Source organism: Micromonospora sp. CPCC 206171, from assembly GCF_036906755.1.
GTDB lineage: Bacteria > Actinomycetota > Actinomycetes > Mycobacteriales > Micromonosporaceae > Micromonospora > Micromonospora purpureochromogenes.
In genome coordinates, this window is record NZ_JBAKHT010000026.1 from 1 (window position 1) to 56,896 (window position 56,896).

The 56,896-nt window shown below is 68.5% G+C and carries 51 protein-coding genes and 1 tRNA gene; 29 read left to right on the top strand and 23 right to left on the bottom strand.

Annotated features, from left to right (window positions below; all coding sequences use genetic code 11):
• The 4 genes from V6U89_RS24345 to V6U89_RS24360 form a co-directional block, all read left to right on the top strand.
• Positions 1 to 837, top strand: an 837-nt coding sequence (locus V6U89_RS24345; protein WP_334573826.1) for an ABC transporter permease, incomplete at its 5' end; no start/stop codon positions are given.
• A gap of 11 nt (positions 838 to 848) precedes the next feature.
• A complete protein-coding gene (locus V6U89_RS24350) occupies positions 849 to 2,183 on the top strand; it encodes an LLM class flavin-dependent oxidoreductase (RefSeq protein WP_334573828.1) in 1,335 nt (444 codons plus the stop codon).
• Positions 2,184 to 2,232: 49 nt separating this feature from the next.
• A complete protein-coding gene (locus V6U89_RS24355; RefSeq protein ID WP_334573830.1) occupies positions 2,233 to 2,775 on the top strand; it encodes a flavin reductase family protein in 543 nt (180 codons plus the stop codon).
• Positions 2,772 to 3,386 carry a malonic semialdehyde reductase gene (locus V6U89_RS24360; protein WP_334573832.1) on the top strand — a complete coding sequence of 205 codons (615 nt, stop codon included), beginning with the start codon at positions 2,772 to 2,774 and terminating at the stop codon, positions 3,384 to 3,386. The genes V6U89_RS24355 and V6U89_RS24360 overlap by 4 nt, the downstream gene beginning before the upstream one ends.
• Positions 3,387 to 3,413: 27 nt before the next feature.
• Here the strand turns inward: V6U89_RS24360 and V6U89_RS24365 are convergent, their stop codons facing one another.
• The 3 genes from V6U89_RS24365 to V6U89_RS24375 are packed head-to-tail and all read right to left on the bottom strand — an operon-like array spanning position 3,414 to position 5,300.
• Positions 3,414 to 3,932, bottom strand: a complete 519-nt coding sequence (locus V6U89_RS24365; protein WP_334573834.1) for a GNAT family N-acetyltransferase — start codon at positions 3,930 to 3,932, stop codon at positions 3,414 to 3,416.
• Positions 3,932 to 4,387 (bottom strand): RrF2 family transcriptional regulator, encoded by a 456-nt coding sequence (locus V6U89_RS24370; RefSeq protein ID WP_154943001.1) that lies wholly within the window; start codon positions 4,385 to 4,387, stop codon positions 3,932 to 3,934. Before V6U89_RS24370 ends, V6U89_RS24365 begins: the two co-directional genes overlap by 1 nt.
• A 22-nt stretch (positions 4,388 to 4,409) precedes the next feature.
• Positions 4,410 to 5,300, bottom strand: coding sequence for a helix-turn-helix transcriptional regulator (locus V6U89_RS24375; RefSeq protein ID WP_334573836.1), 891 nt, complete (start codon positions 5,298 to 5,300; stop codon positions 4,410 to 4,412).
• Positions 5,301 to 5,438: 138 nt separating this feature from the next.
• Here V6U89_RS24375 and V6U89_RS24380 point away from each other — a divergent pair, with 138 nt between their 5' ends.
• Positions 5,439 to 6,218: an SDR family oxidoreductase gene (locus tag V6U89_RS24380; protein ID WP_334573838.1), complete on the top strand. Its 780-nt coding sequence runs from the start codon at positions 5,439 to 5,441 to the stop codon at positions 6,216 to 6,218.
• Positions 6,219 to 6,287: 69 nt separating this feature from the next.
• On the opposite strand, the gene V6U89_RS24385 is transcribed toward V6U89_RS24380, so the two are convergent.
• A complete protein-coding gene (locus V6U89_RS24385) occupies positions 6,288 to 6,719 on the bottom strand; it encodes an SsgA family sporulation/cell division regulator (RefSeq protein ID WP_007457244.1) in 432 nt (143 codons plus the stop codon).
• A 293-nt stretch (positions 6,720 to 7,012) separates the two neighbouring features.
• Here V6U89_RS24385 and V6U89_RS24390 point away from each other — a divergent pair, with 293 nt between their 5' ends.
• The 3 genes from V6U89_RS24390 (at position 7,013) to V6U89_RS24400 (ending at position 8,558) form a co-directional block, all read left to right on the top strand.
• Positions 7,013 to 7,630: a TIGR02611 family protein gene (locus V6U89_RS24390; protein ID WP_334573841.1), complete on the top strand. Its 618-nt coding sequence runs from the start codon at positions 7,013 to 7,015 to the stop codon at positions 7,628 to 7,630.
• Between the two features lie 108 nt (positions 7,631 to 7,738).
• Positions 7,739 to 7,810, top strand: a tRNA-Val gene (locus V6U89_RS24395).
• 136 nt (positions 7,811 to 7,946) lie between these two features.
• Positions 7,947 to 8,558 (top strand): hypothetical protein, encoded by a 612-nt coding sequence (locus V6U89_RS24400; RefSeq protein WP_334573843.1) that lies wholly within the window; start codon positions 7,947 to 7,949, stop codon positions 8,556 to 8,558.
• Positions 8,559 to 8,585: 27 nt separating this feature from the next.
• Here the strand turns inward: V6U89_RS24400 and V6U89_RS24405 are convergent, their stop codons facing one another.
• The 4 genes from V6U89_RS24405 to V6U89_RS24420 all read right to left on the bottom strand — a co-directional run bounded on the left by V6U89_RS24405 (position 8,586) and on the right by V6U89_RS24420 (position 15,379).
• Positions 8,586 to 9,806 carry a tyrosine-type recombinase/integrase gene (locus tag V6U89_RS24405; protein ID WP_334573845.1) on the bottom strand — a complete coding sequence of 407 codons (1,221 nt, stop codon included), beginning with the start codon at positions 9,804 to 9,806 and terminating at the stop codon, positions 8,586 to 8,588.
• On the bottom strand, positions 9,806 to 10,003 hold the full coding sequence (locus V6U89_RS24410; RefSeq protein WP_334573847.1) for an excisionase family DNA-binding protein: 198 nt from the start codon (positions 10,001 to 10,003) through the stop codon (positions 9,806 to 9,808). Before V6U89_RS24410 ends, V6U89_RS24405 begins: the two co-directional genes overlap by 1 nt.
• Positions 10,000 to 11,568: a replication initiator gene (locus V6U89_RS24415; protein WP_334573850.1), complete on the bottom strand. Its 1,569-nt coding sequence runs from the start codon at positions 11,566 to 11,568 to the stop codon at positions 10,000 to 10,002. The genes V6U89_RS24410 and V6U89_RS24415 overlap by 4 nt, the downstream gene beginning before the upstream one ends.
• Before the next feature lie 982 nt (positions 11,569 to 12,550).
• The gene (locus tag V6U89_RS24420) at positions 12,551 to 15,379 is read right to left on the bottom strand and encodes an nSTAND1 domain-containing NTPase (RefSeq protein ID WP_334573852.1); all 2,829 of its coding nucleotides are present in this window, start codon (positions 15,377 to 15,379) and stop codon (positions 12,551 to 12,553) included.
• A 1,366-nt stretch (positions 15,380 to 16,745) separates the two neighbouring features.
• Between V6U89_RS24420 and V6U89_RS24425 the strand changes: the two genes are divergently transcribed.
• A complete protein-coding gene (locus V6U89_RS24425; RefSeq protein WP_334573854.1) occupies positions 16,746 to 17,447 on the top strand; it encodes a hypothetical protein in 702 nt (233 codons plus the stop codon).
• A 171-nt stretch (positions 17,448 to 17,618) separates the two neighbouring features.
• Here the strand turns inward: V6U89_RS24425 and V6U89_RS24430 are convergent, their stop codons facing one another.
• The gene (locus V6U89_RS24430) at positions 17,619 to 18,731 is read right to left on the bottom strand and encodes a DUF4062 domain-containing protein (RefSeq protein WP_334573989.1); all 1,113 of its coding nucleotides are present in this window, start codon (positions 18,729 to 18,731) and stop codon (positions 17,619 to 17,621) included.
• 489 nt (positions 18,732 to 19,220) lie between these two features.
• Between V6U89_RS24430 and V6U89_RS24435 the strand changes: the two genes are divergently transcribed.
• From V6U89_RS24435 to V6U89_RS24445, 3 genes are all read left to right on the top strand, one after another.
• Positions 19,221 to 20,417 carry a helix-turn-helix domain-containing protein gene (locus V6U89_RS24435; protein ID WP_334573856.1) on the top strand — a complete coding sequence of 399 codons (1,197 nt, stop codon included), beginning with the start codon at positions 19,221 to 19,223 and terminating at the stop codon, positions 20,415 to 20,417.
• A 339-nt stretch (positions 20,418 to 20,756) separates the two neighbouring features.
• A complete protein-coding gene (locus V6U89_RS24440) occupies positions 20,757 to 20,975 on the top strand; it encodes a hypothetical protein (protein ID WP_334573858.1) in 219 nt (72 codons plus the stop codon).
• Entirely contained in the window at positions 20,972 to 21,145 is a 174-nt protein-coding gene (locus V6U89_RS24445; RefSeq protein WP_334573861.1) for a hypothetical protein, read from the top strand. The genes V6U89_RS24440 and V6U89_RS24445 overlap by 4 nt, the downstream gene beginning before the upstream one ends.
• Positions 21,146 to 21,799: 654 nt before the next feature.
• Here V6U89_RS24445 and V6U89_RS24450 read toward each other — a convergent pair.
• A complete protein-coding gene (locus tag V6U89_RS24450; RefSeq protein WP_334573863.1) occupies positions 21,800 to 22,408 on the bottom strand; it encodes a DJ-1/PfpI family protein in 609 nt (202 codons plus the stop codon).
• A 293-nt stretch (positions 22,409 to 22,701) separates the two neighbouring features.
• Between V6U89_RS24450 and V6U89_RS24455 the strand changes: the two genes are divergently transcribed.
• Together V6U89_RS24455 and V6U89_RS24460 are read left to right on the top strand one after the other, a co-directional pair.
• Complete coding sequence (locus V6U89_RS24455; protein WP_334573867.1) at positions 22,702 to 24,534, top strand: glycoside hydrolase family 15 protein; 1,833 nt, start codon at positions 22,702 to 22,704, stop codon at positions 24,532 to 24,534.
• 353 nt (positions 24,535 to 24,887) lie between these two features.
• Complete coding sequence (locus V6U89_RS24460) at positions 24,888 to 25,730, top strand: enoyl-CoA hydratase/isomerase family protein (protein WP_334573870.1); 843 nt, start codon at positions 24,888 to 24,890, stop codon at positions 25,728 to 25,730.
• Between the two features lie 180 nt (positions 25,731 to 25,910).
• Here V6U89_RS24460 and V6U89_RS24465 read toward each other — a convergent pair whose 3' ends face one another.
• Positions 25,911 to 27,101: a thiolase family protein gene (locus V6U89_RS24465; RefSeq protein ID WP_334573872.1), complete on the bottom strand. Its 1,191-nt coding sequence runs from the start codon at positions 27,099 to 27,101 to the stop codon at positions 25,911 to 25,913.
• 143 nt (positions 27,102 to 27,244) lie between these two features.
• On the opposite strand from V6U89_RS24465, the gene V6U89_RS24470 reads away from it, so the two are divergent.
• Together V6U89_RS24470 and V6U89_RS24475 are read left to right on the top strand one after the other, a co-directional pair.
• A complete protein-coding gene (locus tag V6U89_RS24470; RefSeq protein WP_334573876.1) occupies positions 27,245 to 27,826 on the top strand; it encodes a TetR/AcrR family transcriptional regulator in 582 nt (193 codons plus the stop codon).
• Between the two features lie 455 nt (positions 27,827 to 28,281).
• Complete coding sequence (locus V6U89_RS24475) at positions 28,282 to 28,437, top strand: hypothetical protein (RefSeq protein ID WP_334573879.1); 156 nt, start codon at positions 28,282 to 28,284, stop codon at positions 28,435 to 28,437.
• Positions 28,438 to 28,549: 112 nt separating this feature from the next.
• Here the strand turns inward: V6U89_RS24475 and V6U89_RS24480 are convergent, their stop codons facing one another.
• Positions 28,550 to 29,074: an NUDIX hydrolase gene (locus V6U89_RS24480; RefSeq protein ID WP_334573881.1), complete on the bottom strand. Its 525-nt coding sequence runs from the start codon at positions 29,072 to 29,074 to the stop codon at positions 28,550 to 28,552.
• A gap of 416 nt (positions 29,075 to 29,490) precedes the next feature.
• Between V6U89_RS24480 and V6U89_RS24485 the strand changes: the two genes are divergently transcribed.
• The 4 genes from V6U89_RS24485 to V6U89_RS24500 all read left to right on the top strand — a co-directional run bounded on the left by V6U89_RS24485 (position 29,491) and on the right by V6U89_RS24500 (position 37,265).
• Positions 29,491 to 32,313, top strand: coding sequence for an ATP-binding protein (locus V6U89_RS24485; RefSeq protein WP_334573884.1), 2,823 nt, complete (start codon positions 29,491 to 29,493; stop codon positions 32,311 to 32,313).
• 83 nt (positions 32,314 to 32,396) lie between these two features.
• Positions 32,397 to 35,207, top strand: a complete 2,811-nt coding sequence (locus V6U89_RS24490) for an ATP-binding protein (protein WP_334573886.1) — start codon at positions 32,397 to 32,399, stop codon at positions 35,205 to 35,207.
• 267 nt (positions 35,208 to 35,474) lie between these two features.
• On the top strand, positions 35,475 to 36,182 hold the full coding sequence (locus V6U89_RS24495) for an alpha/beta hydrolase (RefSeq protein ID WP_334573888.1): 708 nt from the start codon (positions 35,475 to 35,477) through the stop codon (positions 36,180 to 36,182).
• A 237-nt stretch (positions 36,183 to 36,419) separates the two neighbouring features.
• Positions 36,420 to 37,265: an alpha/beta fold hydrolase gene (locus V6U89_RS24500; protein WP_334573892.1), complete on the top strand. Its 846-nt coding sequence runs from the start codon at positions 36,420 to 36,422 to the stop codon at positions 37,263 to 37,265.
• Between the two features lie 91 nt (positions 37,266 to 37,356).
• On the opposite strand, the gene V6U89_RS24505 is transcribed toward V6U89_RS24500, so the two are convergent.
• Positions 37,357 to 39,210, bottom strand: coding sequence for a glycoside hydrolase family 15 protein (locus tag V6U89_RS24505; protein ID WP_334573894.1), 1,854 nt, complete (start codon positions 39,208 to 39,210; stop codon positions 37,357 to 37,359).
• A gap of 780 nt (positions 39,211 to 39,990) precedes the next feature.
• On the opposite strand from V6U89_RS24505, the gene V6U89_RS24510 reads away from it, so the two are divergent.
• The 5 genes from V6U89_RS24510 (at position 39,991) to V6U89_RS24530 (ending at position 45,993) form a co-directional block, all read left to right on the top strand.
• Positions 39,991 to 40,833: a HalD/BesD family halogenase gene (locus V6U89_RS24510; RefSeq protein ID WP_334573896.1), complete on the top strand. Its 843-nt coding sequence runs from the start codon at positions 39,991 to 39,993 to the stop codon at positions 40,831 to 40,833.
• 21 nt (positions 40,834 to 40,854) lie between these two features.
• Entirely contained in the window at positions 40,855 to 41,706 is an 852-nt protein-coding gene (locus tag V6U89_RS24515) for a hypothetical protein (RefSeq protein ID WP_334573898.1), read from the top strand.
• A gap of 22 nt (positions 41,707 to 41,728) precedes the next feature.
• Positions 41,729 to 43,534, top strand: a complete 1,806-nt coding sequence (locus tag V6U89_RS24520) for a choline/carnitine O-acyltransferase (protein WP_334573900.1) — start codon at positions 41,729 to 41,731, stop codon at positions 43,532 to 43,534.
• A gap of 300 nt (positions 43,535 to 43,834) precedes the next feature.
• Positions 43,835 to 45,040: a cytochrome P450 gene (locus V6U89_RS24525; protein WP_334573902.1), complete on the top strand. Its 1,206-nt coding sequence runs from the start codon at positions 43,835 to 43,837 to the stop codon at positions 45,038 to 45,040.
• 2 nt (positions 45,041 to 45,042) lie between these two features.
• Positions 45,043 to 45,993 carry an alpha/beta fold hydrolase gene (locus V6U89_RS24530; RefSeq protein WP_334573904.1) on the top strand — a complete coding sequence of 317 codons (951 nt, stop codon included), beginning with the start codon at positions 45,043 to 45,045 and terminating at the stop codon, positions 45,991 to 45,993.
• 664 nt (positions 45,994 to 46,657) lie between these two features.
• Here V6U89_RS24530 and V6U89_RS24535 read toward each other — a convergent pair.
• Positions 46,658 to 47,044 carry a DUF1877 family protein gene (locus V6U89_RS24535; protein ID WP_334573906.1) on the bottom strand — a complete coding sequence of 129 codons (387 nt, stop codon included), beginning with the start codon at positions 47,042 to 47,044 and terminating at the stop codon, positions 46,658 to 46,660.
• 332 nt (positions 47,045 to 47,376) lie between these two features.
• On the opposite strand from V6U89_RS24535, the gene V6U89_RS24540 reads away from it, so the two are divergent.
• Both V6U89_RS24540 and V6U89_RS24545 read left to right on the top strand, forming a co-directional pair.
• Complete coding sequence (locus tag V6U89_RS24540; protein ID WP_334573908.1) at positions 47,377 to 48,390, top strand: hypothetical protein; 1,014 nt, start codon at positions 47,377 to 47,379, stop codon at positions 48,388 to 48,390.
• Between the two features lie 121 nt (positions 48,391 to 48,511).
• Positions 48,512 to 48,637, top strand: coding sequence for a mycothiol transferase (locus V6U89_RS24545; RefSeq protein WP_442933978.1), 126 nt, complete (start codon positions 48,512 to 48,514; stop codon positions 48,635 to 48,637).
• Between the two features lie 52 nt (positions 48,638 to 48,689).
• Here the strand turns inward: V6U89_RS24545 and V6U89_RS24550 are convergent, their stop codons facing one another.
• From V6U89_RS24550 to V6U89_RS24565, 4 genes are all read right to left on the bottom strand, one after another.
• Positions 48,690 to 49,934, bottom strand: coding sequence for an RNA polymerase sigma factor (locus V6U89_RS24550; RefSeq protein ID WP_334573911.1), 1,245 nt, complete (start codon positions 49,932 to 49,934; stop codon positions 48,690 to 48,692).
• On the bottom strand, positions 49,931 to 50,317 hold the full coding sequence (locus tag V6U89_RS24555) for a YciI family protein (RefSeq protein ID WP_334573913.1): 387 nt from the start codon (positions 50,315 to 50,317) through the stop codon (positions 49,931 to 49,933). Before V6U89_RS24555 ends, V6U89_RS24550 begins: the two co-directional genes overlap by 4 nt.
• 5 nt (positions 50,318 to 50,322) lie before the next feature.
• Entirely contained in the window at positions 50,323 to 50,703 is a 381-nt protein-coding gene (locus V6U89_RS24560; protein ID WP_334573916.1) for a YciI family protein, read from the bottom strand.
• Between the two features lie 495 nt (positions 50,704 to 51,198).
• Positions 51,199 to 51,795: a DUF4184 family protein gene (locus V6U89_RS24565; RefSeq protein ID WP_334573919.1), complete on the bottom strand. Its 597-nt coding sequence runs from the start codon at positions 51,793 to 51,795 to the stop codon at positions 51,199 to 51,201.
• A gap of 207 nt (positions 51,796 to 52,002) precedes the next feature.
• Here V6U89_RS24565 and V6U89_RS24570 point away from each other — a divergent pair, with 207 nt between their 5' ends.
• The gene (locus V6U89_RS24570) at positions 52,003 to 52,485 is read left to right on the top strand and encodes an SUKH-4 family immunity protein (RefSeq protein WP_334573921.1); all 483 of its coding nucleotides are present in this window, start codon (positions 52,003 to 52,005) and stop codon (positions 52,483 to 52,485) included.
• Between the two features lie 62 nt (positions 52,486 to 52,547).
• Here V6U89_RS24570 and V6U89_RS24575 read toward each other — a convergent pair whose 3' ends face one another.
• A complete protein-coding gene (locus tag V6U89_RS24575; RefSeq protein ID WP_334573923.1) occupies positions 52,548 to 53,486 on the bottom strand; it encodes an NADP-dependent oxidoreductase in 939 nt (312 codons plus the stop codon).
• Positions 53,487 to 53,601: 115 nt separating this feature from the next.
• The gene (locus V6U89_RS24580) at positions 53,602 to 54,291 is read right to left on the bottom strand and encodes an HD domain-containing protein (protein WP_334573926.1); all 690 of its coding nucleotides are present in this window, start codon (positions 54,289 to 54,291) and stop codon (positions 53,602 to 53,604) included.
• 436 nt (positions 54,292 to 54,727) lie between these two features.
• Here V6U89_RS24580 and V6U89_RS24585 point away from each other — a divergent pair, with 436 nt between their 5' ends.
• Positions 54,728 to 55,702, top strand: coding sequence for a GlxA family transcriptional regulator (locus V6U89_RS24585; RefSeq protein ID WP_334573928.1), 975 nt, complete (start codon positions 54,728 to 54,730; stop codon positions 55,700 to 55,702).
• On the opposite strand, the gene V6U89_RS24590 is transcribed toward V6U89_RS24585, so the two are convergent.
• Genes V6U89_RS24590 through V6U89_RS24600 form a run of 3 tightly spaced genes read right to left on the bottom strand, consistent with a single transcriptional unit; the run spans position 55,699 to position 56,873 of the window.
• Positions 55,699 to 55,887 carry a hypothetical protein gene (locus tag V6U89_RS24590; RefSeq protein WP_334573930.1) on the bottom strand — a complete coding sequence of 63 codons (189 nt, stop codon included), beginning with the start codon at positions 55,885 to 55,887 and terminating at the stop codon, positions 55,699 to 55,701. The two genes, V6U89_RS24585 and V6U89_RS24590, sit on opposite strands and share 4 nt — an antisense overlap.
• 54 nt (positions 55,888 to 55,941) lie before the next feature.
• A complete protein-coding gene (locus V6U89_RS24595) occupies positions 55,942 to 56,229 on the bottom strand; it encodes a YciI family protein (RefSeq protein WP_334573932.1) in 288 nt (95 codons plus the stop codon).
• Between the two features lie 53 nt (positions 56,230 to 56,282).
• Complete coding sequence (locus tag V6U89_RS24600; protein WP_334573934.1) at positions 56,283 to 56,873, bottom strand: DinB family protein; 591 nt, start codon at positions 56,871 to 56,873, stop codon at positions 56,283 to 56,285.
• Between the last annotated feature and the right edge of the window lie 23 nt (positions 56,874 to 56,896).

A 56,896-nucleotide genomic window follows, 5' to 3' on the forward strand; every position in this document is an offset into this window, starting at 1 on the left:
GCTCCGACCCGACTTGCCGCCGTGCCCCCGGCGGCGCCGGCCGCCGCCGCGCCCGCGCTGCCCGGCCGGCTGCTCGGCCTCGGCGGGCGGGCGCTGCACCGCAGCGCCGCGCTGCTCGCCCTCGCCGCCCTGTGGGAGACTGCGCCCCGGGTCGGCCTGGTCGACCGGGTCTTCCTGCCGCCGCTGTCGGAGGTGCTGGTGGCCTGGTGGGCGCTGCTGACCAGCGGGCAGCTCGCCGACCACGTCGGGGCCAGCCTCACCCGCTCGCTGACCGGGCTGGGGCTGGCCGTGCTCATCGCCATCCCGCTCGGGCTGCTGATCGGCTGGTACCGGCCGCTCGCCGACCTGCTCAGCCCGCTGCTGGAGGTGTTCCGCAACACCGCCGCGCTGGCGCTGCTGCCGGTCTTCGTGCTGATCCTCGGCCTGGGGGAGACCTCCAAGATCGCCCTGGTGCTCTACGCCTGCTCCTGGCCGATCCTGCTGAACACCATCGCCGGGGTGAAGGGCGTCGACCCGCTGCTGGTGCGCTCCGCCCGCTCGATGGGGCTCAACCACCTGCGGCTGTTCCAGAAGGTGATCCTGCCGGCGGCGGTGCCCACGGTCTTCACCGGCGTCCGGCTGGCCGGGGCCTACTCGATCCTCGTGCTGGTCGCCGCCGAGATGGTCGGCGCGAAGGCGGGGCTCGGCTACCTCGTCAACTACGCCCAGTACAACTTCGCGATCCCCGACATGTACGCCGGGATCATCACCATCTCCGCCATCGGCCTCGTCGTCAACCAGCTCCTCGTCGCCGTCGAACGCCGCTTCTCCACCTGGCGCGTCGACGTCACCGCCTGAGAGGAAACGCCATGTCCCGCACCCTGCACCTGAACGCATTCCTGATGGGCGTCGGCCACCACGAGGCGGCCTGGCGGCACCCGCGCACCGACCCGAGCCGGGTCGGCGACGTCCGGCACTTCCAGGAGCTGGCCCGGATCGCCGAACGCGGCACCCTCGACTCGGTCTTCCTCGCCGACGGGCTGGCCGTCGGGCCGGCCGTACGGCACAACATCCAGGCCGTCTTCGAACCGCTCACCCTGCTCGCCGCGCTGGCCACCGCGACCGACCACATCGGGCTGATCGCCACCGTCTCCACCACCTACAACGAGCCGTTCAACATCGCCCGCAAGTTCGCCTCGCTGGACCACCTCAGCGGCGGCCGGGCCGGCTGGAACATCGTCACCTCCGCGCAGTCCCGGGAGGCGTGGAACTTCAACCTCGACGAGCACCCCGCCCACGCCGACCGGTACCGGCGGGCCGCCGAGTTCGTCGACGTGGCGATCAAGCTCTGGGACAGCTGGGAGGACGACGCCCTCGTCCTGGACGCCGCGGCCGGGGTCTTCGCCGACACCGACCGGGTGCACGAGGTCGGCCACGCCGGCGAGGCGTTCAAGGTCCGCGGCCCGCTGAACACGCCCCGACCGCCGCAGGGCCGGCCGCTGCTGGTGCAGGCCGGCTCGTCGCCCGACGGCATCGCCTTCGCCGCCCGGTACGCCGAGGCGGTCTTCACCGCCCAGCAGACCCTCGCCGACGGCCAGGCCTTCTACGCCGCCCTCAAGCGGGCCACCGCCGCCGCCGGCCGCGATCCGGACCTGGTCAAGGTGCTGCCCGGCATCGCCCCGGTGATCGGCGGTACGGAGGCGGAGGCGCAGGCCCTCGCCGCCGAGCTGGAGGCGCTGATCGTCCCCGAGCACGCCCTCGCCCAGCTCTCCGGCATGACCGGGATCGATCTCAGCGGGTACCCGCTGGACGGCCCGCTGCCCGACCTGCCCGACGTGACCAGCGTTCAGGCCCATCAGAGCCGCTACCAGCTCGTCGTCGAGCTGGCCCGGCGGGAGCAGCTCACCCTGCGGCAGCTGATCGGCCGGCTCGGCGGCGGGCGCGGGCACCGGGTGGTGGCCGGCACCCCGGAGCAGATCGCCGACCAGATCGAGCTGTGGTTCACCGAGGGCGCCGCCGACGGCTTCAACGTGATGCCGCCGCTGCTGCCCAGCGGGCTGGCCGACTTCGTCGACCACGTGGTGCCGCTGCTGCGCGCCCGGGGGCTGTTCCGGCACGAGTACACCGGTCGGACGCTGCGCGAGCACTACGGGCTGCCCCGCCCGGCCAGCTCGTACGCTACCCGCGAGCTGGTGACGGCGTGAGCGCGAGGAGTGGGTTGCGGGCCCCGCAGTCGCGAGCTGAGGTGGCGGAGTGAGCGCCGACCTGCTGCCGGTGGACCGGGACCTGTTCCGGGGGCTGCTGCGCCGGCAGGCGTCCACCGTCACCGTGGTCACCGCCGTCGCCCGGGGCACCGACCCGGCCTGCCTGGGCGGGATCGGGGCGCCGCTGCGGGCCGGCTTCACCGCCACCTCGTTCACCTCCGTCTCGCTGGACCCGCCGCTGGTCTCGTTCTGCCTCGGCGTCGCCTCGTCGAGCTGGCCGGTGCTGGCCCGCGCCGAACACGTCGCGGTGCACCTGCTCGCCGCCGACCAGTCGGAGGCCGCCCGCATCTTCGCCACCAGCGGGATCGACCGGTTCGCCGCGTACCGGGGGTGGACGCCGGGGCCGTTCGGGCTGCCGCTGCTCGACGGGGTGCTGGGCCGGCTGCTCTGCCGGGTCGTGCACCGGGTGCCGGCCGGCGACCACACCGTCGTCATCGCCGAGCCGCTGGCGCTGAACACCGGCGTCGACGCCGAGCCGCTGGTCTACCACCGGGGCGGCTACACCAGCACCGCCACGGCGGTGGCCGCGTGACGCGGGCGTCGGCGGAGCCGGACCTGCTGGCGCTGGACCGGGAGGCCCAGGACCTGCTCTTCCGGGCGGCCCGCACGGCGAACACCTTCACCGACGAGCCGGTCACCGACGCCCAGGTCGCCGCCATCCACGACCTGATCCGGTACGGCCCGACCGCGCTCAACGGCCAGCCGCTGCGGGTGCTGCTGGTGCGCTCCGCCCCGGCGCGCGCCCGGCTGCTGCCGCACGTGTCCGCCGGCAACCGGGCCAAGACGGCCGCCGCCCCGCTGGTCGCGGTGCTCGCCGCCGACGTGGACTTCCACCACCGGCTGCCGGAACTGTTCCCGCACCGGCCCGAGGCGAGGGACTGGCTGGCCGACCGGGCGCAGCGCGTCGCCCAGGCCCGGTTCAACGCCACCCTCCAGGCCGGCTACTTCCTGCTCGGGGTACGCGCCGCCGGGCTGGCCGCCGGGCCGATGGCCGGTTTCGACGCCACCGGCGTGCGACGCGAGTTCTTCCCCGACGGCCGGCACGAGGTGCTGCTGCTGGTCAACATCGGCCGCCCGGGGCCGGACGCCTGGCACGACCGGCTGCCCCGGCTGGCCGCCGAGGAGGTGATCCGGACGCTGTGACTCCGGGACGCGGGCGCCGGCGTCGGCTCAGGCGGGCGCCGGCGCGCGGTCGACGGCGAGGACCCGGGTGACGCTGCCGTCGTCCTCGGTGACGTCCCGCTGGTGGACGAAGCCGAGCTTGCCCAGCAGCGCCAGCGAGGCCGTGTTGGCCTCGGCGACGGTGGCGTGCACCTGGGCCAGGTCGAGGGTGTCGAAGCCGTACCGGACCAGGGCCCGGGCCAGCTCGGTGCCGAGGCCGGCGCCCCAGGCCGGCTTCGCCAGGGCGTACACCAGCTCGTGGCCGTCGACCTGGTCGGTGCGCTTGATCTCGGCGTGCCCGACGTAGCGGCTGTCGCGGCGGACCGCCCACACGTCGAACAGGTCCTCGGCGTAGACCGTGGTGAACACCCGCCCGAACAGGGCGGCGGCGTCGGCGGGCGTCATCGGGCCGTCGCCCATGTACCGGGCCACCTCCGGGTCGCTGAGCAGCGCGACGAAGTCGTCGGCGTCGGCCGGGCGGTAGGGCTCCAGCAGCAGCCGGTCGGTGCGCAGGGTCGGGGTGGGCATCAGCGGGGCTCCCAGGCGTCGGGCAGAGCGGTCAGCTTTCGGACGTGTGCGGGCAGTCGGCCGCTGACCACCTCGGCGAGGCTGACCTCGTCGAGCACCTGCCGGACGGCGGCCCGCACGGCCACCCAGAGTCGGGGGAGGTTCTCCGCCGAACCCTCGTAGCGGGTCTCCTCGGGGCGCAGGCCGCGCACCCCGGCCAGCGGGCCCTCCACGGCGCGCAGGATCGCTCCGACGGTGACCTCGCGGGGCGGCCGGGCGAGCGTGTAGCCGCCCTCCGCGCCGCGCTGGGCCCGTACGATGCCGGCCCGGCGCAGGTCGGCCAGGACGGCCTCCAGGAACTTGCGCGGCATGTCCTGTTCGGTGGCGATCGCCTGGGTGGACAGCAGCGAGGGGTACGCGGTGGCCAGGCTCAGCGCCGCCCGTACCGCGTAGTCGCCGCGCGCGGAGATCTGCACCCCGCCATCATGCCCGCCCAGCTCACTCCGCCGGGTCGGCGGGCCGACGCTGCCGGACGATCCGCCGCAGCGGCTGCTCCCGCGCGGCCCGGAACGCCCCCGGGCTCACCCCGACCTCGCGGGTGAAGAAGCGGCCGAAATTGGTCGGCTCGGGGAAACCCAGCCGCCGACCGATCCGGGCCACCGGCTCGTCGGTGGCGGCCAGCAGCCGGCTGGCCTGGAGCGCGACCCGCTCGTCCACCACCTGCTTGGCGCTGCGCCCGGTCACCGCCAGGCAGGCCCGGGTCAGGGTACGCACCGAGCAGCCCAACTGGGCGGCGTAGTCCTCGACCCGGCGGGTGTGCTGGTAGCCGCGCTCGATCTCCCGGCACAGCCGGTGGAAGGTGGCCAGCTCCGACCGGTACGGCCCGCCGTCGGCGCCGCCGGGGCGGTCGGTGGGGAGCAGCGCCAGGCGCAGCAGCAGCACGGCCAGCTCGTGGCGGAGCAGCGCCCGGGCGGCCGGGTTGGCGCGGTGCCGACGACTGTCCACCGCCAACTGGCTGACCTCGTTGATCACCGCGTCCTCGTCCTCGCCGGCGAGCTGGTGGTGGGTCGGCACGGCGTCCGGGTCGACGTCCAGGCCGCGCAGTGTCTCGCCGCGCCAGCGCACCACCGTCGCGTCGAGCTGCGGGGTGCAGCGCAGCACCTGGCCGGGGCTGGCCCGCAGCAGCGTGCCCGGCCGGCACGGCAGCGGGCGGAAGTCCAGCTCGGCGGTGCCGTGGCCGCCGGTGACCAGGATCAGCAGATCCGCGTCGAGCAGCGTCGGGCGGCGCCACCCGGGCTCGGGGGCGAGGTCACCGAGGTCGAGCAGGTCGATCTCGGCGGTGGGCAGGTCGGGGTGGGTTGCCGGGGAGAGCTGACCGGAAGGGACCATCACCTGCGACGGTAACCGGAGGTGGAGGTGGTCGCATCCCGGCGACGGGACCGGGGTGTCGCGTACGCGGGGTTGTCGCCGGTCGGAGGCGCGGTTACGTTACCGAGCGGTAGGTCCACCGACTCGCGAGGGATGGGCATGACGGAGCTGTTCTCGGTCGCCGACAAGACGGTCCTGGTCACCGGCGGCACGCGGGGGATCGGGCTGATGATCGCCCGGGGCTTCGTGCAGGCCGGCGCCCGGGTGATCGTCTCGTCCCGCAAGGCCGACGTCTGCGCGGCGGTCGCCGAGGAGCTCTCCGCCGAGGGGCGCTGCGAGGGCGTACCGGCCGACCTGAGCCACGACGCGGGGGCCGAGGGGCTGGCCGCGGCCGTGCGGGAGCGCACCGGGGACCGGCTCGACGTGCTGGTCAACAACGCGGGCGCGACCTGGGGCGCGCCGCTGGAGGCGTACCCGGAGAGCGCGTTCGACAAGCTCTGGGCGGTGAACGTCAAGGCGGTCTTCCGGCTCACCACCGCGCTGCTGCCGGCGCTGCGCGCCGCGGCCACCGCCGACGACCCGGCCCGGGTGATCAACATCGGCTCGGTGGACGGCATCCGGGTGCCGTTCATGGAGGTGTACGCCTACTCCGCCACCAAGGCCGCCGTGCACATGCTGACCCGCAGCCTGGCCCACCAACTGGCCGGTGAGCAGATCACGGTCAACGCGATCGCCCCGGGCCCGTTCGAGAGCAAGATGATGGCTTTCGCCCTGCAGGACCCGGCGTCCCGTTCGGCGATCGAACAGCAGGTACCGCTGGGCCGGATCGGCCGCCCGGAGGACATGGCGGGCACGGCGATCTACCTGTCGTCGCGCGCCGGGGCGTACCTGACCGGCGCGGTGATTCCCGTCGACGGCGGCCTCACCACGCACGGCTGAGGCGTACCTGTCGCGGGTGAGCCGGAGCCGCGCGGACTCGGCAGATCCGCGCGGCTCCGATCGGATGGGTCAGCGGCCGGCGAGCAGCCGGTTCACCGCCGTGTCGACGTCGAGGTGCTCGGCCTCGCGGCCGCGCGGGACGACGACGTAGGTCCGCCGCAGGAAGCGCACCAGCACGCTGCGCGGCACCTCGAAGAGCGCGTTGCCGTCGGGTGACGACAGCGCCAGCGCGACGAAGTCGCCGCGCGGGGTGGCCCAGGGCCAGACCCGGACGTCGCCGATGCCGGCCGGTTCGTCGAGACCGGTCACCAGCAGTTCGCGGGCGAAGGACCAACTGACGGCCTCGCCACCGGCGGATTCGGCGTGGAACAGGACATGGACCGCATACGGGTCAGCAGGGTCGTAACGCAGACTGGCACGCACCGGCAAGGCGGTGGCGTCAGGTGCGACGAGCCTTAGCGACGTCTCGACCTCTACGGTCGTCGGTCGGATGACACTCATGGACGTTCTCCCCCCGGCACCGCTGCGGAACGCGCGTGTCCCGCTTTTCCCATACTCAGGTGCTACTCCTGGCTACGCTCCGCCATACGCTGACTTCACCCAGTGGTGGGAAGTGCCTCGGAAGCGCCGCCAGAATGTGAAACTTCTTGTACGATTTCCGGTCTGCCCAGTGCGTGATCCCGCCCGGCGTCGGGTGGCTCAGTCGTCGACTTACTCCGGTAACGTCCAGTGGTCTGCGCAAGTGACGGGCCGGGGCGACACTGGGGGGTGAAATGGTCACGAACCGATCCTCAATGGATGCGACGACCGCGACCGACTCACCGAAAGTAGGGGCTCGAGCAGCCGAAAGGCGGGGGAACGCGGTGCCGAACGATCAGCACGACGGGACCGGTCGGCGCGCCTCCGGCGGCCGCTCCGGTCGAGGTCGCGCGCCGGCTCACGGCGCCGCCTCGCGCCCCGTCCGTGCCGGCCGGCCCACCCCTGGCTCCGGCACCACCCTTGCCGATCGCCCGCCGAGCGGCTTCCGGCACCGCGTCCGGACCAGTCTCGACCTGATCCGCGCCAACCCCACCGGCCGCGTCGCCCTCAAGATCTTCATCGCGATCGCCGGGGCGCTGGTCGTCACTCTCGGCCTCGCCCTCATCCCGCTGCCCGGCCCCGGCTGGCTGATCGTGATCGGCGGCCTCGCCATCTGGGCCGTCGAGTTCCACTGGGCCCGCCGGCTGCTCGCCTTCACCCGCCGGCACGTCCAGAACTGGACCCGCTGGGCCACCTCCCGGTCCCTGCCGGTCCGCGTCGCCCTCGGCTCCGTCGGCCTGATCTTCGTCGCCACGGTGGTGTGGCTTTCGCTCAAGTACAGCCTCGGCATCGACCTCGTGGCCCGGCTGCTGCACTACCTCGCCACGCACTGACCGGGGTTGCCGCGCCGGGGTGCGGCGCGCGGGCGGGCGGGGGTGCGGCGCGCGCGGGACCCGGATTTCCGGTCCGCTCACACGATCAGGTAGAGTCATCGGCGCTGAGGGCGATTAGCTCAGCGGGAGAGCGCTTCGTTCACACCGAAGAGGTCACTGGTTCGATCCCAGTATCGCCCACGCAGGTCAAAGGCCATCCTCCACCGATGAGGGTGGCCTTTCTGCTGCCCGTACAGCAGCGAAGTACAGCAACGGTCAGCGGGCGGGTGGTCGACCAGGCGAGGAGATGTCCGCCTGTGCTGTTACTTTGCCGGCCGTGAATGATCAGCTGACGTGGATCGACCGGATCATCGACGTGACCGGGTGGCGCCATGAGCCCGAGGGCGGTGCCGGCTGGGAGCAGGCGGAGGCCGAGCTCGGCGTCACGCTGCCTAGCGACTTCAAGGAGTTGTGTCGGCGGTTCGCGCCAGGCCTGTTCATGGGTGTCCTTGACCTACTGCGACCGACCGACGATCACGATTCGACTTCGCTGCTCGGGTGGTGGAACTCCAGCCGGCGTTGGGTGAGCGAGCATGACGATCCCGCTGCGCGCTTGTACGCCCCGCACGATCTGTACGGGCCCGACAAGGGGTCCGGGCTGATCGAATGGGGTCACGACTCGTCCGGGGGTCAGTACTTCTGGCTGGCGGACCGCTCGGTGGAGTCTGATCGGTGGCCCGTGACCGCTCGGCACGACCCGCCCCACCCCTGGCACCGGTTCGACATGTCTATGACGGAGTTCGTCTACCGCATGCTCGCGGACCCGGAGCTGGAGTCGTTTTCGATGGTCACTCCGACGTGGCGACCGTTCTATCTGCCGTACTGGCAGCCGTTTCCCAGCACACCTGAGGAGTGGGACGCTCTCGGCGACCCGAACCGCGAGAACTGAACCAGTACCCGTCTCTGCCCGTGTAGGTCAGATGCCGAGCGAGTCGCCGAGGCGCTTGAGGGCTTCGCGCGTCGCCTTTGAGGAGACCTGCGTGTAGATCTCCATCGTCACGGAGAAGCGGGCGTGCCGGAGGACCTGCATGGCGACTCTCGGATGGACGTCGAGGTCCGCCAGGAGGGTGGCACAAGTTCGCCGCGCGTCGTGGACGGTGATCGGCCGGACACCGGCTTTCTCGCACCGGGTCTGCCAGGAGCGCTGGAAGTTGCGCGGCTCGATGGGTGTGCCGTAGCGGGTGGTCAATACGAGGTCGGCTTCGTGCCATGCCTTGCCAGCGGTTGCCCGTGCCTCGTCCCGTTGCGCCTTCCTGATTTTTAGTGCCGTCGCACAGATGTCTGGCACGGGGAGTGTGGCGTCGGATGCCTGGGTCTTGGTGTCGCGATGGAGCAGCTGGCCGCGGACGCGCTGCAGTTGGCGGCCGACGGTCAACTCTCCCGCGTCGAGGTCGACGTCTGCCCAGGTGAGGCCGAGGGCTTCGCCCTTGCGTAGGCTGGTGACGAGGACCAGGGCGTAGGCGGCGTAGAGCGGGTCCTCGTCGTGGCGGGCGGATTCGAGGAACTTGCGAGCCTCGTCGCTCGACCACGACTTGCCCCGACGGCGGCGGACCGTGGCGAGGGTGACCGGCACGGCCGGGTTCTTGGCGATGAGGTCTTCAGCCTGGGCGTGGGTGAGGGCGGCCCGCAGCGCAGCCCGGATGTCGCTGACCGTGCGCGTCGACGGGATCGCCTGGCAGCACCGACCGACCGCACAGCAGCGCCGCTTGTGCTTCGGCCGGGCGGCGTCCTTGCCCTGGGCGCAGCACTGGCAGGTCCGGGCCACCTGGTTGATCCAGGTCTGCACGTCCCGCGACTGGAGCCGGTCGAGCCGCTTGGCCCCGAGGGCGGGGGCAATGTAGCGGCGGACCAACGTCTCGTAGGTCGCGTAGGTCAGCGGTGCCCGGTTCGGCTGGATGATCTCGGCCAGCCACCAGGTGAGGAAGCTTCCGACTGTCGGGACGCTGGTCGCCACCGGCCCGGCCTTGGCCTGTTGGTGCAGTTTGATCCACTTGTCGTGGACGGTCTCGCGGGTCTTGCCGTAGACGTACTTGCGGGTGCGTTTGCCGTCGGGCTTGGTGACCCAGACGTAGGCGGCGAAGCCGTTGCGGTAGGGGAAGATGGAGCCTTCGCCGTTGGCTCGGGCGCGTCCGGGCATCAGGCGGCCTCCTGGCGCTCGACCTGTTCGCGGATGTAGTCGTCGACCCATTCGGGGAGGATTCGGCGGTACTTGCCGTCCTTGATGGAGCGCAGCTCGCCGGTGGCGATCTTCATCTTGACATTGGAGATGCCGAAGCCGAGCAGGACGGCGACCTCGGCAGGGGAGTACCAGCGCGGGGTGAGGTCACGGCTCATGCGGCGGCTCCGGTGAGCCAGGCTTCGTACGCGAGTTCTTCCCGACCGATCCGTCTGGCCTCCCGCCGCTGTCGGGCTGCGGTGTTGGCCAGGAGCGCGTCGCCTTCGGAGAGCCACCCAGACCCGATGTAGGTGAGGGTGCCGACGGTGACCGTGTCTGCGGGATCGTTGTCTTCGCTACGGCGGTAGGTGGTGCGGGTGTCGCGGAGCAGGGCGAAGGTGACGGAGTAGCGGCGGGCTTTGGTGAGGAAGTGGCCGCCGAAGCCGAGCATGTGCGCCCAGCGCCGCAGTCCGGCGTAGGCGTGGGGTTTGGTGTCAAGGCTGTCTTGACGGTCGCCGCCGGTTGTGGCGCCGCAGGCAACGTCGGTGTGGGTGGGGCGGCCGAGGTGCCAGCAGGCGTCGATGAGGCGGGCGAGGTGGTCGCCTTCGGGGTCGGCGTAGTCGTCGATGGTGGCAGGGGTCAACCGAGTGAAGGAGTGGCCGGTGGCTTCGGTGGCCTTGGTGGCGTACTTGGCGAGGTAGGCGGCGACCTTGTCATCGGTCAACTCGCCTCCGGCGGTGTTGATGCGTCGGACGTCGACCTGCTCGCCCCACGCCACCAGCCAGCCTTCGGGCTGGTCAGGGTGTGGGGGCGTGGTGACGGTGATCCGGGAGGCGGCGGCATGGATGGCTTCCTTCAGGTCGTCGACGGTGATGCCGTCCGGTGGCGGCACAAGGGCATCCGGATCGTCGGGGTCGACGCCGTCGAGGCGCAGCAAGACGTGGAAGTGCACGGCGGCGCGGCGTTGCATCTCGGCAACCTTGCCGTGCGACACCCGCACCGGCGGCACCCAGCGCACCTTGCCGGAGGCGGTGACGACCCGAACGAAGGGGATGTCGCGCCTCCGACAGAGGGCGGCGAGGTGCCGGTCGATGGCCTGCTTGGTACGCCGCCACAGCTCCCCGGAGAAGTAGTTCCAGACGACCTGGTGGCCGTGGTCGTAGCAGTCCAGGCACAACGGCTGCCCGAGCTGCGGATCGTCGGCGTCGTGCCGGGCGAAGCACGCCGCCGCTTGCCCGTGCGAGCAGGTGCCGGCGGTACTGCGAGCGCGGCAGGGGGCGGGCCGGCAGTCGCAGCGCTGCCGGGTGGCGCAGATGTGGCGGGGGACGTGCCGGTGGTGGACCACGCCGAAGGAGGGGGCGGTGAAGGTGGCGAAGACGACCGGGTGCCGGCCTACCGATGCGGGGACGCCCTTGCCGCCGGTCAGGCCGCAGCGCACGACTTGGTAGGCGTCGCCCTGGTAGACCCAGGCGCAGTCGGGGCAGTGCGATTCGCGACGGTTGCCGCACGCCTTGTAGAGAGCCCGGTCGGGCAGGTCGTCGGTGTGCAGCCCGCTGGTGATGCGGCCGGTGTCTCTGTTGACGGCGGCGATGGTGCCGGTGAGGCGGATCGGGCGTGAGCAGCCGCCGGCGGGGGCGGTGTGCTCCAGCCAGCCGGAGAACCCGGAGGTGGCGGCGCGGTGCAGGGCTTGGGCATTCCGGCCGACAGTGAGGTCGGGCCGGAACAGGCTGAACGGGGTGGACACAACTTTCTCCTCACGCGGGGTGGCAGGGACGGGAGACGAAGCACCACCAGCTGTGGACGGCTGTCCGCTGGTGGTGTTCGTCGTGTCTCCTGGCACCGCCGAGAGGGCGGCTGACGCCGGAGGGCGGAATCGTGGTGGTGCCACTTCCCGCCGATGGGTTATGTCCTTTCGCATCGTGGACCTGATGAGTGGGCCGGCACGGGTGGGGAGCCTGGGATACCGGCATCCAGCGGGTTGCCGCAGGCCCCCACCCGTGGAAGCTCACGAATCCGGGCCATCGTGGACGGCAAAAGGCCGTCCTGGGCCACTCAACGGATTCGGGGGACCGGCGCAGCGGCCGGTGCGATCGAGAGCCGGCGGGACGTGGCCCGTGTCAGCGGCAGGAAGGCCGCTCGACATCTCCGACATCGAGTCCAGCGATCCGGCAGGAAGGCCGCGGTGGCGTGCTCGACGAGCGCCAGAGTAGCACCGGGTGCCGACACGTCAACCCGCCGTGACCCCGCCCGACGGAGGCGGACCGGCCGGCTGCCGGCCGATGTGGGAGGACTTTCTGTACATCTATCAAGGCGGCCCTAGACGGGCCGCACGCGCCGCCGCCTGGGCGCGCGCCGACCGCTGCCGCTGTCGCTCTGCGGCCGTCACGCCGAACGCCCGGCGGCTGGCGCGGAGAGCGGGAAGCCCGGAGGGCCGCCGCAAAAAGACAGACCGTTGACCGGTGGCGTGGAGGGCCGGCAGCCGGCCGGGCCGCGCGGCCAGCAGCCCGCGCGGCGTAGGGAAGCGGACGCCGGCCGCGTCGGCGAGCTCGTGGCGGCCGTGGGTTGCGGTTAGGGCGCCTCCGGCGGGGGCGCTCCGGCTCCAGGATGGCCGGGGCTCCGCCGGCGGGTCACGCTTCGTGGGTGGTTGCGGTAGGCCATCCCGCCTGCCGTCGACCCGGGCAAGCCGAGCAGACAGCCGCCCGGCCCGCCAGCGTACGCACGAGCCGTCAAGGTCCGCTTGACGTGGCCGGCCGGGCGGCTGCCCGCTCCCCGATGGACGGGTCGATGGCAGACGGGATGGCAATGGGCAACTCTGGCTGGGCACTTGAACCGTCGCCCTTAGGCCTGGCCAACCGCACCCCGCCGACTCTTGCCCAGCTCCGAAAGTGCTTCCCCACACCATCAGCGGTGCTGTCCTTCCAGTCAGCACCAGCCGCATGCTTCAAGATCATGCCAATTTCTCTGCCACTTACCGTTCCGTCAACTTGGAGCACAGCGAGAGCAGCTACGCCGCCTGGGAGCCGCTTAAGCCCTTCGAGGATTGCCTCCCCTGAGACCTCTCCTCCAACCAGCGCCCCATGCGCTGCCTGAATTCTTCCCCCCGGCTTTTCCTGAACCAACCCGAGCACGGCCAGCATGCGAGCCGCCCGACGATCGGCGACGGATAGGGTCATGTAGTCGACAGGCTCAGACTTCATTGATTCGAGCAGTCGCAGCGAAGGCCCCGGGGCGTCGTGCAAATGCTCAACCTTAATGATCGGATTTGGCTTACTTGTAAGCAGGGCTCCCCTGCCCACATAATGTTCTGTCGGGTTGGTCAGCGTGTTGTTATTGAAGAGCGCGAGGCCCGCGTAATCGAACCAGAGCGCGAAGGCGCGCGCATAGGTCGTCCAAGTACTCGGCTGCGCATCGATGGCTGGGAACGCTTGCGGCAATTCCCGAGCATATGTCTGGATGGCGACGCCATCTGGCTGTCGCTCGATCAGCCTTAGAAGCAGAGAGAAGGCTTTATGGCGACGAAGCACACGGCTTACGCCTCGCCGAAGCTCAAATTCTGGCTCAGGAGCTTCGAGGATTGATTCAATAATGCGAATTCTTGTAAGGTCATAGGACGTAATTCCGAGCAAGCGGAGTGTGCGAGAGACATTTACTAAGCTCCGAGGACTTGCCCCTAGCGCGGATGCAAGATCCGAAATGGCTACATCGCCGCCAGAACTCGCAACGAGAGAAACCACGGGTGCCACTGCTTGCGGGTAAAGTCCAATGGTGTATGAGTCTTCGATTGGCACTTCGCCCGTGTTGAGAAAGTCACGGAAAATATCCCAATAAGTATCCAGCTTTTCGCCGACTGCCACGAGGAGGCGACGATCGAGCAAGGACTGAATGACAGCCCCATCATAACGATCGGTTACTTCGGTTGCCGATACTGGAGCGAAGCGTGCCACATGTCGGACGGCATCCTTCTCGATCGGTTGGAGGCCAGCGAGGTCCGAGTCGAAGAGGCTCTGGACGTTGAGCGCTTCACTCACCAGCTGCTCTTGAGTCTTGGCGTGGTCTTCTATCTCACGGATTACGTGGCCGGCGAGCTTCTTGAAAAGCCATGGCAGGCCTTGTGAGTATTCGCGCAGACGCTGGCGCAGCTCTCTTGCCAACGACTGCCCGATCCTCTTTTCGAGTCGTCGAAGGAGGGCCTCTACATCCTTTGCCCCCATCGGCCCCACCACGATCTGGTCGCTGCCCGCTCGAATTTCGTCTCGAAGGCGGTAGGGGTGAGATTCTGTCCATCCGACCAGATCTGTCTTCCATGCGAAGCCCAACAGAATCGGCTGAACAACCTCGTTGAGGAGCAAGGCAAGGTCCCGGAACTGCCTCGTTGTCTCCTCGTCTTGGAAGACATTCTCGAACTGATCAAAGAATATCAGCAAGGGGGAATCCTTGTTCCACTTCGCTTCACGTAGGGTAGCCACTGCGCTTTTCAAGCTTGCCCATGACGTTTCTTCAGGAAGTGCCAGGAGGCCATGACTCGCCGCGTTCTGGGCGGCTATTCGCAAGGACTCGGTGACAAAGACCGGGGAGTTGGCGGTTCGGCTATCAATTACCAGAGCATAGCCGCCCGCTCTTTCAACCATCATCTTTAGCTTGAGCGCAAGGGAGCTTTTCCCCCACCCGGATTGGGCATTCAGAATGAAGATGCCACGGCCTTTTGCCACAATCTTCGATAGCTCTGCGACAATGAGCCGCCGTCCAACGAAGAATTCCGGCGACGCGGGGAACTGATACTCGAAGTCGGAGGAGCTGCCTCGTACACTAACTACGATGGGAGACGTTGTATCAGCGTGATGCGCTTGTCGGGGAATGTTCCGCGTCGAGGATAGGTCTCGAACTGTCAGTTCTCGTGCATAGTCCGAGCTCTCTAACAAATCTAGAACGGGCCGAGGAGGGCTCGTTTCCTGAGTGCGCCCCCAGACCAGTACCTCAGCTGCCCGCCGGCTATTGCCATCGAGGACCTTTACGCAGCTGTATAAGCCCTCCTTGGCTATTACTAGAGCCGGGTCACTAACTACCAAGCCCTCTGGAACCGCTGCGTCAACCGTCCTAATCAGGCCGCGCGTTAAGAGGGTTGCTATGACTCTTTCCGCGTCAAAGTAGTGAAACCTGGCGTCCCGAGTTTCGGCGGTTCGCGCGGATTCGTGCCCTTGGGCGACCAGACGTGGAAGCGCGAACAAATATCCATGCATGTCGGGATGCTCGAATCGAGCCATGTTGAGCTTCCCGTAGAACGAGGTCAGCGCTTGGGCCTTGACGTTAGTACTGTAGGCCTTGCCTTCTGCGATAGCACTTTGTTTAGTGAAGGAGCTGCTAACGGCTACGTCCAGTTCGATTCCGTCGGACGTGACATTGACGTTTCGCTCGTGTGGAGCATCGAACCCAAACTCGTGCAGGAGACTTGCAATGAAGGACTCGAAGAGGTGACCTTTCGCATTATTTACGGCCGCAGCCGTTTCGCCTTCTGCAAGAACGAGAACTTGATAGTCCTGCACTGCTATGCGGTCCATGTAGCAGACCGTAGGGGACGAGCGCTTGGCATAGTAAGCCAGCATGCGAGGGATTAAGTGTCCGATTGCTGACACCCCGCCTCACAGGCGTAGCAACGCCCGTAACGGCGGAATGGCGTCGCCGTCGAGGTGGCGCGGCCACCGGCTGTCGAGTAGCCACGCGAGTAGCCAAGGCAGTGCATCCGGACGGACACTGTCGTACTTTGGCGGACTCGTTGGGCAGAGCCGGGCGACGTCGACTCGACCTCGCCCGCTCCTGGCAGTGTGGGGCACCCACGGGCCAGCCTGGATTCCGTTCCAGCGAACCGACGGTTCTAAGAAGCGTCAAGCTCCGCTGGCTAGGTGGCCAACGGAGCCTGACATCGCAGATTGCTTAGCAGGCGACGACGACGGTCCCCGCCTTGACGTGGTCGTTCCAGCCCCGGCGCGTCAGGTCGTCCACGACTTCCCGAAGCCGGGCACCATCCGACAAGAGGCGCTTGCACTCGTCGCAGACGTCCGGCCCGCCTCCGAACGCCGATCCACCGCCCGGCTGACACCGGAGCCCGTCCGGAACTCCACGCGACACCTGGACACAAAGGTCCACCGCCTGCCCGCGATGCTTGCACCGCAGGCTTACACGCACCCAGTTGGGTTGCATCGTCAACTCCCCTGGCCATTGACGGCCTGGTCGTCGTCGGGGTGACCATCACCCCGGCGATACGCACGCTGACGCCACGCCCGGAGAGAAACGCCACTTCCCCTACACGGGTAGTCGATCCCCCTATAAGGTTCTGGCCGAGAGGGCAATCTCATGCAGAACCCCGGACGGACGTCACCCCGACGTATCCGACGCCGGGGCTTCTGCGTGTCCAGGACACGATACCAGCCGGCCCGTCACGATACGTATGTCTGGATCGCGGCGCGCTCCAAAAGTGAGCCCGATCACGTTCTCTACATCTGGTGCCGACTCTGGCCGAGGCTCCCCACATGTTGGGGAGAGCCTTCTTGTCGGAGGATCCCGATACAATCCCCGCCCTCACGCCTCCTGCTACTCCGTGTAACGACGGATGCAGCCCGCCTGGGGAGGGGCGCAGGCAACTTTGATGCCAGTCCGCCGCTTCGGACGTTCAGACCTGCGGGGCCGTGCCTGGGCCGTCTGGGCCTTCACTGGGCCGTCGAACGCCGACCAGCGATGACCAACTACGACCGGCAGCACCCGAAGAAGCAGCAGGTCAGCCACGTTGTATAGGCAGCTGACCTGGTGGGCGACGGACGAGTCGACCTGTACGCCGGAATCTGTCCTCGCCAGGGTCGGTGGCGTCCGAGTGGGCGCGGCCGGTCGGCGGGGCAGCGGTGCTGAGAGTGCCCGTCTACGGTGCACGTCGTGGACGGTTGGAGTACGGCCGATGTGATTGGGGCAGTCGGCGGCCTCGTTGGTCTGATGGGTGTCATCGTGACGTGGGCGCTAGGGGCCAAGTCCCTACGGGTGAGCCGGGCGTCGGTCCAGGTTTCTGAGGAGGCTAAAGAGGAAGCGCGACGGTCGGCCGACGCAGGGGAGCGGTCCGCTGTGGCAGCAGAGAACGCGAACCAGGCCGGCGAGCGCTCCGCCGATGCCGCGCAGGAGTCCGCTAGGCAGGCGGCCGAGGTTGCTCGGATGGAGCGAGAGCGTGAGCATGACCGGCTGAGCCCTGGTCCCGTGCCGCACATGAACGTGGAGTTGGAGTCGAACCCGCGGGGTGCAAGCCTGCCCCGAACGCTATTCGGCGTGGTGTCAGTACCACGTGACTACCGAGTGCGGGCAGAGGCAGTCATCGAGGGGGGAGGCCATACCGCCCTTGGCTTGCCGTTGCTCCTCCACGCAGGTCGAAGCTACCGGTTCACCATCGAGCAGTGGCCGCCCGGCCGTATGAATCCCCAAGTCGAGTTCGTGCTGTTTCGGTTCTGGGTTCCCGTCGAGGAGATAGATAAAGTTGCCGGCTGGGATTGCCCTTGCGATCGGCCGATGATCGATGGAAGCGACCGCGGCCACTGGGAATGGCGGGCACCCATCCAGTACGAACTAGCAGCAGCCCCAGCGATCTATTGAGTGTGCCCCGCTCGGCGGCACCACCTGTCGTCGGGTGCGGAGCGTAGGCAGCCAGAAGGCAGCGAAAGCAGCAGCAACGGCTAGCGGCAGACGGCGGGGGACAGCAAAGCGGCCATGGTCGGCAGCACAGGACGGTGCGCGACAGCACCCAGTGGTGGGCCCCACCCGCGTTCACACATCGTGCAGGGGGCCACCTGGCGCTGGCACACGAGATTTGGTGCCGGGCGATTTTGGCAGGTCTCCGCCAAAGTCGTAAGCCACGAGATCCTCAGCCGAGACACTCGACTCTTTCAATAGCTCCAGGATGTAACTTCGAAGTCCGCGGTACTCGTTGCGATTTTCCTTCAACCTACTGACAGCAATGTATCCATCGCTTGAAATAACCGTGCTGTCCTTAGATTCCTTGAACCTCTTCCCGTAGGCCGAAGCGCACTCATCGAATGAATCGTAGCGGACGATGTCGGCGGGGGTTGGGTTTATGTGTACGTACCTTAGATCAGCTATGGCCCTAGAGGTCAGCATGCGCTGTAAGGTTTTCACGACGATGCGGTCAAGCGGCGAACCTACATTCTTAAGGATCTGTTCCGCCAGCAACTCGATTCGGCTGTTTACCTGCGTAAGCATAGTCAGGCTATCAGCCATCTGCCGCTCCTCGGTCCCACGCCTCAAGAAGGCGTACATCATGCCCGCCCATTGTTGTCGTAGGTAGCTCTCGATGTCGCTGAAGTTCCGGAATGGCGCGATGGCGTTGTTCTGGGCGCGGGTTTGGACCTCTTCAATGAATTCGAATATTTTAGGGCTGTCGGCGTGCGGAAAAGATATGCTTGCTAGGACGTCGGGGCGGGACGCATTTGCACGGTATAGTTCGAAGTCGTTGGCGGTCCCCTGCTCTACAAGCGCAAATACGGGGATGTGTTGCCTGATTGCCGTCTGATATTCCCCGTTGGTCACGGACTTGTCGCTATTCCGTGCAAGGCTCCCGTATCGACCTCCGATAATCAGGACAAAAAGGTCGACGCTTGGGACTTCTTTGAAACAGGATTCCGAAGCGCTCGTCGCTGGATCGTAAAAGACCGCCCCATCCTCGCTGAGGACTGCATTGTAGCCCAGCGTTTCAATCATTCGCTTGAGGCTTTCGCGAATATAGCGGAGGTCGTAGAAGGTGGAGCTGACAAAGACAGTAGGGGATGCCATATGGGGATTGTCGCATCGGATGCTCGATGCGCCAGGAACCCAGGTCTCGCGAGTCGCGGGGCGCGCATGGTTTAAGGCAAAAGCCAGCATTGTCCAGAGTGCTGCAGGGGGTTGCCCGGCAGTCCCGGCCGGGTCAACGCCAAGGCGGATGGGATCAAGATCGCCGGGAGAGGCGGCAAGATTCGGAACCTGCAAGGAACGCGAACCTCGATCAGATTCCGGACGGCAGGCGAAGTTGTCCACCCCTGCTGCGCCCCTCCCAGGTCCGGCAACCGTCGGCCGGACGTGTCCGGCTTCCCCCGGCGAGGATCACCGATCCTCCGGCAGGGAGCGGGCAGCAGCGGCGTTCTGACATCAGTCGCTGACATCAACGGTGGCGGCCAAGGCCGGGCCGGCGCGGACGGATGCCGCCTCCGGCCCGAAGTCGGCGGACGTCGGTGGACGCTACGACTCTCGCCGAAAGCGCCTTACAAGCGAGAGGTCATCGATGCGCGGCGTACCGGAGTACCGTCGACAGCGGTGGCTCGCTGGGTCGCGACCGGGTGAGTCTGCTTGGACCCTTCAGCTTGGAGCGGCGCTATGGCCTCATCCGTCGACCCCCGCTTCGGCGTAGCTTTGCGTGAGTTTCGGGAGCGGCGTGGCCTGTCGCTTCGGTCTCTCGGGCAGCTCGCCCATCGGAGTAAGAGCCATCTGCACGAGCTGGAGACAGGGCTCAAGGCTCCAACGGTCGACACGGCGCGCCACCTGGACCGGATCCTCGACGCGGGGGGCACGCTTGCTCGCTTGGTCGATGCGCCGATTGACCACGCGGCCGAGGCCGGGGAACTGCTGGCGAGAGTTGCCGCCAGCGATGTCAGTAGGGACGTGGTCGACCGGATCGAGCAAGGCGTTGATGACCTTGCCAGTGCCTATCCAACGATGGCCCCGGCCGACCTTCTGCCGGTGGTGCGGCGGCATCTCGCCTATGTCGGGCGGTTGCTGGATGGACGGGTCACGCTTGCTCAACGACGACGATTGTTGGTTGCTGGCGGCTGGTTGGCGGTGCTGCGGGCCACCGTTCACATCGACCTGCGACAGCGGCATGCGGCGGCTGCCCATTTGCGGGCCGCTCATGATCTTGCCGAACACGCTGAGCACGCCGAGATTCAGGCCTGGTGTCTGGAAACCCGGGCCTGGGACGTGTTGACTCAGGGCGACTATCGGACGGCACTCGACCTCTCCCACCAGGCTCAGCGGGTCGCCCCGAGAGGCAGCTCTGCCCGCATTCAGGCGACTGCTCAAGAGGCTCGTGCGTGGGCGCGGATGGGGGACGTCGGTGCGACTCGGCGAGCGTTGGACCGGGTGGAACGGCTGACGGCGAATCTGCCCGTTCCTGAGCGAGCCGAGCACCACTATCGCTACGACCCGGCCAAGGCCGCGGCGTACACGGCCACAACGCTGTCCTGGGCGGGTGACCCCGGTGCCGAGCAGGTAGCGCGGGCCGTGCTGGCCGACCTGGACCCGGACGGCAATGGGGGAGCGCGGCCCCGCCGGTCCGCGTCGGCCCGTCTCGACCTTGGTCTTGCCCTGGTCGCCGCCGGGCAGCCGGACGAGGCGGTCGTTCTCGGGGCGCAGGCTGTGGCGTCCGGGCGCGTGGTGCCGTCGAACTGGTGGCGGGCTGCGGAGTTGCTGACGAAGGTGGAGCAGACGGGGGTTCCAGAGGCGGCGACATTGCGCGACCTGTGCACTGAGTACGCCCCGGGACGTCGACCACCAGCGGACAGCACAGCCGGTTAGCGGACAGTCACCTTCTGGATCGACGATGTGCGCGGCGTGACGCTGGTCCTCACTGCAACCCGGGCGCGGAACAGTGCACATCAGCAGGTGTCCCTCCGCGCCCTCGACACGGAGGGCCGGACACGTGACATTGGCTGTTGAACTCCTGCGGCGGATCGTCAGCCGGTACCTTTCGTCGCCGCCGGCTGTCCCCGGCACCGGGCAGCGCATCCAGGCAGGGGAGCAGGAGGCAGCCCAGCGGCGGCTGTTGGATCAGGCACGAGGCAGACAGCACCACCCGACAGCGAACGGTGGGCCGCTTAATCATGACTCGGCGGCGCGTTTCGGGGAGCCCGGCGAATGACCGTCCACGGGCCGGTGCTGCCTATCTGGAGTTGCGGCGGCTGCGGCGCACCGTGGCCATGCCCCACCCGCCGCCGCGAGCTGTGCGCGGAGTTCGAGGACGCTCCGGTGTCCCTGTCGCTCTACATGGGGGCACAACTCGTCCGCGCCACCGCCGACCTGACATGGGTGCCCGCCGGCACGCTGCATCGACGGTTCCTCGGCTGGATGCGGTGAGCATCCTGCGCCCCGGGGACGAGAAGTTCCACTACGGCGACGGCTCCCACAAGTGGATCCCGCCGGATCCCGACTACGACCAGGAGGTCTGGGACGAGCAGGTTCGCCAGCACAAGCAAGGGCACCTGAGGAACAAGCGCCCGAAGGTCCGCATCCAGCGTCGCGTCTGATGCCAGCAGTACAGCAGCGAAGTACAGCAACCGCGCCAACCAAACCAGGCCGAGAAGGGCGTCAGCAGGCCGTCTGACCTCGCATCACGGCGGAACCGACCGCCTTGCCGAGAGTTCACACCGAAGAGGTCACTGGTTCGATCCCAGTATGGATGTATGCAGGTCAGAAGCCCGTCACCGGAGTAACCGGTAACGGGCTTTGGCCGTCTTGCCCCTTAAATTGGGAGCAGATTGGGAGCAGGGGCGTTGATCATGCCGGATGGCGGGCTCCAGTCGGCCTCGTGGGAGGCTGGGCTGGTGCCTGCCGTGACTATCTGCACCCAATGACCGTCCACCACCGACCACACCTCCATGCCAGACCTCGACGGCATGGACGGGCCGAGCGACCCAATTTCCGCTGCGGCTCCGTCGTCTGAACGGCTGCCGCCTCACCAGTGACGCCGCAGGGCCAGCGGCCGGCGGCTACCGCCGGAAAATCTCCGTGACCGGTGGTTCACGCACGGCCGATCAGCGCCCTCTAAATCCGCCCGGCACGTCAGGGCGCCGGGGTTCGGAGCAGGCCGAATGCCAGAAACGGGCTGCCACGCTGGCGGCCTACCACCGCACAGAGCGCTAATTCCCTGCAGGCGGACCCGGAAGGCTGATCGGGGGGCGTCAGCGCAGTGCAACCTCGCCCGCGTGGATTGCACCCATGGCGCGCTCGACGGTCTCCTGGTTTTCGCCGACCGGAGCCACGTAGTCGATCACGTCGCGCGCGGCGTCCTGCCCGAGCATTCGGGTGATCACCCACGTGGCGAGGTACTGGGAGGCCAGGCAACCGCCCGCCGTAGCGATGTTCCCCTCCGCGTGGAACGGGGCGTCCAGCACGGTGACGTCGCAGGCTTCGACAAACGGCCGGCTCTTTATGTCCGTGCAGGCCGGCATGCCACCGAGCAAGCCGAGCCGGGCGAGCACGAGCGCGCCGGAGCACTGCGCACCGATCAGCTGTCGTGAAGGGTCCAGCAGCAGCCTGGAGATCAACCGGTCGTCGGCGACCACGTCTCGCGCCTGCACCCCGCTGCCGATCAGCACGACCTCGGCTTGCGTCACGAACTCCAGTGGGCGCTGCCCAGTCACCTCGACTCCGTTCATCGACGTGACCACCGGCGTCGGCGTCGTGATGAAAGCTTCCAACCCGTCCTTACGGCACCGGTTGATCAACGCGGAAGCGATGAAGCTGTCGAGTTCGTTGAACCCGTCGAAGGTCACCACCGCTACCTGCATCACAACTCCCTAACGCACGGCATCAAGCCTGCAATCTCCCTGGCGCGCCCTTCCCAGGCGAGAGCCAATCAGCGACTGGTGGCATGCCTACCGCCACCAGTCGCTTGAGGCCCCGAGCCTGACTACGTGCTCGCTGTCCCTACCGAATCCATGTGTCATCGCGAGCACCCAATGGCATCGCAGGCGCGTCGAGGAACAAGGTGAGGGGGGTTTGGTGGGCTGCAAGCAGTTGAAGGGCCTTCGTCGGGTAGAAAGTAGTCTGGGTGATGGTGAGATGATATGTGGAGGCCTGGGTGGACTCGTACCCTGCGGTGGAGGCCCACGGCCTGATCGGTGATCTGCAGACGGCGGCGCTGGTGGCGATGGACGGGACGCTGGACTGGTTCTGCGCCCCTCGGTTCGACTCGCCGAGCCTGTTCGGCGGCCTGCTTGATCGGCAGAAGGGTGGGCACTTCCAGGTGTCGCCAGAGGGCGTCGACTACGTGAGTAAGCAGTTGTACCTGCCCGGCACGCCGATCCTGATCACCCGCTTCCTGAGCGCGGACGGCGTGGGTGAACTCGTGGATTTCATGCCCGTCGCGGGGGATCAGCCTACCGACCGCCACCGCCTGGTGCGGATGCTGCGGGTTGTCCGAGGCGTCATGCGGTTCCGTGTCGACTGCCAACCCCGCTTCAACTACGGGCGCGATCCGCATGAACTCGACGCGTACCCCGCGGGTCACGTTTTCCGCAGCCGTACGCTCTCCCTCGCCCTGAGCCTCGTGCGATACCCCGAAACCCGGCCCGGCGAGCAGGGAGTCCGCCGTAAGGAGGGTGGCATATGGGCCATCGCCACGCTGCGCGAGGGCGAGGCCGGTGGTGTCGTTCTGGAAACAGGAGTGTCGCCTGACCTGCCACGCTTCTACCCACAGGGCGAGGTGCAGGAGTTGCTGGAGCAGACCCGCGACTTCTGGCGGCGTTGGCTGGGCCGTTCCTGTTACACCGGCCGTTGGCGGGAAATGGTCGAGCGGTCGGCGATCACGCTCAAGCTCATGACGTACGCGCCGACTGGCGCGCTCATCGCCGCCCCCACCGCCGGGCTGCCCGAGCAGATCGGCGGTCAGCGCAACTGGGACTACCGCTACACCTGGATCCGCGACGCGTCAATCTCCCTACACACCCTGCTCAAGCTGGGCTTCACCGACGAGACGTGGCGGTACATGCACTGGGTCGACGACCGGGTCCGGGAGGCCAGGGACCGGGAGGTGCCGCTGCAGATCATGTACCGCGTCGACGGCTCACCCGACGTCTCCGAGGAGGTGCTCGACCACTTCGAGGGTTACCGCGGATCAGGGCCCGTGCGGGTCGGCAATGGCGCCGCGAACCAGCTGCAACTCGACATCTACGGCGAGGTACTCAACGGCCTCCACGAGGCCGACAGCCATGGTTTGCAGACCTCTCACCAGTTGTGGCTGAACACCGTGCGACTCGTTGACTGGGTCTGCGAGCACTGGGACCAGCCCGAAGACGGGATTTGGGAAACCCGCGGCGGCCGTAAGGACTTCACCTACGGGCGACTGATGTCCTGGGTCGCCCTGGACCGGGCTGTCCGCCTTGCGCAACGACGGGGACGACCGGCCGACACCGCCCGGTGGGTGCGTACCCGAGACCAGATCTACCAACAGATCATGGCCCGGGGCTTCCACCCCGGACGCGGTGCCTTCGTGCAGCATTACGCCACCGACGTCCTCGACGCGTCGCTGCTCGCCATGCCCGGCGTCGGATTGATCTCATCAATGGATCCGATGTGGCAGTCCACGCTGCGGAAGATGGACGCGGAACTGGTGTCCGACAGCCTGGTCTACCGGTACGACCCGGCCGCCTCGCCCGACGGCCTTCCCGGTCAGGAGAGCACCTTCACCATGTGCAGCTTCTGGTACGTCCGGGCCCTCGCCGAGTCCGGACGGCTCGACGACGCCACGCTGACCTTGGAGAAGATGCTCACCTACAGCAGTCCACTCGGCCTCTATTCAGAGGAGATCGCACCCACCGGTGAGCAGACCGGCAACTTCCCGCAGGCGTTCAGCCACCTCTCGTTGATCGACACGGCCGTGAACCTCGACCGCCTGCTCGACGCCCGTCCCTGAGGAGTCGCGCGGCGCTGGTGGAAGCGGTTCGCTGACCGGACCCCTGCGACAGTACGAGGGCACGCCGATCGAGTTGTTCTTCGATTTCGGGTGCGTGTTCGCGATCAGCCGGCTCGGTTTCCTGCTCTCTGACACGGCCATCGCGGCCTCTGCCAGCCGAATCCGCATTCAACCGACGACTCCGGTCACCTCGGGATCCGGCGAAGCGCCACGACTGAACGGAGCGAGTCCCTACGATCGATAACGAACATCGGGCGCCGATCCGTCGGCTATGCGCGGCCCCGGCGCCGGCCGCCCCGCAGATCCCACCGCCGCTGCCCACAGCCCCCGTCGTGACGGAGAGGAGCAGCTAGGTGAACGCCTCGTTCGAGACCCTGCGTACGGAGCTGACCGACGGCGTCCTGACGGCGACGCTGGACGCGCCGCCGATCAACATGATCGGCCCCGAGTTGGTACGAGACCTCGTCACCCTGCTCGACCAACTGACCAGGACCACCGAGGTGCGGGTAGTCGTCTTCGACAGCGCCGACCCGGACTTCTTCATCTCTCACGTCGATCTGACTAAGGTCGCCGAGTACACGGCCGAGGCGGCCAAGGCGGGCGGCGGTCCCCAGGACGCCTTTCTCGGCATGGTGCTACGCAAGCTGAGCGAGGTGCCGGTCGTCACCATCGCGAAGCTACGCGGACGGGCTCGGGGAGCGGGCAGCGAGCTCGCGCTCGCCTGCGACATGCGCTTCGCGGCACGGGAGAACGCGCTGCTCGGCCAGCCCGAGTGCGGCTTCGGCGTGGCACCCGGAGCTGGTGGCATACAGCACCTGGCGCGCCTGCTCGGCCGAGGACGGGCGATGGAGATGATCCTCGGCGCGCAGGACGCGGACGCTGACCTCGCGGAGCGGTATGGGTGGATCAACCGAGCGCTGCCGGACGCCGAGCTCGATGAGTTCGTGACCGCGCTGGCCAGACGGATCGCGTCCTTTCCCTCGGCGGCGATCCGGTCCACTAAGCAGGCGATCAACGAGCTGACAGTGCCGCCGGTCGACGCCGTACGCGCCGACGGCCGCCGGTTCCAGGAGTTGGTCGTCGCCCCGGAGGTGCAGGAGCGGTCGAAGGAGTTGTTCGGCCGCGGTTTTCAAACCCGGGGCGAGCTGGAGCTGGACCTCGGCGCACGGCTCGCCGAGTTGCCGGCCGCCGGGTGAGCGCCGCCTTTGAATCGCGCACAGCGTTTGGTGACGAAAACGTCGTCGATCCGAGCATTCCCCTTAGTTCGGCGGGGAGAGCAGGTGATCACCCTCAGCGTCGCGGCCTGACTCGCTTCGGCAGGACGTTGCGAGCCGGCCGGGACGACCCGTACCGGCCGGCTCGCGTCCGACCGGACATCAGCTGTCGAGGCGCTCGATGATCGTCGCGTTGGCGGTGCCGCCCGCCTCGCACATGGTCTGCAGGCCATACCGGCCGCCGGTGCGTTCAAGCACGTGCAGCAGACTGGTGGCAAGGCGGGCGCCGCTGGCCCCGAGCGGGTGGCCGATGGCAATCGCCCCGCCGTCGACGTTCACCTTCGCCGGGTCGGCGCCGGTCTCCGCGAGCCAGGCCAGCACCACCGAGGAGAACGCCTCGTTGACCTCGAACGCGTCGATATCGGCGAGGGTAAGGCCGGCCCGGGCGAGCAGCCGTGCGGTGGCCGGGATGATGCCGGTGAGCATGAGGATCGGGTCATCCCCCACGACCGTCGCGGTGTGGATTCGAGCCCGGGGGCGCCAACCGCGCCGCCGGGCGGTCTCGCTGGTGGTGAGCAGGAGCGCCGCCGAGCCGTCGTTGAGCGGGCTGGAGTTGCCGGCGGTGACCTTCCAGTCGATCTCGCCGAAGCGGGCGGTCCAGTGCGCGGCGGCGAAGGCCGGCGGCAGCTCAGCGAGGCGTTGCACCGTGGTCCCGGGGCGGATGGTCTCATCCGTGGCGAGCGCGACGCCGGGCAGCGGGGCCACCTGGCTGTCGAAGTGTCCCTGGCGCCAGGCCTCGGCGGCCCGCTGGTGGCTGGCGGCGGCGTACTCGTCGAGCTGGAGGCGGGGCAGACCCCACTTGCGGGCGATCAGCTCCGCGCTGACGCCCTGCGGGATGAGGCCGCCCGGGTAACGCGCGGCGACCGACGGTCCGGCGACGTCGGCGCGGGCGCCGGCCACGACGGCCGAGCTGCCGATCGGCACCCGGCTCATCGACTCCACCCCGGAGGCGACCACGATGTCGTACGCCCCGGCGACCAGCCCCTGGGCGGCGAAGCTGAGCGCCTGCTGGCTGCTGCCGCACTGCCGGTCCACGGTCACCCCCGGCACGGACTCGGGGAACCCGGCAGCAAGGGCCGCGAGCCGGGTTGTGTTGGTGCTCTGCTCGCCGACCTGGCCGACGGCGCCGCCGATGACGTCGTCGATCTCGCCCGGGTCCAGGCCGGGGACCCGGGCGACGAGGCTGCGCAGGGCGTGCGCGTGCAACTCGACGGGGTGGACGTCGGGGTACGCGCCCCGCTTCGCCTTACCGATCGGCGTTCGTACCGCCTCCACGATGACCGCATCCCGCATCAGTGCCTCCTGCCAGCTGAGCCGGACCGATCGGTCCGGGACTGAGTGGTCCGATCCTGCGCCGCCCGGATCCAGCCGGTCAATCATTACCGGACCGACCGGTCCGTTATCCTCGCCACAGCGGACGGGAAGGGAGGAAGGTCATGGCGCGCATCGCTGCACCTGGAAGCCGGGACCGCATCCTGCGCACGGCCGGCGACCTGTTCTACCGGCACGGCGTACGGGCCGTCGGGATGAACCGGGTGATCGAGGCGGCCGGCTGCGGCAAGAACCTGCTTTACACCCACTTCCCCAGCAAGGACGACCTGGTGGCCGCGTACCTGCGGGCCTGCCGGGCGGTGCGGGACCGGGACTCGGCGGCCGCCAGGGCGGACCTGGGGGACGACGATCCGGCAGCGCGCCTGCGCGCGCTCGTCGCGGAGATAGCCGCCAGCACCACCCGCCCGGACTTCCGTGGCTGCGCGTTCCGGATGTACCTCACCGAGTTCCCGCAGGACGAGGGCGAGCCCGCCCAGGTGGCCCGAAACTACCTGCGCGACACCCGGGCCGAGATCGACGACCTCGTCGCCCGGCTGGACGTGGCGGACCCCGGCCAGCTCGCCGACCGGATCTGGCTCATCGTGGAGGGGGTCTACGCGAGCGCCGCCCGCACCGACTCGGCCACCGCGTCCGCCGCCGCCATCCGGCTCGTCGACGACCTGCTCGCCGCCGCCGTGCCCCGCTGAGCGGTCACTCGGCCAACCGCAGATCACAAGCCTTGCCGCTGCCTGGTGGCGGGGTAGGAGATTCAAACCTGCGCAGCTTTCGCGACGGATTTACAGGGCGTCCGCGATCTTGCCGTGGTCGACCGAGCTGACCTGCTGTTTCTCGGTGGCCACACAGCCCAACCGCGCCGGGCTGCCACCATCTGCCCCACGGCCCGGCCTGGCCTCGGGCGGCCCATCGCGTAGATCACCTGGCGCGCGTCGAGCTCCTCGAACAGGGCCACCAAGGACGGCTGTCACGCAGGTGCTGGGACGGATTCATGGCGATCGGGAAAGTGCTCTGCACGGGTGTCCCGGCGAGCAGCACCAGTAAATAAGAAGCCGATGAGGGCGCACCTGATCGTGGAGAGTCAAGACAGGTCCAGGTTGGACCTTGTGCTGTAGGGCTATGCCGGGAACTTGACAGCGACCTGGACGTGTACGAGAGGGTGACGACCGCGACGACCGGCGACCTCGTCGATCAGGCGCCGGCCGTCGTCGAACGCCTGCTCGCCACGCTGCTGCGGGGTCTGCGTATCGACACCAACTACCTGCCGTACTCCGCAGAGGTGCTGCGTTCGGCCCTACGCTGACGGCGGATAACCGCGCCGTCAGGAGAGCGGGAACCACATTTGACGCCCATCGCTGACGCTGAGATCCGCATCTGCCGCTGCTCGTGCGCGGCCTTTGGCCGAGCCCTGCAGTTCACCGCCTGCGGATTCGTCCATGCGCTAGCTGTCCTGCATGCCAACGGATGCGACGTGGGTCATCAGGGAAGAAGCTGTCCCAGTCGTGGTCCAGGCACGTCCATGCCACCGGCTGCCCGCTCTCTTCGACGAGCGGCGTGGAGGCGTCAACGATCGCGACATACGACAACCCGAGGGTCGGGGACCAGTCTCGGCTATAAGAGCGCACGGCAACGGCTGCGGGCGTGGACAACAACTCCGCGCGGAGTCCCGTCTCTTCGAACAGCTCGCGGCTGGCTGCTTCCCGAGGCGTCTCGCCGGGCTCGACCTTTCCGCCGGGTGGGACCCAGGCGCGCCAGGGATGGTTCACGAGCAGCACCTGACCCAGATCCTCGTCGAAGACCCACACCTCGGCCCCAAGCGGGGACACGAGCGCCTCTTTGGCCCGGTCCAGCCACTGGCATGCGTTGTCGAACTCCCGAACGGCCCGGCGCGCGTCCACTTCCGCAGCCGCGCAAGATCGCAGCAGTAGCTCTTCGCTCATCAGCCGAACCTAAGGCGAGGCTGTGACACCGAAGGTTCCTCGCCTTGTCATGGCGGCTGCCCGCACAACGGCCAGCAACGTCCGCACATGCTGCGGACAGGTCATCGCAGTGCGGAGACCGAGCGGACGGGAGGCGGCGGCGCGGGCGCAGCGGGGCGCCGAGTTGTTGACCAAGCGGAGGCGCTGTGACGGCGTGGGTCAGCTTGTCTGTTGTCCTCTGGCCTTGACGAGCGCCTCGGCGGCTATCGAGCCGACAGCCCAGTAGCCCGTTGGTGTTGGTCTTGCGGCTGCTGCCTCGGATGACCTCTGGCCCAGCGACGAGCGCGGTCGGCTGGACCGGTCCGCGAGCGGCCCCTGCTGCGGGGACCGGCAATGAACCGGCCGCTGGTCAGGGCGGCCGTGACTACGATCAAGGCGTGAGCAGGGGCGGCGAGGTGAGGTTGGATCTCCCGGCGCGGGACGGCACGGCGCAGGAACAGTCAGAAGTTGAGCTGATCGGACGTATCGGGGAAGCCGTTCTGCTCGACGACTTCCTCGCCAGCAGCGCGGCCGGTGGTGCTGCCCTGCTGGTCTCGGGGGAGGCGGGTGCCGGCAAGACGGCGCTGTTGGACCTCGCCGCGCCGCGAGCGGCGGTACGCGGATTCCGCGTCCTTCGCGCGGCGGGTGTTGAGTTCGAGTCGGAGATGAGTTACACCGGTCTGCTCCGGGTGCTGACCCCGCTGCTGGCCGGGCTCGATCGGCTGGGCCCGCCGCAGGAACAGGCGCTGAGTGTTGCCTTGGGGCTCACCGAGGGGCAGCCCCCGAGCCAGTTGGCGGTGGCGAACGCAACGCTGTCGCTGCTGCGGGACTCAACGGTCGGCCAGCCACTGCTCCTGATCGTGGACGACCTGCCCTGGATCGACGCGGTCAGCGCCACGGTGCTCGCCTTCGTCGCCCGTCGACTCGCCGGTAGTCGGGTGGGTTTCCTCGCCGCCTTCAGGACGGGGGAAGGGGGCTGCTTCGAAGGCGCCGGACTCGATGAGCTGGAGGTTAAGCCACTCGACGACGACGCCGCTGCCTGCCTATTGACGATGCGGTTCCCGGCCCTTAGCCGGCCGGCGCGTCAGCTCGTCCTTGATCAGGCGGAGGGCAACCCACTGGCGTTACTCGAACTGCCCCGAGTGCTCAGCCGACCGCAGGCCGCGGAGGTGGCGCCAGGCTTTGCCGTCCTCCCGCTCAGCCAGCGCCTCGAGGGAATGTTCGCCACCCGGGTCAGCCAGCTCCCCGACAACACCCGCAAGGTGCTTCTGCTCGCCGCTCTCGAGGGCACCGGGGACATCGGCCTGCTGGAAGCTGCCTCTGCCCAGGCAGGTGGGTTGAGCAGCCTCTCCCACGCCGAACGCGCGGAACTCGTGCATGTCGATATGAGCCGCTCGCGACTCGACTTCCGGCACCCCCTGGTCCGGTCTGCCGTGGTGCAGATGGCGGGCCCAGGCCAGCAACGCTCGGCACACGCGGCACTGGCGGAACAGTTGCACGACCAGCCGTACCGCCGGGCGATGCACCTGGCAGGGGCAACCGAGGGCAAGGACGAGTCCGTGGCGGGCCTCGTTGAACGGGCTGCGGTGGAAATGCAGCGACGCGGCGACCCGGTGGGTGCGGTTACTGCACTACGTCGGGCTGCCGAGTTGAGCCCGCACGGCGGGGACGAGAGCCAGCGGCTTGCCCAGGCCGCCTATCTCCGCGCGGACGTGACCGGTGATCTGCGCGGAGTGCCCGAACTGCTGAATGACGCGCGGCGTGCGGATGCCGCCTCGACACAGTCCCTGGCCTCGGCTGTCGCGCTGTCCTCGCACCGACTTCACATCGACGGAGACGTTGATTCGGCGCACCGTACGGTGGTAGAGGCCATCAATGCGCTTCCCGACCGTGACGCGCCGGATCAGACCCTCATCGAAGCTCTCTACTACCTGGTGGCAATCTCGTCGTTCGGTGCTCGTGACGAACTGTGGCGACCGGTCCACGCGGCGATCGACCGGCTCGGTCCGCGTGTCCCGGAGTTCCTGGCGCTGCTTGCCACGACCTACGCTGACCCGGTTCGGCTCGCGCGGCCGATGCTCGGCCGACTCGACACGGCGGTCGCGCGTTTGACCAGCGACACCGACCCGGGCCACATCGTCCGGGTGGCGATCGCGGCGGGGTATGTCGATCGGTTGCCCGCCTGCCGCGAAGCACTGTCCCGCGTGGTCGAGCACGGCAGAACCGGTGGGGCGATCACCGCCGCGATCCAATCGCTCCTGCTTCTGGGCAATGACGCCTTCAGCGCGGGGGAGTGGGACAAGGCGTGGCAGCTGTGCGGCGAGGGTCTCGAGCTGTGCGAGAGTCACGGCTACCGGCTGCTGGGCTGGCCGATCATGCACCAACGGGCGATGATCGCGGCCGCGCGAGGCGACACCGACGAAGCACTCGCCGTTGCCGACCACCTGGACACCGGGGCGACGCCGAGGCGGGTGGGCCTCGTCACCGCCTACGCATCGGGCATCAGAGCACTGGCCGCCCTCGGGCGGGGCCAGCCTGACGAGGCGTTCCGGCACGCGAACGCCGTCAGCCCCGCGGGAACTCTCGCCTCGCACCTGCCGTACGCGATGTGGGCGATCCTCGACCTCGTCGACGCCGCCACCCTTGCTGGAAGGCACCGTGAAGCGGCAGCGCACGCGGCTGCCGCCGAAGGTGCCCGGCTCCGCGAGATCTCGCCCCGCCTGGCGCTCATCGCCATCGGATCGTCAGCGATCGCCGCGCCGGATGACCGGAAGCGAGACCTGTTCGAGGAGGCACTCGCCGTGCCCGGCGCGGACCGCCATCCGTTCGAGTTCGCCCGGATCACGCTGCACCACGGCGAATATCTCCGCAGGAGCAAGGCCGTCGAAGAGGCGCGAGAGCCGCTTGCCGCGGCCCGGCGCATCTTTCAGCGACTACGTGCCGAACCGTGGTCGCGTCGAGCAGGTCGTGAGATAAGGGCGGCCGGAGGCTCCGCCGGCACCCAGCCAGCGGAGCGGGTCGAGCTCACCGAGCAGCAGCGGGAGATCGCGCAGCTCGCGGCGACCGGCCTCACCAACAAGCAGATCGGCGAACGGCTCTTTCTCTCTTCCCGGACCGTGGGAACACACCTTTATCAGATCTTTCCGAAGCTCGGCGTCACCTCTCGCGCCGAGCTTCGCGACGCACTGGCGAAGCTACCTTCAGATGACCGTGACAACTGACAGGACCGGATCGGCGAAGCTGCCGCCGGCCTCGTCGCATGTGGCCCACAGCAGCCAGACAGCTGGTGTCAGGAGAGGCTGTGATGACGGGTCCTGACGCCACCTGGGGTGGTGCCGGCAGCCGACTCGTCGGGCGCGAGTCCGACGTCGCATCCCTTCATGCGTTCGTCGACCGGGCCGTCTCCACCGGCGGTGCCCTCCTGCTGACTGGGGAGGCCGGGGTGGGCAAGACAGCGTTGCTGGAGTCGGCTTCCCAGCACGCGGCGGAAACCGGTACGACAGTGTTGACGGCGGCCGGGGCGCAGTTCGAGGCCGATCTGAGCTACGCAGGGCTCAACCAGCTCCTGTACCCCCTGCTCGACGACATCGACCGGCTCGGCGCCGCGCACCGCCGGGCCCTGACCGTCGCCCTGGGTCTGAGCGGCGGACCACCCCCGGAGCACCGCACACTGTCGCGAGCCGTGCTGGACCTGCTGCACCAGGCCGCCGGCGAGCGCGGACTGCTGATCGTGGTCGACGGTCTTCCCTGGATCGACCGGGCGAGCTCGGTCACGCTCGGGTTCATCGCTCACGGGCTGGCCGGCAGCAGGATCGCATTCCTCGCTGCGCGCCGCTCCGGCGAGGAAGGGTTCTTCGATCGGACCGGCATCGACGAGTACGAGGTTGATCCACTGGACAATGTCGCATCAGCCGCCCTGCTGGCGGAGCGGTTTCCCGCGCTGGCCGCCCCCGTCCGGCAACGCCTGGTAGCTGAGGCTCAGGGAAATCCGTTGGCCCTGCTGGAGCTGCCGGGATCGCTCACCGACCCGCAGCGCACCATGCAGACTCGGTTGCCGTCGCTACTGCCCTTGAGCCGTCGGCTCCAGAACATGTTCGCTGCCAGGATCGCGGGCCTCCCAGCGCCGACCCGCCGCCTGCTGCTGACCGCCGTGCTCGACGGGACAGGAGATTTGGGCGTACTGGGCCGTGCTGCTGCCGGGCACCTGTCGACGAATCTCGCGCCTGCCGAACGGGCTCGGCTGGTGCAAGTGGACCGCGCTGAGGATCGGCTGCTGTTCCGTCATCCGCTGATGCGGTCCGCTGTCGTTCAGCTTGCGATGAGCGAGGAGCGCCGAGAGACGCACCGGTGGCTTGCAGACCACTACCGGGACCAACCCGACCGGCGGGCGTGGCATCTGGTGGAAGCTGTGGCGAAGCCGGACCCGGAGGTCGCTTCCGTCCTGGAACGAGTCGCAGACGCGACTCTCCAGCGTGGCGATGCGGTAGGGGCGGTCACCGTCATGCTCCGCGCCGTCGAAGTGAGTCCTCGTGGTCGCGAGCGGAGCCGCCGCACGGCCGAGGCCGCGTATCTCGGGGCGAATATCACGGGTGATTTGCATCGGGTTACCCAACTGCTGGACGGGATTCGTCGAACTGACCCGGGGCGCGCGGCGTCCCTGGCCGCGGCGGTCGCAGGCTCGTCGCTACTGCTGAACGGCGACGGTGACGTCGACACGGCGCACCGGTTGCTCGTCAGCGCCTTGGAGATGGAAAGCGACATCGAACTGGCTGAGGAGAAGAATCTCGCCGAGGCGTTGCACATGCTTCTCCTGGTCTGCCTGTTCGGCGGCCGGCCGGACTTGTACGCGCCGTTGGACGCGGTAATCCGCCGACTCGGCGCCCGGACCCCCGAACTTCTCTGGATTACCAGTAAGACCATCGCCGACCCGGCTCGTACCGCACCCGAAGCCCTTGACCGGCTCGACGCCGTGCTGTCCGGCGTAGACAGTGAGGTGAACCCGAGCCGGATCGTCCGGATCGGCATTGCCTGCGCCTACGTCGACCGGCTGGCCTCATGCCGCGCCGCGTTGTGGCGGGTGGTGGAGGGCGGACGTACCGGTGGTGCCGTTGCCTCGGCGATCGAGGCGTTGTTCCTGCTCGGCAACGACGGCTTCTTCGCGGGGGACTGGGACCGGACCCTTGTCACGATCGAGGAAGGCCTCAAACTGTGTGACAACCGCGGCTATCGGGTGCTGGCCTTGCCCGGGCTTTTCCTGCGAGGGCTCATCCATGCTGCTCGAGGGCGGACGGACGTAGCGTCGTCGCTGGCCGACGAAATGACTGGATGGGCCACCCCCAGGGGCATCGCCCTGGTGTCGCACTATGCCGCTCACGTGCGGGCGTTGGCGGCGTTCGGCGAAGGGGACGTTGAGGCCGCATACCAGTATGCGGCAGCGGTCAGTCCCGCAGGAGTCCTGGCCTCCCACAACGCCCACGCGATGTGGCTCGTGCTGGATCTGACCGAGGCTGCTGCCCGGACGAATCGGCGCCGGGAGGCCGCAGCGCATGCCGCCGCGGCACGGGAGGCGGGGATCGCCGCCATCTCCCCACGTTTGGCGCTGCTCGTGGCCGCCGCCTCGGCTGTCGCCGCTCCCGCGGGCCGGGATGTCGAGCTCTTCGAGGAGGCGCTCTCGGTGCCGGGTACGCAGCGCTGGCCCTTCGACCTGGCCCGGGTCCGCCTGATCTACGGGGAACGTCTTCGCCGGATGAAGGCCACCACAGAAGCCCGACAGCATCTCACCCAGGCGCGCGAAACCTTCCGGTGGTTGAAGGCGGAGCCGTGGGTCGAGCGGGCCAGCGCCGAACTGCGAGCAACAGGCCTAGCCATCCCCAGCGGTGGCGCCACTCATCTCGCAGTGCTTACACCTCAGCAACAGCAAATCGCCCTGCTGGCGGCGCAGGGCATGACGAACAAGCAGATCGGCGCCCGGCTCGCTCTGTCCCCTCGCACGGTGGCTACCCATCTGTACCAGCTGTTCCCCAAGCTGGGCGTCACGTCACGCGCCGGTCTGCGGGACGCCCTCACCCAGCTGTCGGCGACAGAGATCGGCGATCCACCGCGGCAGGACGAATAGGCGGCCGGGCGCAGACGGCTCAGGCGGGCCCATAGGTAGAAGTGGTGACGAAAGTCGTTCATTTGTAGGGCCGGGAGGTGCAGCTAATCACGCCGCCGGTCCTCAGGTGAGGGGCGTGCATGTGTAGGCGTGACCCGTGCCGCGGGCAGGAAGGGGCCGGCCCAAGGCCTTCCCAAAGGCAAGTCAAATGACTGAATCGGCTGTCACCACGCCGCCCTAGTGTCGTGGACGCGCCACGCGGTGGCGGTCAGAGACAGGAGAAACACAATGAGTGCAGATTCGACGACGAAGAACGTCGTCCTCGTGCACGGCGGCTTCGTCGACGGGTCCGGCTGGCAGGGCGTGTACGACCAGCTCACCAAGGACGGCTTCAACGTCACCATCGTTCAGAACCCGACCCTCTCGCTCGAGGGGGACGTGGCCGCCACCCGCTGGGTCCTGGACGGCCAGGACGGTCCGGTCGTCCTCGTCGGCCACTCCTACGGAGGCGTCGTCATCAGCGAGGCGGGGAACCACCCCAACGTCGCCGCGCTGGTCTACATCGCGGCGTTCGCTCCCGACAAGGGAGAGTCGGTCCAGACCCTCATCGCCAACCCGCCGCCCGGCGCGCCGGTGCCGCCGATCCTGCCGCCCCGGGACGGCTTCCTGCTGCTCGACCGGGAGCAGTTCGCCGAATCCTTCGCCGCCGACCTGCCCGCGCAGCAGGCCGCCTTCATGGCTGACTCGCAGGTGCCGTGGGGCGTGGACGCCCTGAGCGGCCAGGTGACCGAGCCGGCCTGGCGCAGCAAGCCGAGCTGGTACCTGGTCGCCACCGAGGACAGGATGATCCCGCCGCCCGCGCAGCGGGCCATGAGCGAGCGTACGGGCGCGACGGTGGCGGAGGCTGCTGGAAGCCACTCGATCTATGTGTCCCAGCCCGGCGCGGTGGCCTTGCTGATCAAGGACGCGGCCAGCGGCGCGCACAGCCCGTCCTAGCTCGACGATTCCTGGAGACCCCTCGTCGCCTGCCGTCTGAACGACAGTCCGCGACCAGGTCGTCCCACGCCACCCCGGCACGTCGAGCCGGCTGAACAGCCGCTGCCGAGCCTCGGATGGATTCCTGCCGACTCTGCTTCGGCCCGTTCCTCATTCCTGATCAACTCGGCCGGCTTTCACCCGCCGGGGCGCAGCGCTGCGCCCCTTCGTGTCTCCACCCCGAAAGAGAGATAGACAATGAACCTTCGCCGTATCCTGCGGCCGTCCGCCTGGATCGCAACCGCCGGTGCAGCCGTCGCTGTGGCAGGTGTACTCGCCTCGACGGCTTCCGCCGCGCCGACGCACCACTTTGGCTGGGGTAAGGACAAGCCCACGGTCGTGCTGGTGCACGGAGGCTTCGCCGACGCCACCAACAGTTGGAATGGGGTGGTGAAGCGGCTTCAGGATGAGGGCTACCCGGTCATGGCGCCGGCCAACCCCCTGCGCGGCCTTGCCACCGACTCGGCGTACCTCGCCAGCGTGCTGGACAGCATCGAAGGGCCGATCGTGCTGGTCGGCCACTCCTACGGCGGGGCCGTGATCACCAACGCGGCCGCCAACGACCCCGACGTCAAAGCCCTCGTCTACATCGCGGCCTTCGTGCCCGACAAGGGCGAGACGCTCGGAGAGTTGATCGGCAAGTACCCCGGTAGCGAGATCCAGGCCGCCTTGAACCACGTGCCCTTCCCCAACCCGGACGGCTCAACCGGCACGGACCTCTACATCCAGGCCGACAAGTTCCGCGCCGTTTTCGCCGCCGACCTGCCGGAGTCGACCACCACGGTGATGTCCGCGACCCAGCGGCCGTTCAGCGCCCAGTCGTTCGCCGATCCGACGCAGGCGGCGGCGTGGCACACCATCCCGTCCTGGGGTCTGGTCGCCACCGCCGACAAGGCGATTCCGGCGGAGCTTGAGCGATTCGAGTACGAGCGGGCCGGCGCCCGAAAGGTGGTCGAGGTGAGCGGCGCATCGCACAGCGTCATGGCCAGCCAGCCCGGCGTGGTGACCAAGCTCATCGTCGAAGCGGCCAACGCCACCGACTGACCCGGCGGCATACGCCAGGTTCAGCTCAGGCGCTGCGACCGGTGCCGGCGGTCAGCCCAAAGACACCCTTTGGGCTGACCGCCCCGTCCGTTCACCGTCGCTGGTCGTTCACCGGCCGACCGCTCTCCTGAAAGGACGGGATGAGCCGGTCTGGTGCCGGCGGAAGGTCGTGGCGCCCGGCGTCCAGGTCGGTGAGGTCTCCCGCGGCGTTGATGAGGCCGATGTGTGAGAACGCCTGAGGGAAGTTGCCCAGGGCTTCCCCGCTGTACGGGTCGATCTGCTCGGCGAACAGGCCCAGGTCGTTGACCCGGTCGGCGAGCCGCTCGAAAAGCTGCCCCGCCCGGTCCCGCTCGCCGGCCAGCGCCAGGCAGCTGACCAGCCAGAAGGAGCAGATCACGAAGCCGGCGGGGTCGCCCTCCCAGCGGCGTAGCAGCCCGTTGTGAGACAACCGATCCTCGATCATCCGGATGGTGGAACGCATTCTCGGATCATCGGCGGGAAGGAAGCCGACCAACGGCATCAGCAGCACCGACGCATCCAGCTCCTCGGTGTCGAACGCCGCGGTGAAGGCCCCAAGTCGGGCGCTGAAGCCCCGGGTCAGGACGGCTCGGCGTACCTCGTCCCGTGCCGCTGCCCACCTGGCGACGTCCGCCTCGGAGCCGAGGCGGGACCCGAAGCGGACGGCTCGGTCCAACGCCGTCCAGCACTGCACCTTCGAGGACACGTAGTGGCGTGCGTCGCCGCGTGCCTCCCACATCCCGGCGTCCGGCAGGTGCCAGTCCTGCTCGGCCCGCTCGATCATCGCGCGCAGCAGTTGGCGAACGTGCGGCGGCATCGGGTCGAGGTGCTCGCGCATCAGCCAGGCAGCGGCGAGCGCCTCACCGGGCACGTCGCTCTGACGCTGCTGCCAGGCGTCGTTGCCGACCAATACCGGGCGGCTGCCGGCGTAGCCGGCGAGGTGGTCGAGGCGGTGTTCGGTGAGGTCCCGTTCCCCCTCCACGCCGTACATGATCGGCACGATGCCCTCGTTCACGCCCATCGACCGCGCCAACCACCCAATCTGCAGGTTGACCTCATCCGTGCAGGCCACGCGCCACAGCGCCTCCAGCGTGAAGCTGAAGTCGCGTACCCAGCCGTAGCGGTAGTCGTAGTTGCGCTCGCCGCCCAACTCCTCGGGCAGGGACATCGTCGGGGCGGCCACCATCGCACCACTGGGCCGGTAGGTCATGCCCTGCACCACCAGCGCGCTGCGTAGTACCTGGTCCCGGTAGAGGCCACGGTAGTCGTGCAGAGCCATGAAGGAGCGCCAGCCCGCGACGGCGTTGTCAATCACCTGTTCGGCGTCGAGCATCGCCGGCGGGCCGGCACCGTAAGCCGGTGCGTACCCCACGGTGAAGCCACGCGTCTCGCCGGCCCGTACCGTGAACGACCCCGACGCCTCCCCGGCCTCGCAGACCAACGGGATGGTGGCGCGCAGATCCAGCCGGGCCGACGCGGCTATGGCGACCAGCGCGTCGTCCTGCCGCACCAGCTGGGCGGCCATCCGGCCGTACTCGAACCGTGGCCGGTAGTGCAACCGTAGTCGAACCTCGCCGGAGAGCCCCCGCACCACCCGGGCCAGCACCCTCGGCGAGCGCAGACCAACCTCATGGCCCCGCGCACCCGGTTCCAGGGCCAGCGCGTCGACCACTGCCACGCTGCCGGTCCCGGTGGTGAAGACGGTACGCAGCACGAGCGTATCGGTCAGATAGGCACGCTCCGTGCTGAACCTACCCTCGGGACGGATCACCCAGTGCCCGGCCTCATCGTCAAGCAGGCGGGCGAACACTGACGGAGCGTCGAAGCGTGCAGGGCACCACCAGTTCACCGACCCGGCGCGGTCCACCAGCACCGCGCTGCGACCATCGGCCAGGAAGCCGTGCTCCGCGATCCGTCCGCACCCCATGGAACGGACTACCCGAGCGGAATGGAGTGACACCGCCACGTCACGCCTCGAACCGCAGTCCAAAGCCTGACAGCGCACCTGGCTCTGGCCGCCGGACCGGTCGTGGGTGCCGGGCGTCGTGCCGGGCCGGTTCAGCCGACGGGTGTCACTCTCGGTCGGCGGTGAAGGGGGAGATCCACTCCGAGCGCGTCGCGGTGATCATCTGCACCCAGGCATCCTCGATGATTGTCCTTAACAGACGGACACCGGGTTACGAGGCGTCGCTAAGCGGGATTCAGGATCGGGAGGCTACCTGTGGCAGGTGGCGAGCAAGTTCGGTACGCAGGACGCCAGTCGCGGGCCGAAGCAGGCCGACGCTGACCGTGCAACGCCGAATACGGCTCCGGATCGCGCGGATCGGCGGGACCGCCCGCGCGATGAAGCTCTACCGCCGGAGCGGGCGAGCCGCCGCAGTGGGCCATCACCTGGGCGAGCGTTGCGGAGGACCCGTCGCGGTTGCGGCACCCCGTTCTGCGCCGTGAGCTGACCCGGGTCGGGAAGACTGTGCTCAGCACGACGTTCCGGCCTGTTCGGACGCCGCCCGCAGCGCCTCGGCTGCACGACGGACGCGCCGCGACCGTCGGCCGGCCCTGGCGGACTACCAGTAGTTGGGCTGGTCCAGTGAGCCGCGCTTCGGCCGCGGCGCTGTGAACAATGTAACCAACAGGACTAGACGCCGGTAAATCTTGTTAGGATTTCGCATTTCTTCATGCCGCCACATTGAAGAAGGGATCCGTCCAAATGCAGATCGTGGACACCGCGCGCTATCCACTGGCCGACCCGGGGAGCGACGCATGGGAACGCGTCGTTTCCCGAACGCGCACCGAACTGCGCGAGCTCGGGTGCAGCGTGCTGCCGGAGTTCATTCTGTCGAGCAGCTGGGAGGCGCTGCGGCGAGAAGGCGCCGGGGTCGCCCCGCTGGCGTACTACGACGTTGAGGAGACCAACGTCTACAACATCGCGTTCGACGACGACCTGCCGGCCGAGCACCCGGGCCGCATCGTGATGCAGCGCGGCAACGCGTTCGTCCCGCGCGACCGGATCCCCACCGACAGCGTCATCCACCGGCTCTACATTGACCCGTCGTTCGTGCGCTTTGTCGCCGCCTGCTTCGAACTCCCGGAGCTGCACGAGCTCGCCGACCCGCTGTCCGGCCTGGTGCTCAACGTCGTGCAGCCCGGCATGGAGCACCCGTGGCACTTCGACACCAACGAGTTCACCGTCAGCATGCTGACCCAGGAGCCGGAGGAGGGCGGCGTCTTCGAGTACTGCCCGAACATCCGGTCGGCGGGCGCGGAGAACTTCGACGCCGTCCGTTCCGTGCTCACCGGCGCCGACCGCTCGCCGGTGCGGACCCTGACCCTGCGCCCCGGTGACCTCCAGCTGTTCAAGGGCCGGTACGCGCTGCACCGGGTGAGCGCGGTGCGCGGCGCCACGGCCCGGCACTCAGCGATCTTCGCCTACTCCGAACGCCCCGGCGTGATGGGCAGCGTCGCCCGTACGCGGCAGCTGTTCGGCCGGGTCCTGCCCGCGCACCGCGACGCCGAGCGCAATGCCGTGCGAGTCGACCAGTTGCTGGATTAGTAATCGCGAGGAGCCGCCCCCGTGCGTTTCGACCGGACCGGAAAAGTTTCCCTCGACGGCATCTACACGCAACCCGATCCCCGCGCCTATTTCACCACTCTGCGGAAGCTCGACTATTACATTCCCCAACTCGCCAAGCCCTATTTTCAGCAGATCATCGGGCAGTACCGCCAATCGCGGCAGGTGGACGTCCCGACCGTCGTCGACGTCGGCTGCTCCTACGGCGTCAACGCGGCGCTGCTGCGCTGCGACGCCACCATGGACGACCTGTACGACCGCTACGCCGGCGCCGAGTGCACCCGGCAAGCGCTGCTGGAGCGCGATCGTGAGCTGGTCCGGGCGCACCGGTCCCCGGCCCGGTTCGTGGGGCTGGACGTGTCCCGGCCGGCGCTGGGGTACGCATCGGCGGCCGGGTTCCTCGACGACGCCGTGCAGGCCGACCTGGAGGCGCGCGAGCCCACGGCGCGGCAGCGCGCCCTGTTCGCCGGTACCGACATCGTGATCTCCACCGGATGCCTCGGCTACGTCACCGGCCGGACACTCGTGCGCGTGGTCGAGTCCCGCCGGGACCGGCTGCCCTGGATGGCGCATTTCGCGCTGCGGATGTTCCCGTACGAACCGATCGCCGACAGCCTCGCCGCCCTCGGTTACGACACGGTGCGGGTGGACCGGACGTTCCGGCAGCGCCGTTTCGCGTCCGATCGGGAACAGCGGCAGGTGCTGGAGACGATGTCCGCCGCCGGCGTTGATTCGGAGGGTCTGGAGACCGATGGCTGGTTGTACGCTGAGCTCTACGTTTCCCGGCCCATCGGCACTCCCGACCCCTTGACCTTTGACGTTGACCAGTCACTGACCCAGAAGGCCGCCCGATGAGCAGCGAATTCCAGGAGACCGAGTGAGCACGTTCGAGAACGAGGACACGCTGCCGCGGGTGCCGTTGCCCGCGCTGGAGGACACCTGCGCCCGGTTCCTCGAGTGGTCTGCGCCGCTGCTGACGGAGGAAGAGTTCACCGACACCGAGGCCGCGGTGCAGGAGTTCGGGCGGGCCGACGGTCCGGGGCCGAAGCTGCACGCCGATCTGGTGCGGTACAACGCGGATCCGGCCACGCACAGCTGGTTGGACACGTTCTGGCCGGCGCGCTATCTCGGTCGCCGGGACCGGATCGCGTTGAACGCCAACTTCATCTTCCTGTTCCGCGACACGCCGTTGCGCGGCCTCGCCGAGCCGCAGGTGGAGCGCGCGGCGAGGCTCATCGCCGCCGCCGTGAACTACAAGACCCAGCTCGACGACGAGCGCATCCCGCCGATCGTGACGCGCGGGCAGCCGTTGTCGATGGAGCAGAACAAGTTCCTGTTCTCGACCACCCGCATCCCGGGGCCGGTGCAGGACACCGTCCGAGCGCCGTACAGCGACGAGATGCCGGGCCCGTCGACGGCGCGGCACATCGTGGTGTTCCAGCGCGGCAACGCGTACCGGATGGACGTGGTCGGTCCGGACGGGCGCCCGTACTCCCTCGACGACCTGGCGGCCGGCCTGCGTGAGGTGCAGAAGGCCGGTGCCGCGCGGGCCGCGACGGCCACCGCGGCCGGTCATCTCACCACGATGGCCCGGGCCGAGTGGGCGGCGGCCAGGGACCGGCTGGCGGCACTGGATCCCGGTAACGCCGCGGCGCTGGACACCATCGAGACGGCGCTGTTCTGCGTGTGCCTGGAGGACCTGACGCCGACCGACGACCTGGCGGCCTGCGACCAGTTGCTGCACGGCGACAGCGGCAACCGGTGGTTCGACAAGGCGGTGTCGCTCATCGTGTTCGCCGACGGCACGGCCGGCATCAACGTCGAGCACTGCGGGCTGGACGGCACCACCATCCTCAGCTTCGTCGACACGATGCTGGCCGCGTCGCCCGAGGAGCACGCCGCGCAGTCGGGTGCGGCGGCGCAGGGGGTGCCGGTGATCGAGCCGGTCACGTTCGTGCTCGACGACGCGCTGCGGGCCGACATCACCGCCGCGGCACGGTCGTTCGCCCAGTACGGCGCGGACACCGCCACCGTGACCCTGTCCTTCGACGAGTTCGGGGTGGACGAGGTCAAGCGGCTGCGGATGTCGCCGGACGCGTTCGTGCAGATGGCATACCAGCTCGCGCACAAGCGGGCCAAGGGCTTCATCGGCGCCACGTACGAGTCCATCGCCACCCGCCAGTACCGGCGGGGGCGGACCGAGGCGATGCGCGTCGTCACGCCCGAGGTGCTGCGGTTCGTGTCCACGATGGACGACTCCGCCGCGTCACCCGACGAGCGGCGGGCGGCGTTCCGGGCCGCGGCCGACAAGCATGTCGAACGGGCGAAGCAGTGCCAGGCCGGTGCCGCACCGGAGCAGCACCTGTGGGAGCTGCAGCTGATCCAGAAGCGGCGTGGGGCGGCGCTCGGCGTGCCCGAGCCGTCCCGGCTGTACGAGACGCCGGGGTGGCTCAAGATGCGCGACGACTACCTGAGCACCAGCTCGGCGCCGTCGACCAGCATCCGCTACTTCGGGTTCGGGGCCACCAGCAGTCGCTGCATCGGAATCGCGTACGTGCTGCTGCCGGACCGGTTCAACCTGTACCTCAGCACCCCGCGCCCGGTCGCCGGCATGATGTACACGTTTGCCGACCGGCTCCGCGAAGCGTTGCGTGAGCTGCGCGACCTGCTCGACGAGCGGTAGCCCGGGTCGCCGGTCCGCCGCCGGCCGCTCGACCTCCGCGACCTGGTGGTCGGCGTGGCGGCGGAGCCGACGGCGTCAGCGTTGGGTGAATGGCGGCCGAACACCAACGGCGTCCGCTACTGCCGAGGTGACTGCGTTGCCCAGGACGGTGCCTTGCTGCCGCAAGCTGGGAGAGATCCGGTACCGGATGGTGACACATCGTGGGATGTTGACTACAAGGGGTGTCGCGCAGGGCCGTCGTGTGGCTACCGTGGCCACGGCATCGATTCATGCACCTAGATCATTCGGTCAGGAGTGACGATGACGACGATCCCCGCCGTGGACCTTCCGTTCCTCGACATCACCGCGCCGGACTTTCGGTTCGACTCTCCCGCGGTCGCCGCGGCACGCGAGGCGAACTGGTGCGCCATGACGCCGATGGGACTCATCGTGCTGCGCCACGCCGAGATGCACCAACTGCTCCGCGACCCGCGGCTGGCGCAGAGCGGCGAGCGCTACCTGGAGCTGATGGGCATTTCCGACGGACCGTTGTACGACTGGTTCGTGCCGATGATCCTGCACCAGCGCGGCGCCGACCATCTGCGCCTGCGGCGACTGGTCAGCAAGGCGTTCTCGCCACGGATGATCGAGGGCCTGCGGCCGTTCATGCGTGACACCGCGACGAGTCTGACCGCGGCGATCGCCGAGCGGGGCGAGTGCGAGTTCATGGCAGATTTCGCCGACCCGATGCCGGTGCGGGTGATGTGCGCGCTGCTCGGCGTCCCACCGACCGATTACGAGTCGTTCCGCCGCTGGTCGACCGATGTCGGACTGGTCTACAGCTTCACCCTGCCGCAGCTGCGTACGCGGGTGGAGGAGGCCGTCGTGGGGCTGCGTGCGTACGTCGACTCACTGATCGAGCAGCGCCGCGCCGAGCCCCGGGACGACCTCCTGTCGGCGCTCATCGCCGCCGAGGAAAGCGGGGACCGGCTCAGCACTGAAGAACTGCGCAACCTCGCCCTCACCCTCGTGTTCGCCGCGCACGACACGACCCGTAACCAGCTCGGTCAGGCGCTGGCGACGTTCAGTGAGTACCCCGACCAGTGGCGGCTGCTTGCGAAGCGCCCGGAGCTCGCGCCACAGGCCGTGGAGGAGGTCATGCGATGGGCGCCGGCGGTACCGACGATCTTCCGGTTCCCCGTCGAGGACCTCGACCTGCACGGTGTCCACGTCCCAGCGGGCACCTTCCTGCTGCTCGGCACGCACGCCGCCAGCCGGGACCCGCTCGCCGTCGACGACGGTGACCGTTTCGACATCACGATCCACCGGCAGGTGCCGCACCTGACCTTCGGCGGTGGACCGCACTACTGCGTCGGCGCACCGACCGCCCGCGTCGAGATGGCCGAGTCGCTGATTGCGCTCAGCAGTCAACTGGCGCCGCCGTCGATAGCCGGCCCCGTCACCTGGCGTCCGCCCACCGCCATCCATGGACCCGAGAGCCTGCCGCTCCGGTTCGGGCGGGGTTGAGCATGCACCGCGCCTGGATCGCCGGCGGCTCGGCAGTCGCGCTGCTCGGTGCCGCGACCATCTGGGCGGCACGGGCGGCGGTCGCCAGGATCGAAAGCAACCCGGACCCCTTGCCGTATGACCGGCTTGCACGGGAGCCGCAGGGCGAGGAGGTGCTCGTCCCGCGTCCGGACGGAACGGTGCTGCGCGCGATCGTGACCGGGGACGGCCCGCCGGTGGTGCTCGCCCACGGATATGGGGCCTCGCTGCTGGAGTGGAACGTGGTGTGGGACGCCCTGGTCGCCCGCGGTCACCGCGTCATCGCCTTCGACCAGCGCGGCCACGAGCGCTCGACGCTCGGTTCCGCCGGTACCGGCTCGAAACCCATGGCGGCGGACTACGCCGCCATTTTGGACCACTTCGACGTGCGTGACGGCGTGCTGGTCGGCCACTCCATGGGCGGGTTCATCGCGATCCGTGCAGTGCTCGACCACCCCGAGCTGGCCCGGCGCCTGCGCGGCCTGGTGCTGTTCGCTACCTGGGCGGGCCGCATCCTCGACCAGGCACCACAGAATCGGCTGCAGATTCCGCTGCTGGAAACCGGTCTTCTGCAGCGGCTCGCGCGCACTCGTGCCGGTGGTGTGCTGTTCGGGGCCGCGCAGTGCGGCACCCGGCCGTCGCCAGCCATGATCTCCGTGTTCCGGGACGTCTTCGTCCGTCAGAGCCACCAGCCGCTCATCCCGATCGTGCGGGCCTTCAGCCGAGAGGACCGTTACCCCCGGCTGAGCGAGATCAGCGTACCGACCGTCGTCGTGGTGGGCTCGGCGGACCGCTCGACGCCCCCGAGCCACTCACGCCGGCTCGCCGCCGGCGTGCCCGGAGCGCGGCTGGTGAGCGTGCCCGATGCCGGACACCTGCTCAACTGGGAGGCGCCCGATGTCCTCGTCGAGGTCATCTCGTCACTCCAGCAGTAAGCACCCACGCAGCCGGCGCGTCGAAGCCGCACCCGTCGGTGAGCGGTTGATGAGGTGAGCAGTCGGGCATCGAGAGGGGAGCGGTCGACGTGCCCGGTGCAGCGGTCGACACCGGCCTACAACGGCACCCCGGGCAGCCGGGAACTGAACGCTTCGTGCTCATCCACCAGCCAGCATGGCTACTTGCGGTGTAGATCAACTCTGATTCCCAAGCCGAGGGTAAAACGCTACCTACGATGATGTCCGTGCCTCACTGGTCTGAGACTGCGCGCGTCGCCGAAGAGCGAGGCGACTGGGATCGAGCAATCGCGGTGGTCGGTGCTGTTGCGGAGTGCTACGGCAACGACCACGAGCGGCATCACGCACACCTGTGGCACATGGATCTGCTTGCTCGGGCCGGGCGTCACGTCGAGCTGGCGGCTCTCGGCCAACGTGACGCGCATGCGCGCAGGCGGCTGAACCGGCTGTTCTACGAAAAAGGCCGGTCGGAGGATCTACGACAGCGAGCGCGATCCGGAGATGGCGCAGCGCAGTACCTCCTCGAACGCCTGGCCGGAGATCGGAATGGTTCGTGTGCCGAGTAGGTGGGTGACAAACTGGGTGACGACGGCCACGAGCGGCGGCGGACGCCGGTTCCGGCCGCCGACCTGGGAATCCCGAGCGGTCAGAACGAGAAGTGCTTGACCACCGCCCAGCCCCGCTCCGCGGACCTGGCGTAGAAGGCCCGAAGGTCCTCGTGGTACTGAGCCAGGCGCTCCCGCAGCTCCTCATCCAACTCGGACGAGGGCAGCTGCCGCCACTCCTGCCACCGGTCCGGGAACGAAACTCTCTCCAGGTACGCCGCCGTGCGCGCCACGTCCGGCGGCTCGAGCGCCGCGTGGCCCGGACCGCCGCCGGGGTCCGGTATGTGCCGGCCTCCGAAGACGGGGAGCGCCCGGTCGCCGGTTAGCTGCGACTGGAGCAAGTAGAGCTCGTCCAGCTGGAAGAAGCCGCTCTCCAGCCATACTGCGTCACCTGCCCGGACCCGTCGGCGCAGTTCGTCGAACTCCACATCGAATAGGGACTCAAAACCCGCCGGGTTCCCGGGCAGCTCGGAGGATTCAAGCCCTTGAAAGTAGACCCACATACTCACTCTCGGCAAACTACCTGGCGCCACCGACGCGAACCTTCGCCGCCAGGCACCGCAGGCACGACCGCATAGTCGACGAAAACCAGGTCGAGGCCGACAGGCCAGCGTCAAGTAAGAGGGCAGCCAGGAGGCCGCGAGAGCAACAGCAACGATCGGCACCAGACGACACAGGTCGGCAAGGAAGCCCCGCTGCGCAGGGCGACGGTAAGAAGGGCTGTGGTTACGCGGCGGCTCGCTCTGCCAGGATGGCGGCCATGTTCGACGGGGAATTGACGATCCAAGGGTACGAGCTGCCGGACGGCGCGCGGCTGGTCGACGGCAACGTGCTGCTTGAGCGGCCCGGGTTCTGGCCGGTGTACCTGGCCTACATGGGCGGGGCGGTATATGACACGTCGGCGGCGTTCGACGTACCCGAGTCCGCACGTTCCGACATGGAGCGGACGCTGCTGGACCGGGCGCAGTGGCCCGTGTTGTCTGTGCGGCTGACACCGGCGCACGGGAAGTGGTGGCGGTGGTTACGCATCGTCAATCGCAACATGCCCGACGATGGTGGGCTCGACGTGCTGGTCACTTCGGATCTCGGCGGGTCGGCTGTCCGGATTGCCGGGTTGGGCGAGTTCTACGGGCCGGGGTTGTGCTGGGAGGAACTGTGGGCGCTGGCGGACATGCCCGATCCCGTGCTGACCCGCGAGCAGCGCCTGTTGCTGGCGTTGCCGTTCACGGGCGATGGAGTGGTGCCGGCTGATGCCCGTACGGTCGTTGCGGCGGCATTGCGGTCCGTGGGTGCGACGAGCAACGTCGACACGCTCGTTAGTGATCTCGTGGATCCGGCGGAGGGGCGGGGCGCTGGAATGTGGGTGATCCGGCACGGCGTACGGATGTGTCTGGCCCGGCACGCGCTGCGGCACATGCAGGACACGTCGCTGAACGAGTTGCGGGAGGTCGACCTGGCGTTCGGCGCCCGGTTCTTTCGAAGTCGATCGGGTAGCCGGGAGTATCGGCCGCGCGCGGCGGGCCGAACGGTGCCGCGATGGCGGTTCGAGGTGGTCGGGGCCCGGGCGGACGGTGTGGGTCTGCGGCTACTGGGCCGCCTCGATGGTGAGATCCGAGACGGGGAACCGGCGCGGCTGATGGACGGTGTCGCCGAGGTACCGATCGCCGCGGTTGGGGTCGGGGATGACCCCGCGACCCGGAATCTGTTCCTGACGATCGACGCGGAAGTGCCCCCGCCGGCGCCAGGCGCGCAGCTGCTTCCTGCGGACGGATAGCGCGCAGGCCCCGACACTTTTCATTCTTGGGGCAGGGCTCAGAAATCAGGACTGGAAGTTCGGACGTGTTCGCGGGCTCGACGGGCCGGCGTCCTTCACCTGACCGGACGGCCGCACGCCTGTGGTCCGCGCCATGCTCCTGGACATGGTTGAGGAGTACGCACGACACACGGGCCACGCGGACATCCTCCGCGAGGCAGTGGATGGTCGCGTGGGTGAAGGCGCGCCCGAAGACTTCACCGGCTGAACGTCCTCAACTGCCGCGAACGGTGCTGGAACGGGCTGGCTCCACGTGTCGGTCAGCCGGCGAGCTGGTCGCGGCGGCGGGTGAGGTAGGCCCGCTCCGCGGGGTTGCCGGCGAGACCGATGGCCCGGTCGTACGCCGCCCGCGACTCGCCGCTGCGCCCGAGTCGCCGCAGCAGGTCGGCGCGCGCGGCGTGGAAGGCGTGGTAGCCGTCGAGGACCTCGGCGAGCCGGTCGATCTCGGCGAGTCCGACTCCGGGGCCGTCGACTTCGGCGACCGCGACCGCCCGGTTGAGCCGCACGATCGGCGAGGGGTCGAGCTGCACCAGGCGGCCGTAGAGGGCGACGATGGTGGACCAGTCGGTGTCTCGGGCGGATGGGGCATTCGTGTGGACCGCGTTGATCGCGGCCTGCAGCTGGTAGCGCCCGGGCGGGTCACCGCCGGTCGCCACCGCCTGGATCCGCTCACGGACCAAGGCGTTGCCCTCGGCGATGAGGGTGCGGTCCCATGCGCCGCGGTCCTGCTCGTCGAGGGTCACCAGCTCCCCGGTGCGGGACACGCGCGCCGGCCGGCGCGCGTCGGTGAGGAGCATCAGGGCAAGCAGGCCGGCTACCTCGCCGTCGTCGGGGAGGAGAGTTCGGAGCAGGCGGCCGAGGCGGATCGCCTCGTCGGTGAGGTCGACGCGCACCGGGTCGTCCCCCTCGCTGGCGAGATAGCCCTCGTTGAAGACGAGGTAGACGACCGCGAGCACGCCGGCGAGCCGCTCACGGATGTCGTCGTCCCAGGGCACCCGGTAGGGAATGTGTGCCGCCTTGATCTTTGCTTTGGCGCGGGTGATCCGTCGCGCCATCGTGGTCTCCTGCACCAGAAAGGCGCGGGCGATCTCGGCGACCGTGAGGCCGCCGAGCAGGCGCAGGGTGAGCGCCACCCGGGCCTCCAGCGCGAGCGCCGGGTGGCAGCAGGTGAAGACCAGTCTGAGCCGGTCGTCCTCGACCGGGCCGATCGGCTCAGGAGGGGTGTCGTCGTACACGATCCGGGCCTCCTGGTGCTTGGCGTCGCGCTGCGACTCGCGACGGAGCCGGTCGATCGCCTTGCGGGTCGCGGTGGTCGCGAGCCAACCGCCGGGATTGGGGGGTACGCCGTCACGTGGCCACCGCTCCGCAGCCGCCACGAACGCTTCGGCCGTCGCTTCCTCGGCGACGTCGAGGTCGCCGAAACGGCGCGCGAGGCCGGCGACCACCCGCGCCCACTCCTCGTGGTGGACACGGGTGATCGCCTGCTCGACGGTAGGAACGGTCACGGCTCCTGCAGGGCTCGGACGGGTTCCTTGGTTTGGAAGGGACGCACCTCGACCGTGCCGCGGCACGCTCTCGACCCTTCGGCGGCAAGCGCCAGGGCCACGTCGAGGTCGGCCGCCTCGATGATCCAGAAGCCGCCGAGGTGCTCCTTCGTCTCCACGTAGGGCCCGTCGGTGAAGGCCGGCTTCTCGCCCTGCCCGTCGACGGTGGTGGCGGTCGTTGCGGGCTCCAGACCGTCGGCGAAGACGAGGTGCCCGTCCCGCTGGAGCCTCTCGTTGAAGGCGCCGGTGTCGGCAACCGTGCGAAGCATGGCCTGCTGGGAGGGGTAGGTGCCGAACTCGGTGCGCCCGGCCGGTCCGTAGGCGGACAGCAGATACCTGGGCACCGCGCTCACCTGCCCCCAGAGCCGTTACGTCGGGCCTCTCCAGGACCTCGGAACCGGTGCACCTCCTGCGGCCAGTCGAGCGCGGTCGCGAGCCTGCCGGCCCAGTATCGCGCCGCCGCGTCGTCGGGCACGTCCACGACGGCGAAGCCGCCGAGGTGCTCCTTGGTCTCGACGTACGGGCCGTCGGTGAAGACCGGCTTGCCGTCGACCGGCTCGACACTGCACACCGCGGTGGACCGGTCGAGCCCACCGTTGCTGAAGATCAGGACACCGTCGACCCGCATCTCCTCGATCACGGCCCGGCCGGCCGTGGCCTTCTCGCGCACCTCCTCCGCCGTGTGGTGGGGCACCCATTCATCGTTGAAGGTGATCAGGTACTCCGTCATGGTGGTCTCCTCTCAGTCCCCGGACGAGAGAGCCTTTCCCGACTCCTCGTGTCCGGCGGCCCGGCTGGCTGCCGCACACTGGTTCCACGGACGGCTGCGCCTTGATACGACACCATCCCGGAAACTCCTTTTCAAGGCAGCCCCGGCGTAGTGATTGAGGAAAGAATCGACCTCCGTTCTTCGACACGCACACTCGCCCGCCTGCCTCCCCGGGCGAACCGCGAGCAGGTCAGGAGGTCGAGCAGGTCCGAGTGTCGCGGATGTTCGCCGCTCGCCTCAGATACGGCACTTCGACGTATCCGAAGGCGTCAGCGTCCGTGGGTGGTCGGCCGCGGCAACGGCCGATTTTCCGCCGTCCTGTGGCGGAGCAGCGTACCGCTGTGGCGATCGGGCAGCGTTCATCGTGACGGCGGTAAGGCGCTTGGCGACGAGGGTGCACTTCCGAACGGCGCCCAGGTGCTCGCGTCTGTGTCCCGGCGGGGGTGGTTCTGGTGTTCATTGCGCCGCGACGGACCAGAACACCACCGAGCGGGTGCGGACTGGCGGTGGATTGCCGTGCCACGCGCGCAGCAGCCGGCGGCGGCCGACCACGACGGCGACGCCGAGCGTGACCAGCGCGCCGACGATGCTGCTGGGAATGTCGGACACCGTCCACCAGGCGATCTCGCTGACTTGGTCCCACTCGATGCCGAACACGACGCGCAGCCACGCCACGGTATGGGTCAGGTGATCCCAGCCGATGTGACTGGCCGCGCCGAGCAGCGCAGATCCGACGGTGATCTGCCACGGATGGCGAACTGTGGCAAGCACCCCGTATTCGCGCAACGCCAGCGGGCCGAGGTGGGGTAGGTGAGCGGCGAGGGTCGCGACGGTGGCGCGGACGAGCCACGCGCCGAGCAGCGCCACCGGCAGACACCACCACACCAGCGCGGTGAGAGTCTGGCTCTGCCACTCCAGTCCGACTCCGAGGAACGCGTACCGGACGTCGGGCGCGACCGCCCCGGTCGTCAGCGCGACACCGTCGAACCAGCGGGGGCGCCGAAGCTTGAGCGGAAGTACCACATTCAGGTGCGACGGGAAGGCCGGCGGCATCGGCGCACCATCCCACTTGGGGCCGCATACCGTGTCGCGAGACAGAGGCCATCGGAGACTGCAGGACCGGCCAGGGCTCCCCGTAACCCATCCAAGACCCAGTCGGGCAGGGCGCGGACGGGCAAGGAGGCCATCATGTAGCGGTGTCTACTGCATCTGTTGCACCGCTGACGCGAGGCCCAGGCTGGGACTGGAGGTCTGCAGGGCATGCCAGACGTGGTCCACTACTCGAGTACCGACCTGCGTCGGATCTTCGGAGAAAACGTTCCGGTCGGGGCCGCAGGGCTGCTCGACATGGAGTTGCCACGCGAGGCGGACATCTTCTTCGAGGCATACCCGACCGAGCGGGTCGGCCGGTCGAGGGAGTTTCCCGGACGCCTCGGGATCGGCCGAGCGTGGCACGGCGTCTGCGAGGTTCAAGTCGACCTTGGCGACGGATCGGTGTGGTCGGTCGTTGCGGTGGAGGGCGGTCAGCCTGAAGTCACGTTCATGAACACCAGCATCGAGCGGTTCATCATCTTCCTGCGGCGGATGCACAGCATGGCTCTGCTCGCCGAGGTGGAGGACGGGCCACGTTATCGAGAGCAGGCTGAGGCCGTCAGCCGAGAGCTCGCCCAAGCGGACGAGCCGGCGACCAGGGAAGGTACCTGGTGGGCCGGGATCATTGAGGAGATGGAGGCGATGGCATAGACAGCCCACAGGGATCTGCTCCCGTGCCGACGATCAGCACGCCGCTGGCATTCGCACACTGATCACGAGTGCTGCGTTCCTTGTTCGTCCGCGACCTGGATGATCGTCTTGCCGGGCGTGCGGCGTTGGCGGGCGAACGCGGAGGCCGTTTCGGAAAGCGGTCGCACGGCGCCGACGACGGGGTTGAGTCGTCCGGTCCGGAGGCGCTGGGCGAGGTCGGTCAGCCGGGCGCGATCAGGTTCGACGACGAAGAAGATGGCTCGCCCGTCCCTGGGCTGCAGCGCAGATGGCATGGCGATGCTGACGAGGGTGCCGCCCGGGCGTACCAGTTCGGTCGATCGCCCGAGGATGTCGCCGCCGATGACGTCGAACACCACGTCCACCTCGCCGACCTGCTGCAAATCGTCGGCGTCCAGGTCGAGGAAGGTCTGCGCGCCGAGGCCGAGCGCGACATCGCGGTCGTCGGCTCGGCCGGTGCCGATCACGCGGGCGCCCACCTCCCGCGCGAGTTGAACGGCGAGCGAGCCGACGCCGCCCGCAGCGCCGTGAATGAGGACGGTCTGGCCGGTCGTGAGGTGGGCGTGGTCGAACAGTCCCTGCCATGCGGTCAGTCCGGAAATGGGCAGCGCGGCGGCCACGGTGTGGTCGATGTCGGCCGCGAGGGGGGCGAGATTGCGAGCCTCCACCGCGGCGTATTCGGCCAGGGATCCGTTGCGGGCCCAGTCGGTCAGTCCGAACACCCGCTGGCCCACGGTGAGGCCGGTGGTTCCGTAGCCGAGTTCGACCACAACTCCCGACAGCTCATGCCCGGGGATGCTGGGTGTCCGGTCGCGACCAGCGCGATCGGACCACGTTGCCGGCCAGTCGAGCTCGCCGGGGGTGAAGCCTGCGGCGTGCACGCGCACGATGACGTCGTTTTCCGCAGCGTGGGGGTAAGGCATGTCGGTCAGGGTGAGCCCGCTGACACCCGCGTCACGGTCTCGCACGGTGATCGCTCGCATGCTCGAATCCCTTCTAGAAAGCTCGTCGGTGTGGGGTTGTGGGGGCTCAGCGAGGTCCCGCGCGTGGTGCCGCCCTCGGCCGCCCTCGTCGGTGCGCTGGTCAGCCTGCGTCCAATCAGCTGGGCCAGGGCGAACCGACGATGCGCTCGACCGTCGTCACGCGCTGGAAGCCGGGGATGAAGTGTTCGAGCACGTCGGAGTTCACGGTGCCGTTCGTCGTTTCGGGACGGTTCTTCAGCCCGTCGACGTAGGCGCGCAGAAACTCGTTCTTGAAGTCGCCTCGTGGATGGACGGCGAGGATGTCGTTGAGCTGATCGTGTTCGAGTCCGTCCATGCCGAAGCCGAGCACGTCGGTCAGGACACCGAGGTACGTGGTCGCGATTTCCGGGGCCATCCGGTCGGGGATGCCCGGCGTGGTGTGCAGCGCGATCGCCGTCCAGACGGTCTCGGCGGCGGCGGTCGAGAAACCCCGGTCCAGGAGGAACTTGCGCGCGTGGTCGGCGCCATCGACTTCGAAGCGCTGCTCGACGTCGGAAAACGGAGTCAGGAGGCCGGTGTCGTGGAACATGGCCGCCAGATAGAGCAGTTCGGAGTCCGGGTTCACGCCAAGCTTGTGAGCGTGAATCAGGCTGAAGAGGAATACGCGTCGGGAGTGGTGGTAGATGAGGGGGCTGGTCGTCTCCTGGATGTGCCTGGTCGCTTCGGCGACCGCCGCTGTCTCAGGAATCTCCAACCCCGCGATGACCTCTGGCATGATCTCTGACCTTCCCGGAAATGTGCGCGGAACGTTTTTCGCGATCTCCATGCTGCCCACCGATCGCCGTACCGCGCCGCCTTCGTTCGGCCAGGAATCACTTATATCCGGACAGGCGAGATCGCAGTCGTGTGCTCCACCACGCGGGGCACCACGTCCCCAGCCCGGTCCAGCGCGTGGCTGGCGACTTCGCATCGTCCGGCACGGCCCGTTCCGGTTGCGGCACGAGGATTTCGTGAACCACCCATTGCAACGGCTCCGGCGTTTCGCAGAACAAACCAAGCTGTGCACGTAATCAGCCGAAGAGCATGGTGAGTTCATTTAGTCGTTAACGTGAGCAACCTCGCCCACGAGGATCCCCGTCATCTCCGGTAATGGCGTGCTACCAATAAACGGTGTCCATGCCTCCTGTTTCGCCGACCCAACGGCGGTCAGTGCCGCCGGGTCCGGCCAACCACCGCGCGGATCCGGCCCGGAAGGGGGAGTGGTGAACGCTGGCCCCCATCGGGTCGCGATCTTCGTCTACGACGGAGTGACGTTGCTGGACGTCGCCGGTCCCGCGGAGGTGTTCAAGGAGGCGAACCGGTTCGGTGCCGACTACCGGATCGTGCTGCTGTCACCGACCGGTGCGGACGTCACGTCGAACCTCGGCGTCCGGATCGCGGTCGACGGCGCCGTCTCCTCGGAGCCGGCCTTCGACACGTTACTGGTGAGCGGGTCCGACCGCTATCCGCGCGCCCGTGTCCCCGCCGACCTGGCGGACGCCGTACGGATACCGGCGGCGGTGGCCGGCCGGGTCGCGTCGATCTGCACCGGGGCGTTCGTCCTCGCCGCCGCCGGCGTCCTCGACGGCAAGCGCGCGACCACGCACTGGCAGGTCGCGCACGAGCTTGCCGCCCGGTATCCGACGTGCCGCGTCGAGCCCGACGCGATCTATGTTCGCGATGGCACCACGTACACGTCGGCAGGGGTGACGGCCGGTATCGATCTGGCGCTCGCTCTCGTCGAAGAGGACCACGGGCCCGACGTGGCGCGCGACGTCGCACGCGCCTTGGTGGTGTACATGCAGCGTGCGGGCGGCCAGTCCCAGTTCTCGGCACCGCTGCAAGGACCGCCGCCCCGCTCGCCGGCTCTCCGCAAAATCACCGACCTGGTGACGGCGAACCCCCGCGGGGACTACTCGCTCGGTGAACTCGCGCAACACCTCAACGTGAGCACTCGGCACCTCACCCGGCTTTTCCACGACGAGCTGTCCACGACGCCGGCCCGCTACGTGGAAAACATCCGATTCGACATGGCCAGGGCACTGCTCGACCAAGGACACACCGCGACGCAGGCCGCGACCCTCGCCGGGTTCCCCAGCTACGAAAGCATGCGACGGGTTTTCGCCAGGAAACTGTCGATCAGCCCCGCCGCCTACCAACGCCGGTTCAGCACGGCCCGCCGCGCCAACGCGGGTTAGTACTGCTCCAGTCGCAGTTGAGGGAGTCGGTGCCGTCGCTGGTAGTGGCAGGTCCCGGCGCCGTACCGGCGGCTCCGCCGCCCGTCGGTGCCGTCAGTGCGGATCATCACGCTGCCGCCGCTGCCCGACGTGAACCGGTAGGTGCCCAGCGACACCCACGGCCCCCCGGACTGCCACTGCTTCACCTCCCGTCCTGTGCGGTCTCGAGGGGATATGTGAACCAGCCGTCGGCGGAATGGCTAGGGCAGGAGGTGTTCGAAGCTCTTGGCGGTGCGCGAGGGAACGAACTCTGTCACCGCATACTCGGCAAGGCCCCGCTGGCGGAACGGATCGGAGGCGAGCCTGCGCTCAAGTTCTTCCCGTGAAAGGTCACGAGCCAGAATCACGCCACCGACACGGGGAACCCGACGACCGGATGCGATGAACGCCCCGTCCGCATACTGCTGGTCCAGCCATGCGACGTGGTCTTGAAGCGCATCGTCGATCTGGGCGAGATCGGCGAGGTAGCTCAGTATCACCACGAACATGCCGGCATCGTATGCTGACGATGGCCTGTCCCCGTCAGGACGGGCCCGGGCGGCTACCCGAAGCGGTCAGCCAGCTTCGTCAGCTTGGTGACGTACGCCGGCCAGTCATGGTCGTGAGGGATGTTGGTGTTCTCCCGCCGCAGGCCGATCGCCGTGTCGTGCTGCTCGCGCATGATGTCGGCGTGACCGGCGTGACGAGCGAGGTCGCAGGTCACGTGGACGATGATCCTTTGCAGCGTCACGACCTGTGCCCCTGGCCGCCACCACGACACTCGCCCCGGCGCGTCGAGCGCTAGTTGTTCGATCGTCTGATCCGCGAACACCCCGACACGGCGATACAGATCAATCAGCCCATCCTTCGTCTCGTCCTCCCGCGCGTACCAGTCTGCCTGCGGGTCCTCCTCGAACGCCTGCATGGGGACCAGTTCCTCAGGCGTCGGGAAATCCCGCCCAAAGGTAGGCCCGAAGTAGCCGGCTTCGACATTGAGGCAATGCTTGAGGACTCCCAGCAGGTTGTTGCCGGTCGCGGTGCGGGGGAGCCTGGCTTCGCGTTCGCTCAGTCCGTCGAGCTTCCAGATCAGGTCTTCGCGAGTCGACTGGAGGTAGTGGTGCAGCGCAGCCTTCGCATCGCCCAAGTCAGCCATGCCCGCCAGTCTTCCTCATGCGC

Bases quoted from the DNA above. Each gene is read 5' to 3' on its own strand.
- V6U89_RS24365 (WP_334573834.1), bottom strand. From the start codon at position 3,932: ATGCCCACCCCGACCCTGCGCACCGACCGGCTGCTGCTGGAGCCCTAC.
- V6U89_RS24510 (WP_334573896.1), top strand. From the start codon at position 39,991: ATGCAGATCGTGGACACCGCGCGCTATCCACTGGCCGACCCGGGGAGC.
- V6U89_RS24385 (WP_007457244.1), bottom strand. From the start codon at position 6,719: ATGAGTGTCATCCGACCGACGACCGTAGAGGTCGAGACGTCGCTAAGG.
- V6U89_RS24405 (WP_334573845.1), bottom strand. From the start codon at position 9,806: ATGCCCGGACGCGCCCGAGCCAACGGCGAAGGCTCCATCTTCCCCTAC.
- V6U89_RS24410 (WP_334573847.1), bottom strand. From the start codon at position 10,003: ATGAGCCGTGACCTCACCCCGCGCTGGTACTCCCCTGCCGAGGTCGCC.
- V6U89_RS24500 (WP_334573892.1), top strand. From the start codon at position 36,420: ATGAACCTTCGCCGTATCCTGCGGCCGTCCGCCTGGATCGCAACCGCC.
- V6U89_RS24595 (WP_334573932.1), bottom strand. From the start codon at position 56,229: ATGTTCGTGGTGATACTGAGCTACCTCGCCGATCTCGCCCAGATCGAC.
- V6U89_RS24350 (WP_334573828.1), top strand. From the start codon at position 849: ATGTCCCGCACCCTGCACCTGAACGCATTCCTGATGGGCGTCGGCCAC.
- V6U89_RS24600 (WP_334573934.1), bottom strand. From the start codon at position 56,873: ATGGCTGACTTGGGCGATGCGAAGGCTGCGCTGCACCACTACCTCCAG.
- V6U89_RS24575 (WP_334573923.1), bottom strand. From the start codon at position 53,486: ATGCGAGCGATCACCGTGCGAGACCGTGACGCGGGTGTCAGCGGGCTC.
- V6U89_RS24580 (WP_334573926.1), bottom strand. From the start codon at position 54,291: ATGGAGATCGCGAAAAACGTTCCGCGCACATTTCCGGGAAGGTCAGAG.
- V6U89_RS24490 (WP_334573886.1), top strand. From the start codon at position 32,397: ATGACGGGTCCTGACGCCACCTGGGGTGGTGCCGGCAGCCGACTCGTC.
- V6U89_RS24530 (WP_334573904.1), top strand. From the start codon at position 45,043: ATGCACCGCGCCTGGATCGCCGGCGGCTCGGCAGTCGCGCTGCTCGGT.
- V6U89_RS24390 (WP_334573841.1), top strand. From the start codon at position 7,013: ATGGATGCGACGACCGCGACCGACTCACCGAAAGTAGGGGCTCGAGCA.
- V6U89_RS24525 (WP_334573902.1), top strand. From the start codon at position 43,835: ATGACGACGATCCCCGCCGTGGACCTTCCGTTCCTCGACATCACCGCG.
- V6U89_RS24495 (WP_334573888.1), top strand. From the start codon at position 35,475: ATGAGTGCAGATTCGACGACGAAGAACGTCGTCCTCGTGCACGGCGGC.
- V6U89_RS24560 (WP_334573916.1), bottom strand. From the start codon at position 50,703: ATGACGGAGTACCTGATCACCTTCAACGATGAATGGGTGCCCCACCAC.
- V6U89_RS24375 (WP_334573836.1), bottom strand. From the start codon at position 5,300: ATGGTCCCTTCCGGTCAGCTCTCCCCGGCAACCCACCCCGACCTGCCC.
- V6U89_RS24420 (WP_334573852.1), bottom strand. From the start codon at position 15,379: ATGGACCGCATAGCAGTGCAGGACTATCAAGTTCTCGTTCTTGCAGAA.
- V6U89_RS24480 (WP_334573881.1), bottom strand. From the start codon at position 29,074: ATGAGCGAAGAGCTACTGCTGCGATCTTGCGCGGCTGCGGAAGTGGAC.
- V6U89_RS24465 (WP_334573872.1), bottom strand. From the start codon at position 27,101: ATGCGGGATGCGGTCATCGTGGAGGCGGTACGAACGCCGATCGGTAAG.
- V6U89_RS24505 (WP_334573894.1), bottom strand. From the start codon at position 39,210: ATGGGGTGCGGACGGATCGCGGAGCACGGCTTCCTGGCCGATGGTCGC.
- V6U89_RS24380 (WP_334573838.1), top strand. From the start codon at position 5,439: ATGACGGAGCTGTTCTCGGTCGCCGACAAGACGGTCCTGGTCACCGGC.
- V6U89_RS24565 (WP_334573919.1), bottom strand. From the start codon at position 51,795: ATGCCGCCGGCCTTCCCGTCGCACCTGAATGTGGTACTTCCGCTCAAG.
- V6U89_RS24470 (WP_334573876.1), top strand. From the start codon at position 27,245: ATGGCGCGCATCGCTGCACCTGGAAGCCGGGACCGCATCCTGCGCACG.
- V6U89_RS24430 (WP_334573989.1), bottom strand. From the start codon at position 18,731: ATGCTGGCTTTTGCCTTAAACCATGCGCGCCCCGCGACTCGCGAGACC.
- V6U89_RS24440 (WP_334573858.1), top strand. From the start codon at position 20,757: ATGACCGTCCACGGGCCGGTGCTGCCTATCTGGAGTTGCGGCGGCTGC.
- V6U89_RS24540 (WP_334573908.1), top strand. From the start codon at position 47,377: ATGTTCGACGGGGAATTGACGATCCAAGGGTACGAGCTGCCGGACGGC.
- V6U89_RS24435 (WP_334573856.1), top strand. From the start codon at position 19,221: ATGGCCTCATCCGTCGACCCCCGCTTCGGCGTAGCTTTGCGTGAGTTT.
- V6U89_RS24570 (WP_334573921.1), top strand. From the start codon at position 52,003: ATGCCAGACGTGGTCCACTACTCGAGTACCGACCTGCGTCGGATCTTC.
- V6U89_RS24450 (WP_334573863.1), bottom strand. From the start codon at position 22,408: ATGCAGGTAGCGGTGGTGACCTTCGACGGGTTCAACGAACTCGACAGC.